Genomic DNA, 57,671 nt, shown 5'->3' with positions numbered 1-57,671 from the left:
CCGGGCACACGATGGAAAGCACAAGCTTTTTATTGATTGATGAAAACGGAAAAGATCACGCACTTTTCTCTGGGGACACTTTGTTTATTGGTGATGTAGGACGTCCCGACTTAGCGCAAAAAGCAGCGGGAATGACCCAAGATCAACTGGCCGGAATTTTGTTTCACTCTTTAAGAGATAAAATTATGCCTTTGCCAGATGATGTAATCGTATATCCCGCACACGGCGCCGGAAGTGCCTGTGGAAAGAACATGAGCAAAGAAACCGTTTCGACGATAGGAAATCAAAAGGCGACAAACTATGCGTTGCGTGCTAACATGACCGAAGCCGAATTTATTACCGAAGTTACAGATGGATTATTACCTCCGCCAGCCTATTTTGGTATGAATGTCGCAATGAATAAAGGAGGTTACGAAAGTTTCGAATCGGTTTTGAATAACGGGATGAAAGCGATTGATGTTAAAGAATTTGAGGCTGTAGCCGAAGAAACTGGCGCCTTGATTTTAGACACCCGAAATAATAGTGATTTTAGCAAAGGATTTATTCCGCAGTCTGTAAATATTGGTATCAACGGTGATTTTGCACCGTGGGTAGGAACTTTAATCGCCGACGTTAAACAACCTATTATATTGGTTACCGAAATTGGCTTAGAGGAAGAAGCCGTAACGCGTTTAAGTCGCGTAGGTTTTGATGCGATTATCGGACATCTTGACGGTGGTTTTAAAGCTTGGGAAAAAGCAGGTTTTGAAGTAGATAGCGTTAATAGAATTTCGGCTGAGCAATTTTCAAAAGAGTTTAAACCTGAGGACAGTAAAGTAATCGACATTCGTAAAGAAACAGAATATAGTGCAGAACATATTGACAATGCGTACAACAAACCGTTGGCTTACATTAATGATTGGGTAAAAGATATTAACACTAACGAGCATTTTTATTTGCATTGCGCAGGCGGTTACCGCAGCATGATTGCAGCTTCGATTTTGCAGGCACGCGGTTTTAGAAACTTTACCGAAATTGAAGGCGGTTTTGGAGCTATCGCAAACACCAATATTCCAAAATCTGATTTTGTTTGTCAGAGTAAAGTATTAAAATAAAAAGATGCAAAGGTGCAGAGGTACAAAGTAGCAAAGGTTTTTTTTAACCTTTGAGCCTCTGCTACTCAGAATCTAAAAATAAAATAACAAACATAAAGATGCGAAAAGCGATAATGGTTAAGCCTTTGAACCTTTGAACCTCTACAACTAAGAACCTTAAAAATATGCTAGAAATCCTAAAAGAACCTTGGCCATGGTACGTTTCCGGTCCGCTAATTGGGCTAACCGTTCCTATTTTATTAATTATCGGAAATAAATCATTCGGAATCAGTTCGTCATTGCGCCATATTTGCGCCTCTTGTATTCCTTCAAATATTACTTTCTTTAAATACGACTGGAAGAAAGAAAGCTGGAATTTATTCTTCGTTTTCGGCATTTTCCTTGGTGGAATGATCGCTGCTTATTTTCTATCTAATCCAAATGCGATCGAAATCAATGCAAAACTTTCAGAACAATTAGCATCTTATGGCATCACTGATCACTCGGGATTGCTTCCCAAGCAGCTCTTTTCGTGGGAAAGTTTATTTACACTTCGTGGGTTTATCATGATTGTGGTTGGAGGATTTCTGGTTGGTTTCGGAACTCGCTACGCAGGCGGTTGTACCAGCGGGCATGCGATCATGGGAATTTCAAACCTGCAATGGCCGTCTTTGGTGGCCACAATTTGTTTTATGATCGGAGGTTTTATCATGGCCAACCTGATTCTACCTTATATTCTTTCACTTTAAAATTTTAGAAAATGTCAAATTCAAATTTAGAAGATACAGATACAGAAGGCATCAACGCAAGTAAATTGAAAGATTCAGTATTTTCGAACCTAAAATACCTTTTAGTAGGAATTGTTTTTGGAATTGTATTCGTAAAAGCAGAAATCATCAGCTGGTATCGCATTCAGGAAATGTTTCAGTTGCAATCTTTCTTTATGTATGGTGTTATTGGAAGCGCAGTTGTAGTAGGAATCATCTCGGTTCAGGTGATAAAAAAATTCAATATCAAAACCATTCAAGGCGAAAAAATAGAAATTCAGCCTAAGACCTTTAATAAAGGACAAATTTATGGAGGGCTGTTGTTTGGTTTTGGTTGGGCCATTACAGGAGCTTGTCCAGGACCACTATTTGCTCAGATTGGAACGGGAGTTACCGTAATTGTTGTCACTTTAGTCAGTGCTATTTTAGGAACTTGGGTGTATGGCTACTTTAAAGACAAGTTACCTCATTAATATTTTTACCTTTTTTATTCCATCAAACCCGACAGTTTTTTTACGTGTCGGGTTTTCTTTTGCAACAAAGCATACTCAGTCACAACTTTAAACAATAGTTAAACACCATAAAATCAATTATTTAAATATAAAAAATTACTGTAACTTTATCTATAATTATTCAGTTAACAGTAAATGTCAATATTCCAGCCGGCAGTATTAACTTAAAATTAACACAACACTTGTATATACAACTATAAAAAGTTATAAATTTGTATATACAAATTATACACTTACGACTATGACAATTGAAGAGGTTATAAAAAGTACAGTTAAGATGGATAATGCGAAAAAAGTTATTCTGAACATCATGTACACGCAGAACGTGATTAATGATAACTTTAGTGAATTAATGAAGCCGTATGATCTATCTGGAGAACAATATAATGTATTACGAATATTGAGAGGCCAAAAAGGAAAACCTGCCAACATGTGTGTCATACAAGAGCGTATGTTAGCAAAGACAAGTAATACGACTCGATTGGTAGACAAATTATTACTAAAAGATTTGGTGACAAGAAATGTTTGCTCGGACAACCGAAGAAAAATTGAAGTCCTGATCACTCAAAAAGGATTGGATATTTTGAAAGAACTGGACCCAAAAGTAGATCAACATGAACATTTTTTTGCAAAAAATATAAGTCCTGAAGAATTAGAATTATTAAATTATTTATTAGAAAAATACAGAACCAATACAAATAATTAAAATTATGAGCACATATTTAGAAAACCTAAATTGGAGATATGCTACCAAAAAATTTGATGCTACCAAGAAAATAGCTGATGCAGATCTAAACACAATAAAAGAAGCAGTACGCTTAAGTGCCTCTTCGTACGGATTACAACCTTACAAAGTTGTTATTGTAGAAAATCCAGAAATAAGAGAGCAACTAAAAGCTGCCGCTTATGGACAAACTCAGGTTACAGACGCTTCACACTTATTTATTTTTGCAAATGACGTAAACGTTGGTGAAGATGCTGTAAACAAATACATGACCAATATTAGCGAAACAAGAGGATTACCTTTAGAAGCTTTAGCAGGATTTAGTGACATGGTAAAAGGCTCGATAGCAAACTTATCGGCTGAAGCAAAAAATAACTGGACAGCCAAACAAACTTATATTGCATTAGGCAACTTATTAAACGCTGCCGCTGAATTGAAAATCGATGCAACTCCGATGGAAGGATTTAATGCTGCTGCATTTAATGAAATCTTAGGTTTTGACAAACTAGGTTTAAACGCTTCTGTTATTGCACCAATAGGCTACAGACACGATGAAGACGAAGCACAACATTACAAAAAAGTTAGAAAATCACAAGAAGAATTATTTATCAAACTATAATTAATATTAATCTAAAATCAATTTTAAAGAACATGAAAAATTTAAAAACAATTGCAATAGCATTATTCGTAGCGGTAGCTAGCATTTCTGTAAATGCTCAAACTAAAAAAATCGACGTAAAAGCAAGTACTATCAAATGGGTAGGAAAAAAAGTAACTGGAGAACACTCTGGAACTGTAAATTTTAAAGACGGAGCTGTTGTTTTTAAAGGGAAAAAATTAACTGGCGGAAGTTTTACAGTAGACATGACTTCATTGACTGCTACAGATTTAACTGGAGAATACCAAGGAAAATTGAATGGTCACTTGAAAGCAGACGATTTCTTTGGAACTGAAAAATTCCCAACAGCAAAATTAGTTTTCAAAACTATCGGAGCTAAAGCAACTGACGTATATACAGTAACTGCTGATTTAACCATCAAAGGAATTACTAAACCAGTTACTTTTGACATCGCAGTAAGCGGAAATTCTGCTACAACAGCTTTCAAAGTTGACAGAACTAAATACGACATCAAATACAATTCTGGTAACTTCTTCGAAAACTTAGGAGACAAAACAATCAATGACGATTTCGAATTGGCAGTAGTTTTAAAATTCTAATATTTCAGACTTACTCGTTCATCTATTAAAGAAACCTCAAAAGCTTGTGCTATTGAGGTTTCTTTTTTGCGATATATTCAAAAAAATAACGTTCATAATCTTTACATAACACTTTGGTAATAATGATTGGGGTTTTGATTAACATGAGTCTTTTAATTTTGGGACAAATAAAAATATCAAAACTAGCAATCAAAATTATGAAAACAAAAATGCATATTGCACTTCTAATGCTGTTAAGCAGTTTTTTTCTTCAGGCACAACAAAAAGGAATCACCGGAAATACCAACTGGATGAGCAACTGGACCAATTTTAAGCCTACTGCCATCGAATACAATGAAGCGACCAATATAATTGCTGGAACGATCGACAAAGACACCAAACTTTACAAACGCAATACGTACCAGCTCGTTGGGGTAGTTTACGTAACAAATAACGCCGTTCTGACTATAGAACCGGGAACAGTAATTCGCGGAGACGACAAAACTTGCGGCACTCTCGTTATCGCAAATGGTTCAAAAATTATAGCTGAAGGACTAGAAACAGATCCTATTATTTTTACATCGAATAAAGAAGTAAACGACAGAAAACCAGGCGACTGGGGCGGAATTATAATTTTAGGAAAAGCTCCCATAAATACTCTTGGCGGAATACATCCTTTGCCTTTTGATCTGGATCCAGTGATAAACCATTACGGAGGCCAAGAAATTGATGACAACTCGGGTATCATAAGATATATTCGAATTGAATATTCGGGTCGAAAATTAAGTGCTCAAAAGGAACTTAACGGATTATCATTGGCGGGAGTTGGTCGCAAAACCGTTATCAATAATATACAAATTAGTTTCTCAAATGATGACTCTTTTGAATGTTACGGAGGAGAATTAAACATGAGCAATCTGATTTCATACCGTACAACCGATGATGATTTTGATTTTACGCAAGGTGCACAAATCAATATCAGTAACAGTATTGCGATTCGTCATCCTTTTTCATCGGATGTTTCAGGCTCAAGATGTTTTGAAGTAGATTCTTATGATAAAATTCAAAACACAGACGTCTCTAAAAAATTTACTCATATAAACGCCAGCAATATCACACTTGTAAATCTGGAAGAAAACAACCAAGGTTTGGTTCGTGAATCTATTTTTGTGAGAGAAGATACTTTTTTTAATCTAACCAACAGCATCATTTCAGGCTTTAGCCCTTTTGCCTTGTTAGAAGGAAATATTGGTAATGGAGAGGTAAATTTATCTAAACTTATATTCAAAAATTTGATTATTAACAATTGCAATGGCGGAATTACAAGCGAATCTACAGGTAGCAATACTATCGTTCAAAGTTTTTATAACAAACCCGAATTAGAGCTTTCATACACTAAAATCAAAAACAGTGAGTTGTTTACATTACCAAATATCAAAGGGAATCCAGACTTTAGAATGAACCAAAACAATACGCTTGCCATCGGAAATTAAGCAAGTATAAAATTATTGTTTTTGAAATCTAACAAATTTCTAAGTTTATAAAGTTTTTTTTTGAAAATTTATGTATTCTAATTCAAATTACATTTATATATTTGTAAAATCAAAATAAGATATGAAAACAATAATGAACAATACTTGGTGGTGGAAGAATTTACGTCAAACGTCGTGAACAAAGCTTCCTATGGTATTGTAAAACTATAAATATAAAAGGCTTGTCATCACGACAAGCCTTTTTTTTTTGGTCAAAACTCAATTAAAAATAAATTAAAATTTAAAAAACGAAATACTTTGAAACCTTTTATACTCAACACTCATTACAAACAAATTCTGGCGGACACCATTACGCCAGTGAGCATTTATTTTAAAATTAGAGATAAATTTCCGAATAGTTTATTGCTAGAAAGTAGTGATTATCATGGCAATGACAATAGCTTTTCATACATCTGCTGCAACCCTATTGCTACCATTAAGATCGAAAACGAAATTATTTCGAAAAGCTTTCCTGACGGAACAACAGAGCAAATTGCCATTGATGCTTCAACCAATATTCCAGAAGTAATTCAGGCATTCTCTAGTCAATTTAAATCAGAGAAAAACGATTTTAAATTCATCAATAATGGTTTGTTTGGATACATTTCGTATGATGCTGTTCGTTATTTCGAGAAAGTCGCCATTGCCAAAAAAGACAATGCTACTTCTATCCCGGATGTTTTTTATGCGGTGTATCAAAATATTATTGCTATCAATCATTTCAAAAATGAAGCGTATATTTTTTGCCACAGTGTTGACGGTCGAAACAATATTTCTGAAATTGAGCAATTATTACAATCACGAAATATCGCTTCGTACAAATTCACCAAAGAAGGCGAAGGTTTCTCTAACTTAACAGATGAAGAATTTAAGCATAATGTGGCTTTGGCAAAAAAACATTGTTTCCGTGGCGATGTCTTTCAGCTGGTTTTATCACGCCGTTTCACACAAGGTTTCAAAGGTGATGAATTTAATGTTTACAGAGCTTTGCGAAGCATTAACCCTTCTCCTTATTTATTCTTTTTTGATTATGGCGATTTTAAAATCTTTGGTTCTTCGCCCGAAGCACAAATTATTGTAAAAAACAGAAAGGCTGAGATTCATCCCATTGCCGGAACGTTCAAAAGAACAGGAAATGATGAGCGTGACGCGCTTTTGGCCAAAGAACTTTCAGAAGACAAAAAAGAAAATAGCGAACATGTAATGTTGGTTGATTTGGCCCGAAACGATTTGAGCAGAAATGGTCACGATGTAAATGTAGAAAAATACAGAGAAGTACAGTTTTTCTCTCATGTGATCCACTTAGTTTCAAAAGTTACGGGACATTTACATGAAAAAGCAACCACGATGCAAGTAGTTGCCGATACTTTTCCAGCCGGAACTTTAAGTGGAGCCCCAAAACACAGAGCCATGCAATTGATTGAAGATTACGAAAAAACAAATCGTAATTTTTATGGAGGAGCGATTGGCTTCATGGATTTTGAAGGCAATTTTAATCACGCCATTATGATTCGAACTTTTCTCAGTAAAAACCATCAATTGCATTGTCAGGCAGGCGCTGGAATCGTGGCTAGCTCAGATGAAGAAAGCGAAATGCAGGAAGTGTACAACAAACTAAGAGCATTGAATACCGCATTAGAAATGGCAGATAAAATATAGTAAAAATTTTAGTTTCAAGTTTTTTAATTTCAAGTTTCAAATTATTGGAACATAGAAAATCAGAACCTTAGAACCTTAGTAACTTAGAACCTTAAAAAAATGAAAAAAATATTAGTTATAGACAATTACGATAGTTTCACTTATAATTTAGTGCATTATTTAGAAGATTTAAACTGCGAAGTTATTGTATACAGAAATGACGAATTTGACATCGATGAAATTGCCATTTTTGATAAAATTTTACTTTCACCAGGACCGGGAATTCCAGAGGAAGCAGGATTATTAAAAGCAGTGATTCAGAAATATGCCTCGACAAAAAGTATTTTGGGCGTTTGTTTGGGGCAACAAGCAATTGGAGAAGTTTTTGGAGGAACACTTTCAAACCTTGACAAAGTGTATCACGGAGTTGCTACGAATGTAAAAACAGTAGTTTCGGATGAACTTTTGTTTGAAGGTTTGGGGAACGAATTTGAAGTAGGAAGATATCATTCTTGGGTAGTAGACAGTAGTTTACCGGATGTTTTAGAAGCCACTTCTGTTGACGAAAACGGTCAGATTATGTCGCTTCGCCACACAACATTTGATGTAAGAGGTGTACAATTTCACCCCGAAAGTGTGTTAACTCCAAACGGAAAAAGGATTTTAGAGAATTGGATAAAGAGTTAGTTTCTTTTGTTTCAAATTTCAGGTTACGAAACTTGAAACAAAAGAAGCTTGCAGCCTGAAACTTTAAACTTAAAAAAAACTCAGAACCTTAGTTGCTTAGTGACTTAGAACCTTTAAAAACAATGAAAAATATATTAAATAAATTAATCAACCACGAAATACTTTCCAAAGAAGAAGCCAAAAATGTATTGATTAACATTTCGAGTGGTCATTACAATCCGAGTCAGATTTCGGCATTTTTGACGGTATTTATGATGCGAAGTATTACTATTGAAGAACTTTCGGGTTTCCGCGAAGCGTTGCTAGAATTGTGCGTTCGTGTTGATTTGTCTGCTTATAATACAATCGACTTGTGTGGAACTGGCGGTGATGGAAAAGACACTTTCAACATTTCAACATTGGCTTCTTTTGTGGCAGCTGGAGCCGGAATAAAAGTCGCAAAACATGGAAATTATGGTGTTTCATCGATTTCTGGATCGAGTAATGTAATGGAGAAAATGGGCATCCAATTTAGTAATGATGCTTCATTTTTAGAAAAATGTATCGACAAAGCCGGAATTTGCGTTTTGCACGCTCCCCTATTTCACCCAGCGATGAAAAACGTTGGTCCGATCCGTAAAGAATTGGCGGTAAAAACCTTCTTTAATATGTTGGGACCTATGGTAAATCCTTCATTTCCAAAGAATCAATTGGTTGGTGTTTTCAACCTAGAATTAGCCCGAATTTATGCGTATTTGTACCAAAGTACCGATGTCAATTTTACGATTTTACATTCGCTTGACGGCTATGACGAAATCTCTTTGACAGGGCCAACCAAAACCATTTCGAATCATATAGAAGGCATGCTCAAACCGGAAGATTTTGGCATTCACCTTTTATCGCAAAGCCAAATTGAAGGCGGAAAAACCATCGAGGAATCTGCAGATATGTTTGTTAATATTATTTCCGGTAAAGGAACCGAAGCTCAGAACAATGTGGTTTGTGCCAATGCCGCAATGGCTATTGCAACCGTCACAAAATGTTCTCCGTTAGAAGGTTTTGAATTAGCAAAAGAGAGTCTGTTCTCTGGAAAAGGACATCAAGCATTAAAAACATTACAAGAATTAAGTAAATAAAAAATTAGTTTCTTTTGTTTCAGGTTTCAAATTAGTTGGAACGAACCTGAAACTTGAAACCTGAAACAAATAACATAATGAATATCTTAGATAAAATAATTTTCGATAAACACCGAGAAGTCGTTCTTAAAAAAGCTATTATTCCAGTATCGCAACTGGAGAATTCTGTATTTTTTGAAAGAGCAACGATTTCTTTAAGTCAAAAACTAAAAACAAGTTCAAGCGGAATCATTGCAGAACACAAACGCCGTTCCCCATCAAAATCCGTCATCAATCATGATTTTACGGTTGAAGAAGTGGTAAAAGGGTATGAAAATGCAGGAGCTTGTGGCATTTCGGTTTTAACAGACGGGAAATATTTTGGTGGTTCACTAGACGATTTACTTTTAGCAAGAGCTAGTGTCAATATTCCGCTTTTGCGAAAAGAATTCATCGTAGACGAATATCAAATTCTCGAAGCCAAAGCTTTTGGAGCCGATCTGATCCTTTTGATTGCTGCGGTTTTAACACGTGAAGAAATTAAATCTCTTTCGACTTTTGCTAAAAATTTAGGTTTAGAAGTTTTATTAGAAGTACATAATCAGGAAGAGTTAGAAAAATCAATTATGCCTACATTAGACATAATTGGCGTAAATAACCGAAACTTAAAAACCTTCGAAGTAAGCCTTGATTTTAGCAAGCAATTGGCTTCGCAAATTCCAAATGAATTTGTAAAAGTTTCGGAAAGCGGTATTTCATCAGTCGAAGCTATTACTGAACTAAGGCCTTATGGTTTCAAGGGATTTTTAATAGGCGAAAATTTTATGAAAACCAATAACGCTGGAAAAGCCGCAACTGAATTTATCAAACAGCTTTAGGCTCAGCGGTAAAAAATACATCTTTTAAGAATTAATAATTTAGTTTAAAGCATTAAAAAATGAAACTCAAAATCTGCGGTATGAAATATCCCGACAATATACTCGAAATAGGAGCACTCCTACCCGATTATATGGGGTTTATTTTCTACGAAAAATCTGCTCGTTATTTTGACGGTGAGATTCCGGAATTGATCAAAACAATCAAAAAAGTCGGTGTTTTTGTAGACGAAACCGTCGAAAATATTATATCCAAAATCAATCACTACGATTTGCAGGCGGTACAATTGCATGGAAAAGAATCTGTTGCCTTCTGCCAGGAATTGAAAGATAAAATCGGGAACCGAATCGAAATCATAAAAGTATTTTCTGTTGAAGCAATTTTTGATTTCGAAGTTTTACTACCTTTCGAGAAAGTATGTGATTACTTTTTATTCGATACAAAAGGAAAGTTACCCGGTGGAAACGGAGTCACTTTCGACTGGAAAATATTAGAAAATTACAAATCTGAAAAACCATTCTTCTTGAGTGGTGGCATCGGAATTGAAGAAATACCCGCCATAAAAAACCTCAATTTACCTATTTATGCCATAGACGTAAACAGCAAATTTGAGACAGTACCAGGATTAAAAAACAAAAGTCTATTGAGAAAGTTTCAGAAAACTTTAAAACCTGAAATTTTAAACCTTAAACAAGAGTACAATGAATTATAATGTCAATGAAAAAGGATATTACGGAGAATTTGGAGGAGCCTACATTCCCGAAATGCTTTATCCAAATGTAGAAGAATTACGTCAGAATTATTTAAAAATTACGAGTGAGCCTGATTTCAAAGCAGAGTTTGACCAATTGCTAAAAGATTATGTGGGACGCCCTAGTCCATTGTACTTTGCCAAGCGACTGTCTGAAAAATACAACACAAAAGTGTATTTAAAAAGAGAAGACCTCAATCATACCGGAGCACATAAAGTCAACAATACGATCGGGCAAATATTGGTTGCAAAACGTCTGAATAAAAAACGAATTATAGCCGAAACCGGTGCAGGACAACACGGAGTGGCCACTGCAACAGTTTGTGCTTTAATGGGTATGCAATGTATCGTGTATATGGGCGAAATTGACATTGCCCGTCAAGCTCCCAATGTAGCGCGTATGAAAATGTTAGGCGCCGAAGTTCGTCCGGCACTTTCGGGTTCACGCACTCTAAAAGACGCTACCAACGAGGCCATCCGTGACTGGATCAACAATCCGGTAGACACCCATTATATTATTGGTTCTGCCATCGGACCGCATCCTTATCCCGATATGGTAACACGTTTTCAAAGCGTGATTTCAGAAGAAATAAAATGGCAGTTAAAAGAAAAAGAAGGTCGCGAAAACCCTGATTATGTCGTAGCCTGTATCGGAGGCGGAAGCAACGCTGCGGGAACCTATTATCACTTTTTGCACGAGCCAGAAGTTGGAATTATTGCCGTTGAAGCTGCCGGAAAAGGAGTTGACAGCGGGCACAGCGCAGCTACTAGTAAGTTAGGGAAAGTAGGCGTTATTCACGGTTGCAAAACCCTTTTGATGCAAACTCCAGACGGGCAAATCACCGAGCCGTATTCTATTTCTGCAGGTCTCGATTATCCCGGAGTTGGCCCTATGCACGCACATTTGGCGCAGACTGGTCGTGGCGAATTCTTCTCAGTGACAGACGACGATGCCATGCAGGCAGGTTTGCAGCTCACCCAATTGGAAGGAATCATTCCAGCCATAGAAAGCGCGCATGCTTTTGCGGTTTTAGACCAAAAGAAATTCAAACCAACCGACATCGTGGTCATTAGCCTTTCGGGTCGTGGCGATAAAGATTTAGACAATTATATCGATTATTTCAAATTATAGAAGACTATTTTGGGCGTTCCCCAAGGGTCGGGCTGTCCGCTAAATTCCCGATTAACAAAAACTACGGCTAAAAAGCCTTGTTTTTCTAAATCGGGAGATATCGCTTCCATCCCTAACGCACACAAACAACGAGAAAAACAGCAATTATGGAACATCTATTTTCGTACGGAACATTACAATCAAAAGAAATTCAAATGCAGGTTTTTAATAAACTTCTCACCGGCACACCCGATCAGCTGACAGGTTATAAACTAAAAGATCTCAAAATAGAGGAAGAATTTGGTATGACAGACTATTTTGTAGCAACGGCAAGCGAAAATTCTTCAGATAAGATTGAAGGAATCGTTTTTAAAATCAGCAGCAAAGACCTCGCAAAAGCAGATTTATTTGAATCAAATGCTTACAAAAGAGTTCAAATCACCTTAAAATCAGGGCTAGTTGCTTGGATTTATATAGAAAGTTAATAACAGAAAAAACAATTGCACCAAAAAATGATCCTAGCAGCTGCACAAACACAACCAAAACGAGGAAATATAGAAGCTAATTTAGTAGATCATTATCGTCTTATAACATTGGCTGCAGAAAAAGGAGCCCAGCTAATTGTCTTTCCCGAAATGTCTATTACAGGCTACGAGCGGGAGAATGCGGCAAAATTGGCTTTTTCAAAAAAAGATAGTAGACTCGATCATTTAAGAAAATTATCGGTAGAACATAACATTATTATTGTGGCCGGTGCGCCTATTCAGATAAATGAGCAATTGTTTATTGGCGAGTTTATCATCGCTCCCGACCATTCGATAAAAATATATACAAAGCAATTTTTACACCAAGGCGAAGACGAATTTTTTCAGGCTTCGTTGGATCACAATCCGATGATATTGATCGACAATCAGAAAATTTCTTTTGCAATTTGCGCCGATATTGACAATCCTTTGCATCCTGAAAATGCCGGTAAAAAAGATACTTCAATTTACATAGCAAGTATTTTTTTCTCACCAAACGGGGTTCCGAATGCGTATCGGGATTTGCAAAATTATGCGCAAAAATATAAAATGAATATTTTGATGTCTAATTTTAGCGGAGTATCCTGGGGACATCCTTCTGGCGGAAAAAGTGCTTTTTGGAATAACAAAGGTGAACTTGTCGCATAGATGAACGATTCGGATTCGGGATTATTATTGGTCGAAAATCAAAATGATCATTGGACGAGTAAGATTATAAAAAATTAAAAAAACAACATACCTACAAGGTTCGAAAAACCTTGCAGGAATCAATAAAAGAATAAAAATGAACAGAATAACTCAAAAATTACAAGAAGATAAAAAGATACTTTCTATTTATTTTTCGGCTGGATATCCAAACTTAAACGATACGGTTCAAATCATTCAGGATTTAGAAAAAAATGGCGTTGACTTAATCGAAATTGGTTTGCCTTTTAGCGATCCGTTGGCTGATGGCCCCACTATCCAGGCGAGTTCTACGCAGGCACTTCACAGCGGAATGACCACTCAAATTCTTTTTGATCAGCTGCGTACTATTCGCGAAAGCGTAAAAATCCCGCTCATTATTATGGGATATTTCAATCCGATGCTGCAATACGGTATAGAAGAATTTTGCACAAAATGTGCCGAAGTTGGTATCGACGGTTTAATTATTCCAGATTTACCTGTTGATGTTTATGCCGAAAAATACAAAGCTATTTTTGAAAAACACGGTTTAATAAACGTATTTCTGATCACTCCACAAACTTCAGACGAGCGCATTCGTTTTATCGACAGCGTTTCAAACGGATTTATTTATATGGTAAGTTCCGCCAGTGTTACGGGCTCTCAATCTGGTTTTGGAAACGTTCAGGAAAATTATTTTGAGAGAATTTCCAAAATGAACCTTAAAAATCCACAAATAATTGGTTTTGGAATCTCGAACAGAGAAACTTTTACTCAGGCTACTAAATTTGCAAAAGGAGCTATTATTGGTAGTGCTTTTATCAAACATTTGAGCGAAAACGGTTCCGGAAAAATTAAAGATTTTGTTAGAGAGATCAGGTAAAACTGTATTTTATTAATCATAATTTGTCATTTCGACGGAGGAGAAATCTCCACAAGTTACTCCCCAATCAAAAGCCTCAATCTTTGTCGATCTTGCAACGGAGATTTCTCCTTTGTCGAAATGACAAGATTACTAGAAATACAAGCTGAAATACAAATTTCAGCTTTTTTTATGCACAAAATTACCACACCGTTTTACGTTAATATTTTGTTAAACAAAAACTAAACAAGTGTTTAAATTAAACAGTTGTTTAATTTTGTACACGATTAGAAACACGATCATGTCAAACATTGAATTAAACGATAAAAAAATTCAGATTCTTGAGGTTGCAGAAAAGCTATTTTCTGAGAAAGGATTTGACGGCACCTCGATACGGGATATCTCAAAAATGGCGAAAATAAATATTGCCATGGTTTCGTATTATTTTGGTTCTAAAGAAAGACTTCTTGAAGCTTTAATTCTGTACAAAACTTCTGATTTAAAATTACAAATTGAGTCATTATTGCACGAAAATCTCGAGCCACTTGATAAAGTAAATAAATTAGTTGAAATTTACATCAACAGAATTAATTGCAACAGAGGAATTTACAGAATTTTACATTTTGAATTAACTTCTAAAAAAAGAGAAGAGAATTTGGCCGCTTTTGCTGAGTTAAAAAAAGGAAATCTAAAATCTCTGGAAACCATCATCAGAGAAGGACAATCTAAGGGGATTTTTAGAACAGATGTTGTTATTCCGCTGATCACACCCACGATTTTAGGAACTTTTTTCCACTTTCACATGAACAAACCTTTCTTTCAGGAACTCTTACATTTAAATACAGAAACGTTGTACAACGATTATATTAAAAACAGCCTCACAAAGCACATTCAACAAACTATAAAAGCGCTACTTGTTTATGAAAATTAATCAATTAATGCTCTTTGGAGTTTTCTTTATCGGAATTTCTTCAATAGAAGCACAAGAAAAAACAAGTTTAACCTTAGACGAAGCCGTAAAAATGGCCTGGACAAAAAGCAACGAGGTTTCTCTTGCGGAAACTAAGGTGAACTCAAAAAAATATGAATTACGATCTGTAAAAAACAATCAGTATCCTGACTTAAAAATTTCGGGTCAGTACCAACGCTTGACAAAAGCGTCTGTTGATATGCACAATGATGTTGCCAGTTCTGATCCATTGCCGTCTCCGGATCAACTTATGTTTGGGCAAGCGACTTTAAGTTTACCGATTTTTGCAGGTTTTAAAATTCAGAACAGCATTAAATTAAATGAAAATTTATATAAAGCTGAAAGTGCTTATTCTGCCAAAACCAAAGAAGATGTAGCCATGCGTGTTATTACGTATTACACTAATTTGTATAAAGCTCAAAAAACACTGGATTTATTGAATGAAAATCAAAAGAGAGCCAAACAACGTGTTACTGATTTTACAGAATTAGAAAAGAATGGTATTATTCCGAGAAATGATTTATTGAAAGCGCAATTACAGGTTTCTAAAATACAATTATCGATTGATGAAGCCAATAACAACTTGAATATTGTTAACTTTTATCTAACGACTTTACTAAAGCTGCCTGCTACTACTCAGTTAGAAATTAACGAAAGTGATTTCTTTAATTTAAAAACGGATAACGCTCCGATGACCGATCAGGTTGCTATCGAAAATAGAAAAGATCTTGAAGCGATTCGATTGCAGGGAAAAGCAAGTGAAGCCAATATCAAAATAGCAAAAGCAGGTTATTATCCCTCTATTGCTTTGTTGGGAGGTTATACCGCTTTGGACTTAAAAGATATTATTACTGTAAAATATGCAATGAATTTTGGAATAGGATTATCGTATGATTTATCGGGAATCATCAAAAATAGTGCTAATGTAAAAGTTGCAGAAAGTAAAGCCTTAGAAGCAAAAACTTCTGAAGCCATACTTACAGATCACATAAAAGTAGAAGTTCAAAAAGCGATAGAAGATTATCACTTAGCCATCAATCAAAGTATTGTTTACGAGGAGGCTGTAGAACAAGCTTCTGAAAACTTTAGACTTGTAAAAGACAAATATGATAATGATTTGGCAGATACTAATGATTTATTAGAGGCTGATGTAGATCAACTAAGTGCGCAAATAAACAAAGCGGTTTCAAAATCGAATATCATTCAAAAATATTACGAATTGCTAACAGTATCAGGACAATTATCACAATCTTTCAATCTTTCTAAAATATAATCGATAGCTCTCATGGAAAAGAAAAAAACAAATACGAAATTCATCATTATACTAACCGTTTTGATTTTGGTGGGCGGAATATACGGAATAACAAAATACATGCATTCATTGGCTCATGAAGAAACAGATGATGCTCAGATTGAGAAAAAAATGAATCCGATTATCCCGAGAGTATCAGGTTACATTAGTAAAGTGTATGTAAAAGATAATGATTTTGTAAAAAAGGGGGACACGTTATTTACGATTGATAAAAGAGATTACCAGTTAAAAATCGATGAAGCTAACGCGACTTTATTGGGTTCTGAGAGTCAATATGAAGCTGCAAAGGCAGATATTGGAAGTGCGAATGCAAGTATTTCTGTTTCTGATGCGAATGTAAAATCTGCCGGCGGTTCTATCGAAACGGCTAAAATTCGATTGAAACAAATTACCAGTGATTTTAACCGTTACGATAATTTGTATAAAACACATACGATCACCAAACAACAGTACGAGAAGGCTTTGGCTGCAAAAGATGAAGCAGAAAGTCAAGTACGTATTTTAGAGCAACAACAAAGAGCAAGTTCGTATCAAAAATCGGTTATTCAGTCAAAATCTAAAGTTTCAGACAAACAAACAGAAGTTGCCGCTGCTAATATCAAAAGAGCACAAACCATGTTGGAAGTTGCTAAACTTAACCTTAGTTATACCGTAGTTACCGCTGCAATTGATGGTCAGGTTTCTAAAGTTGATATTCAGCCAGGACAATTGGTACAGCCGGGACAATCTTTGTTTTACATCATCAATAATAATGAAGCTTGGGTGGTAGCCAACTTTAAAGAAACACAATTGAATAAAATGATTGTGGGACAAAAAGTAAGCTTAAAAGTAGATGCTTATCCTAATTATGAATTTAAAGGAACTGTAACTTCGTTCTCTCCAGCAACAGGATCGCGTTTTTCATTATTACCTCCTGATAATGCCACAGGTAACTTCGTAAAAACAATTCAGAGATTACCGGTAAAAATCAGTTTGGATGACTCAAATGATCCTGAAAAAGTAAAATTATTACGTCCGGGAATGAATGTTGATGTAGACGTACATTTAAAATAAAATAATGACAGCAGGAGAAGCAGGAGAAGACGATTTAGTAGAATACGGTTACAGACGTGTCATTATTACGATTACGGCAGTACTTTGTGCATTGTTGGAAATTGTTGACACCACGATTGTAAACGTAGCACTAACAGACATGCGAGGAAGCCTTGGTGCTACCTTGACAGATGTGGCTTGGGTAATTACAGCGTATGCAATTGCAAACGTGATTGTAATTCCGATGACCAGTTGGCTGTCACAGCAATTTGGAAGACGAAATTACTTTGTGGCGTCGATTATAATATTTACTGTCTGTTCGTTTTTATGCGGAAATGCCAGTAATATTTGGGAGTTGGTCGCTTTTAGGTTTGTTCAAGGTATGGGTGGTGGTGCATTATTAGTTACTGCTCAAACTATTATTACCGAAAGTTATCCTGTAGCCAAAAGAGGTATGGCGCAAGCCATTTACGGAATGGGAGTAATTGTTGGTCCTACTCTTGGTCCGCCTTTAGGAGGCTATTTAGTCGAAAATTATTCGTGGCCGTATATCTTTTATATTAATATTCCGTTGGGGATTATCGCTACTGTACTAACTCTTGTTTTTGTAAGAAGTCCGAAATATGGCGAAAAATTAAAAGCCAATCAAGTAGATTGGTGGGGTATTATTTTGTTAACAACATTTATAGGTTCCTTACAATTTGTATTAGAGCATGGACAGCAAGACGATTGGTTTGATAATTCGCTAATTATAACCCTAAGTGTTGTAAGTGTTCTCGGATTAGTATTATTTATTTGGAGAGAGCTTACTTATGAGCATCCAATCGTAAATTTAAGCGTTTTAAAAGATGGAAACCTTCGAATCGGAACTGTTATGTGTTTCATTCTTGGTTTCGGATTATATGGTTCCACGTTAATTATTCCGATCTATACGCAGTCTATTTTAGGATGGACCGCCACGGATGCAGGTTTGCTGCTCATACCTGGTTCGATTACAACGGCGATCATGATGCCATTTGTTGGAAACATGATTCAACGAGGAGTTCCGCAAGGCTATATGGTAGGAGTTGGATTTTTGGTCTTTTTCTTCTTTACCTTTATGATGCAAACCCGCATGACACCCGACACAGGAGTAGAACACATGTATTGGCCACTGATATTAAGAGGTGTTGGTTTGGGATTACTTTTTGTACCGATCACGACATTATCACTTTCGACATTAAAAGGAAAACATATTGGCGAAGGAGCAGCTTTTACAGGAATGATGCGACAATTAGGAGGTTCTTTTGGTATTGCAATCATTACTACTTTTATCACGCGTTTTAGTCAGGAACACCGGGTAAATTTGATCAACAATCTCGATCCGGCAAAATATCAGGTTCAGCAACGTATCGCAGGAATGCAAAAAGCTTTTGAAGCCAAAGGATACAGTGCAGATGTTGCCCTAAAAAAAACGTATCAGGCACTTGATTACGCCGTTCTAAAACAAAGTACCGTCATGGCATATACTGATATTTTTATGTACTTGGGCATAATGTTTTTATTTTGTATTCCGATTATTCTGTTAATCAAAAAAGGAAAAAACAAAATAAATCCTGCTGATGCAATGCATTAAAAAAATAATTGACACAAAAAAGCCGAGTTAGATAATTTTAATTCGGCTTTTGTGTTTTAAGAATAATATCTCACAATTGAGGAGATTACATCAATATCAGAATCTTCGTAACCACAAATTTCCGCAAAATTCTGTCTGGAAATTTTCCCTTTTTTATAATAACTAACTAATTCTTTTTTAGCAGAAGCCAATACATTCTCTTTATCCTGTTGAAAATTTAGTTCTATGCTTTTCCCGTTTATTAAATTTATTTTCAAAAGATTTCCAATTCCATTTGACAATATACCGTTATAATTTCCTTTTCCAGCATAATTATGATCATCCTTAAAATCAAAATTCAAAATGTTTATCGATTTGATTTCATCAACAGAATATTTATCTTTTTCAACAATAATACAATCTTCATGAAGTTCCATATAAGTATTCAATGTTCCTTTTAATGGTTCATATTGACTCCAACTTAAAATAAACTTGAAATACAAAGCCAAACAAATTGGCAATAGAAAAACAAATTGAAAATTTCTCTCAGAAATTATAATCCATCCAAAAATATATTTATGCACTAAATAGGCTAAAAAAGTCACCACGAACACCATACATAAAATCACATTATTCGTAAAAATAAACTTCTTGCTTTCAGTAAAAATTCTATATTTTATCATTTATAACTATTTTTAGAAGACAAAAAGGCAAAACCTCTGCCACTCCCTAAAAAAACTATCGCGTAAAAACCAAATGATTTCCTTTTGAAAGATTAGCATCAAACTGGTAACCTTCATAATTAAAACCCTTTAGGTCATCAATAGTTTCGGCATTGGTATCTATGATATAACGCACCATCATACCTCTTGCCTTCTTCGCAAAAAAACTAATTATTTTTAATTTTCCGTCTTTATAATCCTTAAAATCTGGCGTTATAACTGGTACTTTTAAAGCCTTTACATCTACTGCAGAAAAATATTCGTTACTGGCCAAATTGACAAATAATTCGTCTTTTACAAGTTCTTTATTCAAAGCTTTGGTAACAGTAGGTTTCCAAAATTCGTGCAAGTTTTTGTAGTCACCAATGGGTAATTTCGTACCCATTTCCAATCGGTAGGCTTGCATTAAATCAAGCGGTTTCAAAACACCGTATAATCCCGACAATATTCGCAATTTACTTTGTAAAACTTCCAATTTTTCAACTGGAATCGTATAAGCATCCAAACCTGTATACACATCACCATCAAAAGTATACACCGCCGGTCTTGCATTTTTTGGTGTAAAAGGCGTTTTCCAGTCTTGATTTCTTTGCCAATTTAGCTCGGATAATTTATCCGAAATTGACATTAAATCGGCCAATTCTGAAGGCTTTTTAGGTTTTAAAACTTTATGAACCTCACGTGCTTCCTTCAAAAAAGAAGGTTCTGTATAGTGAGAAGTGGGTAACTCTTTATCAAAATTTAAGGACTTGGCTGGCGATATAACAATTTTCATCTGTACTTTTTTCTTTGATTCAAAAATACAAATTGCATTCATAAAAAACACAGATACAAATTGATTTGTTCGATAGTTCTATAAAAGTCTTAGATCAAAAATAATCTCTTTTTATATTTTGATAAAATTCGACATTCAAAACTGATAATTTCTTTAAAAAAGTAGCTTCCAGATTATAAAAGGCGTAATCTATGTTGTAAATTTGCATACATTTCAATCTCATTCGAGACAGAAAAGTAATTTTTAAAATTAGTAAATTCGTGGCGATACCAGCAAATTACAAAACAGCTTTACATCATAAAATTTTCGGAATCATTTCGAAAGCATCTCAGGAACTCAACGTAGACAGCTACGTAATTGGCGGTTTTGTAAGAGATTTGCTTTTGAACCGAGGCAGTAAAAAAGATATTGATGTGGTTGCCGTTGGAAGCGGTATCGAATTGGCCTTAAAAGTCTCTGAACTACTTCCAAAAAAACCTAAAGTACAAGTTTTTAAAACTTACGGCACTGCCATGTTGCGTTTTGAAGATACTGACATTGAGTTTGTCGGAGCACGAAAAGAGTCTTATAATTTTGAGAGCCGAAATCCAATTGTAGAAAACGGAACGCTGGAAGACGATCAAAATCGTCGTGATTTTACCATCAATGCGCTGGCTTTATCATTGAATGAAAAAACTTTTGGCGAGCTCTCTGATCCTTTTGATGGTCTGGCAGATTTAGAAAACAAAACGATCAAAACGCCATTAGACCCAAACATCACTTACTCTGATGACCCACTGCGTATGTTACGCGCAATTCGTTTTGCGAATCAATTGGGTTTTGAGATCGAAAAAAAATCTCTTGATGCTATTACACAAAATGCAGAAAGAATAAAAATTATTTCTGGCGAACGCATCGTAGACGAGCTGAACAAAATTCTGTCTACAGATAAACCTTCTGTAGGTTTCTTGCTCTTGTACCAAACCGGACTTTTAGATATAATTTTGCCCGAACTAACCGCTTTAAATCAGGTAGAAGAAATTGAAGGTCACACCCACAAAAACAACTTTTATCACACGCTTGAAGTGGTCGATAATATTTGCCCAAATACAGATGATGTTTGGTTGCGATGGTCGGCTTTGTTGCACGATATTGGAAAAGCGCCCACAAAACGTTTTAATAAAAAACAAGGCTGGACTTTTCACGGACACGAGTTTTTAGGCGGAAAAATGGCCAAAAAAATATTCGAGCGCCTGCACATGCCTTTGAATCATAAAATGAAATTTGTGCAAAAAATGGTCATCATGAGTTCACGACCAATTGTTTTGGCGCAAGATATCGTGACAGATAGTGCGGTTCGTCGTTTGGTTTTTGATGCTGGCGAAGATGTAGAAAATTTGATGACACTTTGCGAAGCAGATATCACGACCAAAAACCCAGGCAAATTCAAAAAATACCATAAAAATTTCGAAATAGTTCGCAAAAAAATTGTCGAAGTTGAAGAACGCGACCATGTACGTAATTTTCAGCCACCTATTTCGGGCGAAGAAATCATGGAATATTACAATTTAAAACCTTCTCGAGAAATCGGAATCTTAAAAGAGGCAATTAAGGAAGCCATTCTGGAAGGTGAAATCCCTAATGAATATGATGCAGCTTTTGCTTTTATGCAAAAAAGAGCAGAAAAATTAGGGCTGAAAAAAGTTACTGAGTAATTAAAGTAACAAAAATCTAGATCATTTAAAATATTATTGTTTCAATTGAAGTGTTGTAAAATTAGAACCTCAGAAACTTATTCACTCAAAAAAAATGAAAAAATATTTCCCTACAATCGCAAAAACAGCATTAGTTTTAGTTTATTTAGTTATTGTTGCTGGAGCTTTGGTTCGTATGACAGGTTCCGGAATGGGCTGTCCGGACTGGCCAAAATGTTTTGGATATTACATTCCTCCAACCGATTTAAAAGAATTGACTTGGGCGCCAAATCGTGTTTTCGAAAAAGGTCAGGTAATTATCAAAGATGAAACACTTTTGGTTGCCAAGGATAACTTTACAACCCAAACAAGTTTTGATGCGTCTCACTGGGAAAAATATACTAAACATGATTATGCTATTTTTAATCCATTGCATACCTGGATCGAATATATCAACAGATTGTTTGGTGCTCTGGCTGGAATTGCTTGCTTTATAATGGCAGTTGCTTCATTTAAATTTTGGAATAAAAATAAAAAAATCACTTTGCTTTCATGGCTTGTTGTTGTCATGATGGGTTTTCAGGCCTGGCTAGGGGCAAAAGTGGTTTATTCGGTATTGAATCCGATCAAAATAACAGTTCACATGATTATGGCTTTGGTAATCGTAGCGGTTATTTTGTACATTATTCAATTGGCAAGACCCAAATTAGCTGCGGTACGATACAATACCAATTTTAAAAATGTATTATTATTTTCGCTTCTATTGACTTTGATTCAGATTGCAATTGGTACACAAGTACGTCAATTTGTAGACGAGCAGATAAAAAATGGTTTAACTGAAAGCATTTTATGGTTGCAAAATCCATCGGTTATTTTTTACGTTCACCGCTCCTTCTCTATAGTGGTCTTACTTACAAACATCTATTTGTATGTGAGGAATACAAAGCTCGGCTTAGGTTTTTCAAAAACAAAATGGGTGCTACTCTTAATCGGATTTGAGATTATAACCGGAATAGCTATGGCCTATTTTGATTTCCCTGTTGGAAGTCAAGCAATACACTTGATAATAGCCTCTATCTTGTTCGGAATTCAGTTTTATATGATTTTGGAAGCAAAAAAACCTATCCCAGCCAACTCTTAAAATCCTGTACTTTTTCGCGACTCACAATCACCTCATCCTCTTTGTAAGTAGGTAAAATTACTTTAAGACGAGAATTGGTATACGCCTGTATTTCTTTTATCGCTGGAAGCGGAATGATAAATTTTCTGCTTACGCGAAAGAAGTCTTTCATGTCTAATTCTTGCTCAAGAATCTCTAAAGTAGAGTCAATAAGATAGTTTCTATTGTCGAAAGTATGGATGTAAGTCCCTTTATTTTCGCTAAAAAAACACTCGATTTCATCTGTTGTGATCACCTTCAAATGTTGTCCAATCTTAACCGTAAATCTTTTTTTATAATTTTTCTCAAAAGGATTGGACAACATTTTTCTTATCTGCTCAAAATCAAGCTGAAGATTTGTCGAATCTACCTTATGTAAACGTTCTTTAAATTTAATAACAGCTACTTCCAGATCATCCTCATCAATTGGCTTCAAGAGATAATCGATGCTATTTAATTTAAAAGCTTTCAGTGCATACTCGTCATAAGCTGTCGTAAAAATAATGGCACTTTTGATGTCAATTTTTTCAAAAATTTCAAAAGATAAACCATCAGACAGCTGAATATCTAAAAATATCAAATCTGGATGTTCGTTTTTCGTAAACCAATCTACCGATTCTTCAACAGAATGCAACATGGTTTCTACCACAATATTTAGCTTCTCTAACTTCCGTTGTAGTAATCTTGCTGCGGGTTTCTCATCTTCTATGATCAATGTTTTCATGCTTAAAAAGGTCGGTTTATTTTGGTTTTAAATATAAAAATGAATCAAAAATATGCTTTTTATCAATTAAAAAAAGAAAGAAATAACAAAACTTAAAACGGCACGAATTCATCTCACTAAAATCTATAATTTAAATTTTTAACGAAATGAATTCTTAATTTATATACTGCAAAAGCAATACTCTTTTTTCAAAAGCCAACGGATTAAAATTTAAACCAAATTACTGCCATTTGGTATTTGCCGATTTTTTATCCATAATTTCCTTGATTTTTCTTTCTTCCCATGCATCGCTAAAAAAGATATCGCGACCATACACCGATAATGCGTGTGCCAGCAAACCGATTCCCCAAAATAATGCGGTAGAATAGGTATGCCACTCAAATAATCGCTCTTCGTTGAATCCTGATCCTATAAAATTTCTGCTCAAGTTCGAAATAATCAGCAGCACATTAATGATTAAATAAATTCTTAAATGCGAATAAAATCCTTTAATTCTTTTTACTTTTTTATACGCCATATTGTAATGTTCATCCGAAATTAATTCTCTGTCAGCTTCACTTTCGAACATATACTTTCTAAATCTACCCATTTTTTTTAAATTTAAATTATTGCCATTTTCCTTTGTTTTCCTTCTCTCTTTCCATTAATTCTTTGATTTTTTTCTCTTCCCAATCTTTCCCAAAAGCGGGAAAAACTTCAAAAACTTTCAATCCATGAAATACCACTCCGATGCCCCACCACATCAAGGGCCAGTAAAACCATAAATGGTTTGGTGAAGTGTACAAATTGATTCCGATTAAAAATATATTTACAAATATAAATGAGGTTAGATTTCCATAAAATCCTTTAATATTTTCGACTTTTTTCTTCGCTCTGTAATATTTATCCTCTTCGCTATAATTAATTTCCATGATTATTTCCAGGTTTGTTTATTATTTTCTCTTTCTAAAATTTCTCTAATTTTTCGCTCCTCCCAATCAGAGCTGTAACCATACACTTTGAAGGCATGCATTACGACTCCAAATCCCCAGCCTAAAGCCGAAAACCAAAACCATTGAAATTTAGGAGAATACGTTAGGTTGATAAAAACCAAGATCGGGATTACACAGCAGTATGAAATAAGATTTGCATAAAATCCTTTTATTTCTTCTACTCTTTTTTTTGCTCTAAAATAAGCTTTACTTTCATCATTATAATCTGCATTTGTTTCCATAACTGTTATTTGTTTGGTTAAAATTGGAATTTTAACTGTAAAATTTTGTTCATTTTGTTCAATTAAGACTTTTCTATTGGTGACAATTCCGTATCGATTTACGATATTCTGCAGTCCCACCCCTTGCCTGTCTTGTAAAACTTCTTTTTTCTGAAAATCATTTTGGATGGCTAAATAATCGCCGTCAATAAAAATTCTTATGTGCAATGGTCTTTGCTCGCTCACCACATTGTGTTTTACCGTGTTCTCCAACAAAAGCTGCAACGACAGCGGAACCACTTTTGCATCATCATTTATATCTCCCGTCGGTAACTCATAAAACAAACTATTCTCAAAACGCATTTTCAGCAAATTCATATAGGTTTTTGCAAAAGACAATTCGTCTTCGACCGAAACCAGTTCTTTGTCTTTTTGTTCTAAAACATAACGGTAAATTTTAGACAAGGAAGTTGTAAAACGTTGTGCATTCTCGGGATTTTCTTCGATCAAAGAACTTAAAACATTCAAGCTGTTAAAAAGAAAATGCGGGTCAATTTGGTTTTTTAAGCTTTCAAATTTAGCATTTGCTGTTCCTGCGATTATCTTTTGTTGTGTCACTTCAAATTTAGAAGCCTGCTTCCATTTTACCATAAAGCTTCTGGCCTGCATAAACGTAGAAACACCCAATGATAAAATAATGTAAAACAGATGTACCCAAATCATTCTTTCTGTAAAAAACTGGTTGATCGGCATTTTTTGCAAAATCACAAAAATGATGTAATTGATTCCTAAAACAGCAGGAATTGTGTACAAAACAGTAACCAGAATGCCATAATAAACCCTGAGATTTGTTTGATCCAGCCAATCCCATTTTTTATCCAAGAACAAGTTGATGAAACCGTTGCCAAATCCTAAACCAAAAGAATAAAGACAACTTAAAGAGAATGTGATTAAAACATTTTTTATACTCAAATCTGCGCCCAAAAAGGCAGAGAATATTACAGTAAAAATCATAGAAATCTTAAAACAAACGATGGCTCCTCCTTTTAAATCTGTAAATGTATTGCTATGATTTTTCATTGTAATGTTCTTTCAAATATTATTTTTTACACCCCTTTTGAGCTTCCAAAGCTCTTTCTAATCCCCATTTTGGAGAAAAAGCTGTTTCTGGCTTAAAAGTAGCAAAAAGTTCAACAGCTTTATCCACCTCAGCACAAAGAGGCTTTGTATCAACTCCTGTCCATTTTGCACCGCCTAACTGATAATCTGCTTCTCCAAAAACAGCTCTTGGATTATTTGGGTCTATAGCCTTTGCCTTTGCATAAGCTTCCATCACTTTAGACGAATATTTCATTCCGTTTGTCATAGGATCTGCAACTACCCACGCGGTATAAATTAGCGCCTGAAGCACAAACAATTCGGCGTTTTTTTGATCCTTAATCATTTCAACATCCAGAGCATCTTGTGCTTTTGTCAACATCAACTCTATTTTTGTTTTGTCTTTTTCTGAGAAAGCGCCGGTTGTATTTACTAAAGCTACATAGTAATTAGGATACCAACTTGTTTTTTCAGCGGCAGCGATTCTTTCAAACATTGCAGAAGCTTCTGAATTTTTTCCTTCTTTCCAAAGTCCGAAAGCTTTACCCATTCCTTGTTCAAATTGTGTTTGTGCAGAGATTAAACTGCAAATAAATAATGTAATTACGGTGATAATTTTGGTCATGATTTCTTTTTTTTAAAGGTTGTTAAATTTTATTTTTAGTGTTCTAAGTTTTACTGATGATTAAAACGCTGTTATTTTATACTTCAAAAGTAGGTTGGTTTTTATTGTTTTAAAATTAAATACTACCGAGTTGTCGAATTTTGTGACTGAATTGTTTCTTTTAAGGTTCTGAGCTACTAAGCTGCTAAGAACCTAAGGCTTTACCTTATAGACTCAGGTCCTAAGTCACTTAGGAGCTTATAAATTCTTCAACTGATTATCATTTTTATTCTGGCTGATGGTCCAGAAGAAACCTACGAAGAAAAATCTATCGGCAGTTGGCACAACGGCTTGTCTGTTGTAAAACCCTGTTGCATCTGGTGTTTTGGCATAATCGTAGCCAAAAACATTTTGAGTTCCTAATACATTTGAAATCGAGAAATACAGTATTTTTTGAGTGGTTAATAAATACGCCCAATTAAAACTCAAACTATTATACGCTTTTGTTTTTCCGTTCATAAATTGTGCTTCGTTTGGATTGTTATAAGGTCTTCCAGTGCTAAAACTATTTGTAAAACCAATTTGCGATTTCCAATCGGTGATAAAATATTTCGTAACAACAGACAAATTATGATTGGCAATAAAACTAGGTGTAGCCATCGTTGGAAAATTTTTATACTCGCGCTCCGAATCGATATAGGAGTACGAAATCCAATATTCTAAATTTTTGTATAAATTGCTGTCTCTCCAAAACAAATCCAATCCTTTTGCATACCCCGAACCATTATTATTAAAATTCGAATTGTACTGAATATCTCTCGTATCGTATTGCACCAAATTGCTATAATCTTTAAAATAAGCTTCGGCTCTAAAAGTTTGTCCTGGTTTAGTAAACTGATAATTCAGGATATAATGTCTTGCTTTTTCGCTTTCGAATTCATGAAATCTAGAATATTTAATATAATCAACCACAGGAGTTTGGGTAAAATCTCCGTAAGCAAAAGAAAACTGGCTACTTTTTGAAACTTTATAAGCTAGAGAAGCTCGTGGTGCAATAGCCGTTTCGTCGAGCAAACTATTATTTGAAAGTCTAAAACCTACTTTGGCTGCAAAATTTTTCGAAAATAAAATATCTCCTTCTGTGTAAAAAGCTGCAATATTAGAATCGTAACCATTTGCCACGTTAATGGAAGTATTATCATTAAAATTTTCATTGAATTTTGTAATAAAATAATCGGCACCAAAAGACAATTTAAAATGATCTGAAACATTTTTTCTTAGTTTTATTTTTAACTGAGCCGCATTCTCGTCACTGTTAATGTCGCTGCTATTCAGTTTTACTTTGCCGTTATTGTAGCCGTAACTCATTCCTGTTGTTAATTGCCATCCCGTTCCGATTGTGCCTTTGTACGAAGCATTCAAATAAAAATTATTATTATTTAAATTAGTCCTAATAGGATCAATAAAATTGATATTCTGTTGATTCAAATCGAATTTTTCGGAGTCAAAAGCCGCATATAATTTAAAAATTCCGTTTACAAAATGATAACGATATACCGTTTCACCCGATAAAGATTGATACGGATTATTCCAATCGACATTTTGAGGAATAGCAGCTTGATAAGGCGCTAAATTGATGTAAGCCGTATTGACGCTTAAAGAACTTTTATTCCACTTTTGAGTATTTCCAAGTCCTAAACCAACTGTCATCAGAGCTATTTCTGTTTTATTTTGGTCGGGTTCGTCTTGGGTGTTCAACAGCAAAACACTTGACAAAGCTTCGCCATATTCTGCAGAATATCCTCCCGTTGAAAAAGCGATTCCGCTAAACAAAAAAGGAGAAAATCGACCACGAGTTGGCAAATTATTTGTAGTAGCTCCGTAAGGCTGTGCAACACGAATACCATCGACGAAAGTTTGCGTTTCGCTGGCTTCACCTCCACGAACAAACAAACGGCCATCTTCGCCCACTGTTTGCGTTCCAGGCAAAGTCTGGAGCGCCGCAATAATATTTCCGGCAGAACCTGCAGTGGTTACAATATCAAGAGGTTTTAATACCGAAACTCTGGCTTTATCTCCAGATTCTAATGTTCCTGCGGTGATGACAACAGCATCTAGTGCGTTTACATTTTCTCGCAGTTTTACTGTCTGCTCTTTAAAATTGGTAACATCAATTTCTTTTCTAAAAGTATCATAAATTAAAAAACTTACTACTAAAAATTGATTTCCGGTTGCGGTCGTTTCAAAAGAAAAATCTCCGGTTTCAGAGCTGGTGGCGCCATCATAAGTTCCATCGATATAAATATTAGCTCCCGGAACAGGTTTCCCTTTTTCGTATACCACTTTTCCGGAAATGGTGTTTTGGGCAAAAATAAGTGAGCCAATAAATAAAAAAGCTATTGCAAAAAGTAATTTGGTTTTCATAACATTTGGTTTTGATGAGGCAAATGTATTTTAACGATTCAAGTTAAAAAATATTAAATAACCCAATTGTTGAAATTTGGGGATGAATTGTTTTTAAGCTACTTTTACTCTAAACATAAGTTGTATATGAGAACTGAAAAAGAGAAGATGATTGCCGGAGAATACTATGCAGCCGGCGATCCAGTTTTGGTAAAAGAGCGCCGAAGAGCCAAAAATTTATTACATCGTTTGAATGTTACTGAATATCGCCTAACGAAAAAAGCGAAAGAAATTTTAGCCGAATTAATTCCTAATACCGGCAAGAGTTTTTACATAGAACCTCCTTTTCATTGCGATTACGGGTACAATATTATTTGTGGTGACAATGTTTATTTTAATGTAAATTGTGTGGTTTTGGATTGTGCTCCAGTCACTATTGGTTCAAATGTGTTTATTGCGCCAAATGTTCAAATTTACACGGCAACTCATCCGCTTGACGCTGAATTAAGAAAAACACTCGAAAATGCGCTGCCTGTATCTATCGGAGACGATTGCTGGATTGGCGGAAATTCTGTTATCTGTCCGGGCGTAACCATCGGAAAAGGATGTGTGGTTGGAGCCGGTTCTGTAGTAACAAAAAACATTCCCGATTATTCTTTGGCCGTTGGAAACCCAGCAAAAATTATTCGAAAATTAAATTAAAAATCTCCAAATAAATAATGCTTTCATTAACTAAAATACATCATATTGCAATTCTTTGTTCGGATTATCAAAAATCTAAACTTTTTTATACCGAAGTATTAGGATTGTCAATTATTAAAGAAATCTACCGCGAAGAACGCCAATCTTACAAACTTGATCTGGCTTTGAATGGTCATTACATTGTCGAATTATTTTCGTTCCCAAATCCGCCAAAACGACCTTCACAACCAGAGGCAGTTGGTTTGCGACATTTGGCTTTTGAAGTATTAAATTTGGATGAAACTATTGCTTTTTTAAATACAAAAAACATCGAGTCGGAACCTATTAGAATTGATCAAATCACCCAGAAGCGATTCACTTTTATCGCCGACCCTGATGCTTTGCCAATTGAGTTTTATGAGCGATAATTAAAGTATTGTGAAAACTTCTTATCGTTACAGACAAATATCAACGCAATAAAAGCAAACGATTTTTCTTTTTTACCAACTTTAACACAATATGCAAAGCGTTTTTATTAAAAACCCAATTTGATTCTCTAATTTTGTAAAATCGCATAAAATTCTGCGATTCAAAATTTTACTTCTGATGAACAAAACAGCTCGAATCAAAAAAAATTATCAATTTATCCTTTTTCAAAAATTAGTAATTGTTTCTGTTTTAATTGGTTTTTTATCTGCCTTTTTAGGAATTTCACTTAAAAAAATTACAGAATATTACGAGGAAATCTTCTTTCACAAAGCGTCATTACATCCTGTATTTTTTATTATTTTTCCAGTTTTCGGATTATCTGTTATTTACTTTTTAAGACAGTATTTGTTTAAGAAAAAAGAAAACAAAGGCATCAAAGAAGTTTTTGAAAGTACAAGAACTGGATCTAAAAATTTACCTTCTTATAAAATTCCATCTCACTTTATAAATGGATTATTAACGGTTATTTTTGGAGGTTCAACAGGAATCGAAGTGTCTACAGTAGTCGCCACCGCTACAATTGGTTCTGTGGCACAGCAAAAAGAAAATATATTTCGCAAGTATAAAACCGAATTAATTTGTGCTGGAGTTGCTGCTGGAGTTACCGCTTTATTTAGCAGCCCGATTGCAGGTATTTTATTTGCTCTTGAAGTTATCTCCCGAAAAGTCACTCGTGCATTTGTAATTTCAAATGTAATTTCGGTTTTAGTTGCTTTTGGTTTACTTTCAATTTTAAAAGAGGCACCTTTGTTTACGATCTCAATTACGACTTGGCATCTAAAAGCCATACCTTATTTTATTGTTTTAGGAATTTTGGCCGGAATCAATTCGGTTTATTTAACGCGTTGCGTCTTGTTTTTTAAAGCCCAATTTCAAAAAATAGAAGTTCATTATTATAAAATTTTACTAGGTTCAGCCATTTTGAGTATTTCATTATTTATTTTTCCTCAATTATACGGAGAAGGTTATCATGCGATAAAAGTAATTTTCAGTACTTCTGAAATGCCGTTAACGGTAACTTTGACACTGACTTTTATCGGGATTTTGATTCTAAAACCAATCGTAACTTCAATTACACTGGCTTCTGGAGGCGATGGAGGTGTTTTTGCTCCTAGTCTATTTATTGGTGCTTTTTTAGGATTATTATTGGCTTCTGCCTTGAATACCTTTTTTCATGTAAATGTAATTCCGATAAACTTTATGATTATCGGAATGGCGGCAGTTTTAAGTGCCAGCATACATGCGCCATTTACTGCCCTATTTTTAGTTTGCGGACTTATAAACCATTATACTTTGTTTTTACCGATTTTAGTAGTCTGCCTGATATCTAAATACACTGCAAAAACAATTTATCCCTACACTGTTTATAGTTACGCCCCTAGCTTAATAAAATAATATTCTTGCCACAGATTTCAGAGATTCATACAAATTTTCAATCCTTTAAATCTGTAACAAAAACACCAAAACAAATAGTTAGAATTTATGCCAATTCAAAAAATAAAGAGAGGATATCGCAAAACCCGTTACATTCTTTACAAAGAAACTTTAGTTGATTACAAAGAGCATTTTTGGTCTTTTATAGGATCGTTTGTCGGAATTGGAGTTTTGGCTTACATTCAATCTATACAATTTTCGGGACATGATGCGGTTTATCTGATTGGTTCTTTTGGAGCCTCAAGTGTTCTGGTATACGGAATAATCCAGAGTCCGTTTTCGCAGCCCAGAAACTTAGTTGGCGGTCATCTTGTGTCTGCTTTTATAGGAGTTACGGTTCAGAAATTGGCTCCCGATATCATCTGGATTGCCGCTCCGCTAGCGGTTTCGTTGGCTATTATCTTCATGCAGATTACCAAAACACTCCATCCTCCCGGAGGTGCTACAGCACTGATCGCTATTATTGGCTCAGAAAAAATAAAAGCTTTGGGATATATGTACGTGCTTTCTCCAGTTTTGGTGGGTGTACTTATCTTGCTAATTACCGCTTTGATTTTTAACAATATGACTTCGAGCAGAACTTATCCAAGTCATGGTCTGTACCGAAAACAGTATCATAAGATTAGAAAGAGATTGAGAAGCAAATCATAATGTGTCGCTTGTTCCTGCAAGATTTTTAAACCCTTGTAGGAGCTTAATAAAATCTTTTCAACAAATCTTAAATCCTAATTCATAATTCGTTTTTTATATTTTACCTTTGACCTTTCAATAAAAACAAAGATTATGGTTTATAAATTTAGAGTAATTCTAGACGCCGAAGAAGATATTTTTAGAGACATTGCAATTCTTGAAGATGATACTCTTGAAGATTTACACAACGCAATCTTCAATGCTTTTGGTTTTGACGGGATGGAAGTAGCTTCGTTTTATACCTGTGATGAAACTTGGAATCAGGAAGATGAAATAGCACTTTTTGATACTGGTGACATACCCGGAGAACAAAAAACCATGAGCGATTATAAACTATCAGACATCTTAGACGAACAAAATACCAAAATTATCTATGTATATGATTTTATCAATATGTGGACCTTTTTGGTTGAATTGGCTGCTATAGAAGATCAAATTGCGGGAGCTCCTTATCCAGAAACTTTATTCTCTCATGGAGAAATGCCTGACGAAGCGATCGAAAAAAACTTTGAAGCCGATATGCACGACGATATCTACGGCGAATTTGAAGATGACCTTGACGAAGACGATCTAGACATGTTTGAAGGCGACGACAGCTTTGAAGATTTTGGGTTTGAGGAGAATTGGAATTAGTTTTTTTGAGGCTCTGAGTTGCTAAGAAACTAAGTTTATAAGTTTTATATTTTGAAGGTTTTTTCTTATATTTAATTTTTAAAATTAAATATAAGAAAATGAGCAATTTTAGAAATTTACTTATCTGGCAAAAATCGATGAGCTTGATTACAAAAATTTATTATTCTACCAATAATTTTCCAAAAGAAGAAATCTTTGGACTAACTTCACAAATTAGACGAAGTTCCATTTCAATTCCAAGCAACATCGCTGAAGGCTATGGACGACAAAGTGATAAAGATTTTTTACGCTTTTTAAATATTTCAATTGGTTCATTATTTGAAATGCAAACTCAATTAGAAATTGCTAAAAATATAACCTACCTTAACGAAGAAGAATTTAACAATTTATATGAGGATAGTCGCGAAGTAGAAAGAATGTTAGTGTCTTTTATTAATAAATTAAAAAACAGAAACTAAAAACTCAGAACCTTAGTAACTCAGAACCTCAGCAACTTTAAAAAATGATAAACCTTTTCAACACCCACATCGAGACGCTTGCGATACACCGCGTAGGAAACAAAAGCAGAAACGAAGCTATTTTTTTATCAGAACAAACTTTCAACTTAAATGATGAAATTGTTCCGCTAATAAAAGAGTATTTTTTTAAGCCTTTTAGAGAGAAAGAAGAAAATTATTTTCAGTTTGCACACGAAGTCGATTTGGATTACAATGACATGTTTAAATATGCAACTGAAATCTTTGACAATCCGAGCAAATTACTTGAGGTTTCTAAAAATATTACCACACATTTATATGAGCAATCCAACCATCCGCACATTAAAAACGGAGAGGTTTATGTAACGTATCTAACCAATTTAAGCATCGATAATAATGTGGTGGATGCTATTGGAATTTTTAAAAGCGAATTACAATCTGACTTTTTACAATTTGAAGAAAAGAACAGTAACCTTGAAATGATTTTGCAGCAAGGTATCAACCTGAGCAAATTAGACAAAGGATGTTTGATTTTTAACTACAAAAAAGAAGAAGGTTATAAAATCCTGACTGTTGACAGCAACCGTTATGATGCGCGTTATTGGTTAGAGCACTTTTTGTCTGTTGATGCTTTTGAAGATGAAAATTTTATTACCAAAAAATATTTAAAATTCTGCCAGAATTTTGCAAAAGATGTAGTTCTGCCTGCAGAAGACAAAAAAGAAGAAGTCATGTTTATGAATCGCTCTGTGAATTATTTTGCAAAAAATGACCAGTTTGAAGAGCAAAATTTCTTAAACGAAGTACTGGACAATCCTGATCTTATCCCAGAATTTAAAAACTATAAGGTAGATAAAGGAGAAAAATACAGCATCGAAGACATCACCTCATTCCCAATTGCAAATGCAGCAGTTTCTGACGCTAGAAAATCGATTAAAAACGTAATAAATCTGGATACTCACATTCAGATTAAAATGGATTTTATCAATCCCGAAAGTGCAGAAAAATTTGTCGAAAAAGGCTGGGATGAAGAAAAACAAATGTATTACTACTTAGTTTATTTCAATAAAGAAGAAAAAAGCTAAGAGTCATTCATTTTCTACTACTTACTTATTACAAACAAAAAACGGCAACTACCTTCGTAATTGCCGTTTTTTTATTGGTCAACATAAAAATTTATCATTGCATAAGCGAAAGAAATAGTAAAATAATGATCAATTCTTAATTTATGCTTAATTTTGTATTCTAAATAAAATTCAGATGAATACTCATTTGTACAACGAAAGTCCCTTCAAAACAATTATTTCTTTTCATAAATTAATTGAATCTTTTGAAGAAATTGCTTTATCCGATGTAGACTATCGTTCCAACTACGCGAAGGCTGTGCTGCAACAGATAGCCCCATTACCAGAATTTAGAACTGGAATAGAGGACTACGATTTCATTCAAAAAAATGAAACACTCATAAAACATTTACTGTCAGACTTATTTCCGACAGCATTGACAAACAACGAAATAAAAGCCGTTACGATTCCTTTTCAGAATTTAACATTCAATTTTAGCGAACGCTTCAAAAAAATACTCAATAATGCGGGTACCGAGTTTGACATGGAAATTCGTGATTTTGACGATCACCAATTTTATATCAACAATTGCTGTTTGATTCTGGCAAGTTATTACAATCAAAAGATCGATTTTAATAAACCTTTTTTTTATGATATTCCGGATGAAAATGGCGTTATAAAACATTACAGGATTTTATATAATGCCGATTTTATTGAAATTATTCCTTCTGAAAACGCTATTAATCTTACTCAGGACGACCTTGATTTACTGATAGACAATTATACCGACATCGATTTATGGAAATCTAAATTTCCGGTAGGAAGCTGGATCCTCAAAGGCTTTGGAATTGTAACTTTATTTGATGCCACTACAGAAAGTGCGATTTCGAATTTAAAAAGTAATTTGCTAAAACCCGATTCCAAAACCGTTGCTTCTAATGATGTGATCGCCAATATTTTTAGATCTATTTTTAAAATTCCAGCATTAAAAGTAGGTTTCATTATTTACAATTCGGAGGAAGATAAATTTATAAGACCCATTAAATTTGACAATCAAATTCAGAGTTTTTTACTTTCTGCAGATCAGGAAATAGATTGCAGCAATGCTTTTTTTGGATGTTCTTTTGAAAATTTGCTCACAAACAAAGAACCATTTGTAATTTCGAATGTTAAAAAATTCATACAAAAATCAGAAAACAAGAAACTAGGTGAACATTTATTGCAGCAAAATATTCAAAGCTGTGTTTTTGCACCTATCATAAAAGAGGGAAATTTGTTAGGAATTGTAGAATTAGTTTCTGAAAATTCCAGAGATTTAAACAGTGTAAATGCTACCAAACTCGAACTGGTTTTGCCTTATCTAACGGATACTATTGATCGTTACAACACTGATATGCAACATCAGATCGAGGCTATTATTCAGCGTGAATATACAACGATCCACCCGAGTGTTTATTGGAAGTTTAAGAAAGAATCACAAAATTATTTTCAAAATACCCATCCTACCAAAGATTATATTTTTAAAGAAATTGTATTTAAAAATGTATTTCCTTTATACGGCCAGATTGATATAAAAGGTTCGTCTGAACATCGTAATGAAACGGTAAAAAAAGATTTAAAAAACCAATTGACGATGCTTTTAGAAATTTTTGAAAATCAAAAACCTAACAGCAATTTAGTACTTTTGGAACAACGCAAATTTGAACTTGAATCGCTTCGAGATGAATTAGATCATCCGCTTAAAGCAGATACAGAGCAGCATATTCAGCATTATATCGAAGATGAAATTCATCCTATTTTAAAAAATACCAAAGACAATGCTCAAAACGAAGAATTAGAGCAATTGTATTTTAAAAGTTTAGACGAAAAAACAGGTCTTTTTTATCAGGAAAGAAAGAAATTTGATAATGCGATGTCTATTATTAATAAAAAGCTGGCAACTGTTCTGGACAAAAAACAACTCGATGCGCAGCAAATTTATCCGCATTATTACGAACGTTTTAAAACGGATGGTGTTGAGCATAATTTATATATTGGGTCTTCGATTGCGCCAACAAAACCTTTTGACATCATGTATTTGCACAATTTACGCTTGTGGCAATTACAAACATTATGCGAAATGGAGCTGGAGCACCACCAACTTAAAGCCTCTTTGCCGTATGAACTGGATGTGACTTCGCTAATTTTGGTCTTTAGTCAGCCTCTTTCTATTCGTTTTAGAATGGATGAAAAGCGTTTTGACGTTGATGGAACTTACAATGCCAGATACGAAGTCGTAAAAAAACGTATCGACAAAGCCAATATTAAAGGCTCAAAAGAACGTATTACTGAGAAAGAAAAAATCACAATTGTATATTCTCAGAACAGCGAAGAAGCAGAATATTTAAAATACATCAAATATTTGCAGCACAAAAAAATTCTCGAACCTGCCATCGAACAATTTGAAGTGGAAGATTTGCAAGGTGTTTCAGGATTAAGAGCCATTCGTGTAAAAGTAATTAACAACACGCCGAGCACTGCCAAAAAAATAACCTATCAAGACTTACTAGACGAGCTCAATTAATTTTTAATTGAGCTTTTTAAATATTTTTAAAAGCGATTACAAACGAGATCACAGTCACAATCAATCCGACCATAAAAAGATTGTAAGCAATACGCAATAAGTTGTATTTACGTTGCAAAACGAGTCCGAGGTAGTACAAATCTTTAATCATCGTCGAATACAAATAATCACGGTCTTTCATCATTTCGTTCATGGCCCAATCATATTCCTGTAGTGGCATTTTGTAAAAATTTCCAAAAAACATCAAATTTACTTTTTTATCTTCTACGTCTTTTCGGGTAAAAATACCCGATGTTACTTTTGGTCGTGTAGAAAGAATAGCAAAAATAATCGTCGTGACGCTCGAAATCAACATTATAAAAGTAGGAATGACCAAATGTGCATTTTTAGGACTATCTAATTTTGGAATAATAGTCGAAAGTGCAATTGAAATAATAATGGCATTTACAGACAATAAAATATTGGCTTTACTATCTGCAATTCCGCTTAATCGCGTGTGATTTCCAAGTGTTACACGAAATAAAGTATCGATCCCGCGATCCGGTTTTTCTGCTTTATCCTTTTTATTATCATTCTCTATTGCTATCGACTCTTTTAATTTTTGTTTGTCTATCTTTTTTTGAAGTGCAATTAAGTTTTTTTCCTTCAGAGGCTGCCATTTTCGTTGCGCATAATCCGTATAAAATCGATGTTTTTTTAATAAAAATTCTAAATTTTCTGCGGCCCATTCAGAATTAGAAAATGAAATATTCCAGATATTTTTTAGTTCATAGCGCAATAACTCACAAGTCGTTCCATATTCAGAACCCATTATGTGAGCATAATCTGCGTCTTTAATTATTTTTTCTAATTGCGTTTTAGGAACATATTCTTTTTCGGTAGCAAGAATCAAATTAGAAACAATCGCGATAAAATCATCCGATTTACCGTGCTCTTTTAAAAAAGCAGCAGCAATTTTTACACTCTCACTCTCATGATTTTCATATCCTTGAATGTAACCTGTATCGTGAAACCAAGCAGCTACTAAGAGTGCTATTTTTTCATCGTCTACGACCTCTTCTTTTTTACAAAGTTCTTTTACCGCATTTACTACAGTCAAAGTATGATTAAAATTATGGTAAGAATATAAATTAGAAAGTTTATCTTTGAGTAAATTACTCACGAAATCTTCGGCTTGGTCTATCAGATTCATAAAGAATATTTTTATACCACGAAATTATGAAATTGTTTTTGGATTATCATTTAAATAATAAACTTAACACCTATTTAGCGTTTGTTTCTCTCATTTTGCTTGTCGCTTCCTGTGCTACTCACAAAGTACAATACGGAAAAAATGTTACAGCCGACAATACCGAAAACGCAACCGATACGATAAAAATTGCACAAACTATATACCTGGTTGGAGATGCCGGAAATGCTGATGAAGAAAAGGCACAGCAAACATTAGAATTACTCCATCAAAGACTAAAAAAATCCGGTAAAAATGCCACTCTTTTATTTCTGGGTGATAATATTTATCCGAAAGGGTTTCCCAGCAATAATAACGCAACAGAGAAGGCTTTTGCAGAGACAAAACTCACCAATCAGCTGCAACTTACCAAAGGTTTCAGAGGAAAGACGATTTTTATTCCGGGCAATCACGACTGGTACAGCGGCATTAAAGGTTTAGAACTTCAAGCCGAATTTGTCTCTAACTACCTGAACAATAAAAAAGCTTTTTTGCCCAGAAAAAGTTGCCCAATAGAAGATGTAAAAATTGATAGCACCACCGCTCTGGTTACTATTGACAGCGAATGGTTTCTGGAAGATTGGGACAACCATCCGACCATAAATGACAATTGTGACATAAAGACACGAGAAGATTTTTTTGATCAGCTGGAAAATATTTTAAACAAAAATCAGGAAAAAACAGTCGTTGTCGCTATTCATCATCCTATCCTGAGTAACGGATCTCACGGAGGACAATATTCTTTAGAAAAACAATTATTCCCTTTTGAAAAAAAGATACCGCTTCCTATTATTGGCTCATTTATAAATTTGTTACGAAAGACATCCGGAATTAATCCGCAAGACCTTCAAAACAAGCAATATACAATTTACGCCAAAAGAATTAAAACCCTATTGCAAGGCCAGAAAAATGTCATTGTCGTCTCGGGTCATGACCACAATCTACAGTATATCAACAGCGAAAACATTAAACAAATTATTAGTGGTGCCGGCTCAAAATCTGAAGCTGCTAGAGCCATCAATCCCAACGATTTTTCATACGGTGGAAATGGTTATGCAATGCTAGTGCTTTTTAAGAGCGGAGATGCAAAAGTGTCTTTTTTCGGCAATACTAACAACAAAGAAAAGTTGCTTTTTGAACATGAAATCATAAAAGCGAAAGAATTTAATTGGTCTCCAGCAGGTTCTAATACTTTTCAGAAAACTACAACGACCTCAATTTACACTACCGATATGACGAAGAAAAGTCTTTTTCATAAATTTTTGTTCGGAAATCATTATAGAAAATATTATAGTTTACCCATTAGTGCCAAAACAGCCACAATAGACACCTTAATGGGAGGGTTGAAACCCATTCGCGAAGGCGGCGGACATCAATCTATTTCACTTCGTATGTCTGATCCTAAAGGAAGAGAATATGTGATGAGGGGAATGAAAAAAAGTGCCACTGCATTTTTACAATCTGTTGCTTTTAAAGATCAATATGTTGTAAATGATTTTGAAAAAACATACGCTGAAAATTTCTTACTTGATTTTTACACAACTTCGCATCCTTATGCTCCATTTGTAATTGGCAGTATGGCAGATCAATTAGGTCTACCGCATACTAATCCTGTATTGTATTACATTCCGAAACAAGATGGATTAAAAGAGTTTAATTCGAATTTTGGAGATGCATTGTACATGGTGGAAGAAAGACCAGCCGACAATCATCTGGATGCCAAAAATTTTGGACATCCAAGCGATATTATTAGTACTGATGATATGATGAAAAATCTTCATAAGGACGAAAAATATGAAGTGGATGAAAAAGAATATATAAAAGCACGTTTATTTGATATGCTTATTGGCGATTGGGACAGGCATTCTGACCAATGGCGCTGGGCCGAGCATAAAAAAGGGGATAAAATAATTTACCGCCCGATTCCTCGTGATCGCGATCAGGCTTTTACAAAATATGACGGAACATTACTGTCGATATTGATGAATATTCCGGCATTGCGTCACATGCGTACTTTCAAAAATAAAATTGACAATGTAAAATGGCTCAACAGAGAACCTTATCCATTGGATTTGGCTTTTTTGAAGACGGCAGAAGAAAAAGACTGGTTGGCTCAGGCACAATTTATTCAGGACAACTTGTCTGATGCAGATATCGATAATGCTTTTAAAAACATGCCGAAGGAAGTACAGGATCAAACAGCTGCTGATATCAAACAAAAATTAAAAAACAGAAAAAAAGAACTTCAAAAATATGCTTCAGAATATTTTGGTGTTTTAAGCCACACGGTAATGATAGCAGGAACAGACAAAAAAGACAAATTTGTCATTCATCACAATGCTAAAAAAAGCCTTGAAATTCAAGTATTCAGAATTAAAAAAGAAGGTAACGAATTAGTTTACACTAAAAACGTTACGGATGCAAAAACCAAAAATTTATGGATTTATGGTTTGGATGACAATGATGTTTTTGAAGTCGTTGGGAAAGAAAAATCGAAAATAAAAATTCGTTTAATTGGCGGTCAGAACAACGATACTTACGCGATCGAAAATGGTAGAAAAGTGATTGTTTATGATTTTAAATCAAAAGAGAACACTTATAATTTAGATAGCAAAACTCAAACACAATTGACCGATGATTACGAGGTTAACTTGTATAATTATCAAAAACCGAAATATAATGTAGTCTCGGGGCTACCCAACATTGGGTTTAACCCAGATGACGGGATAAAAGTAGGCATTAATTTAAATTATACGGTTAATAATTTTAAGCAGAATCCGTACACACAACGACATGTTTTAAACGGTTTCTATTATTTTGCAACAGGAGGTATGGAATTTAATTATGCAGCACATTTTCCGGGATTATTAGGAAAATGGATTATTGATGTTGAATCGCAATACACCACTCCAAACTTTGCCATGAATTATTTTGGTTATGGAAATGAAACACAAAATAATGATGATGAATTTGGAATGGATTACAACAGGGTCCGTATTCAGAAATTTAATATCGCAGCGGCCATCAGGCATGTTGGTCGTTACGGAAGCGAATTTAGCCTTCAGCCTTTATTGCAACAAATGAGAGTTGAGGAGACCAAAGACCGCTATATTGATCTGCCGAATATCATAAATCCAACGGTCTTTGAAAGTCAGTTATATGGTGGTGCAAAAGTAAAATATGGCTTTAAAAATGCCGACTTTGCATCAAAACCTACTTTAGGAATTGGTTTTATGATGTCTGCAACCTGGCTGGTAAATCTGGAAAATACCAAACAAAATTTTCCAACTTTAGAAAGTCTTTTAAGTTTTACACATAAAATAGATCATAACGGAAAGCTAGTTTTAGCGACAGCTTTTAAAGGAAAAACAGTTTTAAACAACAATTACGAATTTTACCACGGAGCCTCTTTGGGTGGCGATACTAATTTGCGCGGCTATAGAAACGAACGATTTTTAGGCAGTTCGTATTTTTCTCAAAGTAGCGATTTGCGTTTTAGCATTGGTAAAATCCAGCGTACCATTGCTCCCCTGACTTACGGCGTTTTAGGTGGTTTCGACTACGGAAGAATCTGGATAGACGGAGATAATTCTAAAAAATGGCATCAGGATTTTGGAGGAGGCCTCTGGCTGAATGCTATCAACGTTTTGACAGCGAGAATCTCTTATTTTAAAGCGCCTGAAGAAGTTGGAAGAGTTATTTTTGCAGCAGCATTTAGTTTTTAGGAATACTAAAATTTAGACAGATCGAGCTATAAAAAAAGTGAGATGTAAAATGTTAAATAACAAATCACATCTCACTTTTTACATTTTACATTTAACATTTAACCTATCGTAAAATAAACTCATACACCTTACCTCCTACTTTATTTGTTTTTTCGTCGGCAATTAACAATGTAAAATTGTCTTTAAAAACAATGGCTTCTTTTTGAGAAAAATGATTCAGCTGGATCTCTTTCTGAGTTCCTTTATGAAATAAATCGCCAGGGAAATTTTCAAACAACACAATTTTATCGTGGCTTAGTAAAGCTACTTTTTTTCCGTCTGGACTTATTGTAGCACTTGTCAATACACAATGATTGTAGTTGTTACATGTTTTAAACTCTCCAATTTTTACCGCTTTTTGCGTTCCGGTTGCATTTGGAATCTTGTAGATAAAAGCTGTTCCATCAAAGTTTTTGCTTCTGTTTTTTGTAAATAAATAAAAGTAGTTTTGGTATTCAAAAAAGCCTTCGACATCAAAAAATAATTCTTTTTTCTTTGGCGGAAATTCTTTTTGTTCGGGATAAGAAAACAAAACTTTATATTCGGCTGTAGCGTTTTCTGAATTTAACTGGTTTTTATTCACTTTGTAAATACATAAATCCTGACGCTCATTATCATTGTTCCCAAAATCTCCAATGTAAATATTTTCGTCTTTGTCTTTGGTAATATCTTCCCAATCTACATTTGTCGCATTGGTAATTGCAATTTTTTTATCTAATTTTCCTTCTGCATTTATAGCATAGATTTCATTGGCATTTCCGCTGTCTTCCAGAGTATAAATTAGATTTGTCTCTGGGAAATAAGTAATTCCGGAAACTTCTTTTAATTTTTTAGGAAGGGGATAAAGCGCTTTTAAATCGCTGGAATCTTTTTGCTGACAAGCAAGTAAAATAACTGAAAAACTGAACAAAATTGATTTTTTCATCATACTATTTTTTATTTAAACACAAATTAAAATGATATGAATGACTCAAAAATTCATTTAAGCTGTGTTAATTCGAGGCAAAAATTAAATTAAATGGGTGTTTTTAAAGTTACGTGTAATAAATTCAAAAGCAGCAAACATAACATGTCCCATAGACTTTGCATTTTTAAACTTCATATCATTAGTATAGCGGTATAATTCCATTTTTAGCTGACTAAGATTTTCTTCTGTCGAAATCGTATCGTGACACATGATATTCAGTAACTTTTTGATTCTGTTCTCGGCCGAGTGAATACGTTTTGCTAAAATAGCACGTTCCTCATCTTTATATTGAATGATCGATCTTTCTTCTAATTTATCCTTAATTAGTTGAATCATTGGATAATTTTCTTTGAAAAACTGTGGTCGATATACTTTAAAATTCCCTTCATAACATTGCTGATCAAAATCTATGGGCCGAATTTTATAAACCACCTGATCAAAATCATGAATAGGGACAATTACATAATTATACGCACGCATATCTCCCAAAAGCCTGATCATACAGCGTTCGTTGAATTTTACAAACTCTTTTGCAATCTGAGATTTTTCGGTTTCAGTACACGTGTCTAGCAAAGTATCCATAAAAACATCACCTGGAATTCCGATAATATGCTCCTCGATTAAAGTGTCTTTATAAACCAAAAAATTGATTTTGTCCGGAGACAGAATATCTTCCAATTCGAGTCCGTAAATACGTGAAGCATCTGCCTTTTTGATGTAAAAATGCACATAATTATCGTTGAGAATATTTCGAACTTTAATTCGGAAAGGTTTAGAATTTCCAAACGTACAATAATCAATCGCATCCACATTTAGAAACTGAATAATTTCGTTATTTCCGTCCGAATGCAGTAACGAATAAATTTTTTTTAGATTTAGGTCAATCTCATTTCGTTCAAACTCGCTATAATACACACGAATCCACAACGTATCACTTTCATACTTATCGTACACGTTTACAGAACCTGTAAAACGCAATAAATCATCATAAAAAACAGAAACTTTTGAAATACGTTCGTATCGTTCTAAATAACTCAAAAGGGGTTGCATCAAAGGGTAAGAAGGTTTTTTTAAAACCATCAACGGCTCGCTCATTTTCAATATCTTTAATGCAAATTTACATTAAATTACATTTGGCAGTAACAAAACTTTAGTTGAAACGTCTTACTAAATAACTAAAACAAAAATTATATTGGAAACCATACTTACAATTCAGAATCTCAGCAAAAGATACGGGCGTATTCAAGCCTTAAAAAATGTGTCTTTTGAAATACAAAAAGGCCGCGTTTACGGCATATTAGGCCCTAATGGAAGCGGAAAATCTACCACTTTGGGAATTGTGTTGAATGTTGTCAACCGAACTTCCGGCGATTACAGCTGGTTTAGCGGCAACATGCAAACGCACGAAGCCTTAAAAAAAGTAGGCGCTATTATAGAAAGGCCTAACTTTTACCCGTACATGACCGCCGAAGAAAACCTAAAACTGGTTTGTAAAATAAAAAGCATCAGTTATGCTAAAATAAACGAAAAGCTAGATTTAGTTGGCCTTACCGAAAGAAAAGACAGCAAATTCAGTACTTTTTCTTTAGGGATGAAACAACGTTTGGCTATCGCTTCGGCACTTTTGAATGATCCCGAAATTTTAATTTTAGACGAGCCTACAAACGGTCTGGACCCTCAGGGAATTCACCAAATTCGTGATATCATTAGAAAAATCGCCTCTCAAGGTACCACAATTTTACTGGCTTCGCATTTATTAGACGAAGTCGAAAAAGTATGTTCGCATGTGATTGTTTTAAGAAAAGGCGAAATATTATATTCAGGCTCGGTAGATGAAATGTCGGCCAATGAAGGCTTTTTTGAAGTACAGGCTGAAAATAATGACATTTTGAAAACAGTTTTGGCAACACATTCATCAGTAGAAAGAATTATAGAGGAAGAAGGAAAAGTTTTGGTGTATCTAAAATCAGAATTATCGGCTTCAGAACTGAATCAGTTTTTATTTTCTAAAAACATAGCGTTGAGCCATTTGGTCAAACGTAAAAACAGTTTAGAAGCTCAATTTTTAGAATTAACTAGTAAAACCATTACACAAAACAACTAGACCATGAACAGACTTATCGCTATAGAATTACAAAAAATCTGGAAAAACAAAGCCAGCAAAATCCTCACACTGACCTATTTTATTTTACTTTCGTTTATCGCCTTGATTGCTTCGATAAAATTTGACATAGGCATTTTTAAATTTCATTTGGCCGAAATGGGCATCTTTAACTTCCCGTTTATCTGGCATTTTAATACTTATGTTGCCGCTTGGCTCAAGTTTTTTCTGGCAATTGTAATCGTTTCAATGATGGCAAATGAGTACAGTTACGGTACTTTAAAACAAAACCTAATTGATGGTTTGAGTAAAAAAGAATTTATTTTATCGAAATTTTTAACGGTGGTACTTTTTGCATTTTGCTCGACTATTTTTGTATTTGTAATGACTTTGATTTTAGGATTCAGCTTTTCTTCTTACACCGAAGCAGGAATTGTTTTTAGTCATCTAGATTATCTTTTGGCCTTTTTTGTCAAATTGACCGGTTTCTTTTCGTTCTGTTTATTCTTAGGAATATTAGTAAAACGCTCTGCTTTTGCCTTGGGATTTCTTTTGGTTTGGAGTATCATTGAAGGAATTGTAAAAGGGATTTTAGCTTTTAAAATTTTTCCAAACAGCAATACTCACGAGACAATCATGCAATTTTTGCCTTTAGAAGCAATGTCAAATTTGATTATTGAACCCTTCACAAGATTGTCTGTTGTAAAAAATATCGGAACCCAAATGGGCGTTGAAAACGTAAAAGATTATGATGTCAATTATCTTTCGATACTGATAGTATTGATCTGGACGTTCTTGTTTGTGTTCTTCTCTTATAAATTATTAAAAAAGAGAGATTTGTAGTATATTTGCTATACTATGAATTGTTTTAAAATTACGCTTATTGGTCTTTTTATGTCCTTTTTTTCTATAAAAATGATTGGACAACAAGTTATTAGTATTGATGATACAAAAACGCCGGAACAACTTATTAATACTATTTTAGTAAATAACACCTGCGTTTCTGTATCCAATATTAATGGTTTTGGCGATACGTTTACTCCCGGACAAAAAAGTTTTGCTTACTTTAATAAAGGAGCCAGTAATTTTCCCTTTTCAGAAGGTGTTGTTCTTGCTACTTCGCCCAGCCACGATGCCATTGGCCCTTTTAGAACCAATCGCGGAGGCGGAAATCCAAATTGGCAAGGTGACAGCGATTTAAATCAAGCGTTGGGTATTAATTCGGTAAATGCAACCGTTTTAGAATTCGATTTTATACCTCTAACCGATTTTTTAAGTTTCAATTATATTTTTGCTTCTAATGAATATCAGTCGTTTTTTCCGTGTCAGTATTCCGACGGTTTTGCATTTTTAATAAAAGAAGCAGATGATCCAACAGCCGTTTATAAAAATCTTGCGGTTTTACCGAATCAAACTGCTATAGTTTCCTCAACAAATGTTCGTCCCAAAATAGAACCGGGTTTTAGCCTTAACGGAAACGTGCCTTACCAAGGATGCCCTGAGCAAAACCAAGAATATTTTAATGGAATTAATACAGCTGCGAGTCCGATAAATTATGCAGGACAAACAGTCGTTATGAACGCTCAAAGCCCTGTGATTTCGGGAAAAAAATACCACATAAAACTTGTTATCGCAGATGATTCTGAAGAATATTATGATTCGGCAGTTTTTATTGAAGCTGGCAGTTTTAAATCGAAGATAGACTTTGGCCCCGATAGAACGATCGCAAATAATAGCCCGATATGCTTTGGTGAAACAACTACTTTAAACACCAATTTATCTGCGACTTATACCTACAGGTGGTACAAAAACAATATTCTGATTCCAGCAGCAACGAATCCCTATTATTCACCAACAGATTCCGGAACTTACAAAGCCGAAGTGGTGCTAACTCCTTCAACATGTACTTTAATTGGAGAAATTAAAATTGATTTTTCCTCCCAAATTTCAGTTTCGAATGCAACAATGATTCAATGTGGTGTAAATAATAATGACGAAGCTATTTTTAATTTGTCAAAACTGGATAACATTATAAAAAATGACGCCCCAGATATCGTAAATGCGGGCTATTATGAAACATTGGCAGATGCGCAAGCAAAAACAAACACCATCATTTCACCTGAAAATTACACTTCAAGAGATAAAATCATTTTTGCCCGAATTGAAAATAAATACGGCTGTTACGCTACAGCAGAAATTACATTAAGGATTGTCAATAATACTATTCCGAATCAAAACCCTTTTCAAACTTGTGATCAGGATCCGGTTCAGGATGGTTTGTATCAATTTGATTTGAATGCAGAAATTTCTCCCAATATTACAGGCGTTCCCGCAGGATTGCGTTTTGTTTATTATTTGAATACCTCGGACGCTTTAACAGAAAAAAATCCATTACCCAATATTTTCAAAAACACCACTCCAAATTCTCAAATAATTTATGCGCGAGCTATCAACGGAAGCGATTGCTATGACATCATACCAATACAACTTGAAATAAACACTTTTGATCCACCAAATTTTGGTGATGAAACGATTCATTTATGTAAAGGCGATAGTGTAGATTTGACTATTGCTTCTGGATTTGCAAGTTATCGCTGGGACACCGGAGTTAATAACAGCAACACCATAACGGCTACCACTGCTGGTGATTATATCGTAACCGTGACCGATATTAAGGGTTGCGAAAAAGCAAAAAAGTTTACGGTAGATCTATCTGAACCTGCCACTTTAACCAATACGCAAGTCAAAGAATTCTCAGGAAATGACAATTCGGTTTTACTGGAATTTACGGGTTCCGGCGATTATGAATTTTCGCTTGACGGCATTACTTTTCAGAATGAGCCTTTATTTGCTAGTGTTTTACCAGGAATCTACAATGCAGTAGCTCGTAAAAAAAAAGGTTGCGGGATGTCTAATACTTTATTGATTTATGTCGTTGATTACCCGAGATTTTTTACGCCAAATGGTGATGGTTTTAATGATATTTGGCAAATTAAAAACGCTAGTTATCTTCCTGATTTTGAAATTTCTATTTTTGATCGCTATGGAAAATTAGTAAAACAAATGAATCAACAGAGCAGCGGATGGAGCGGTTTATTCAACAACCAACAACTTCCAGCCGATGATTATTGGTTTACTTTGTTATTTGCAGATGGAAAAAATGTTAAAGGCCATTTTAGTTTGAAAAGATAATCTAAAAATTATTACTTTTAAAACATGCGAAAAAAACTACTGTTCCTTATTTTATTGATAATAGTGCCTTTTTTGGGATTTTCACAATTTAGTAAAACGCATTATATTCCGCCAATTGTTGCCTCTGCCAAAGTTCCGGTTGGTTCGCAATTTATATATATTTCAACACCAAGTACAATTCCTGTCAATTTTAATTTAAAAGAAATCGGAGGAGCCGTCTTCTCAGGAACAGTTTCAAGAGACAATCCTTATATTTTTGATATCAATGCGCATAACGCAAATCAGTTTGTTCTGGACGAATATGAGGTGAGCAGAATCAAGTCTAACAGTGGTTACATTGTTGAAGCCGCAGATGTTGTGTATGCTACAGTAAGAATTATAGACCGAACGGGTAATCAATCAAGCGAAATAGTATCGAAAGGGCTTGCTGCATTAGGAACACAATTTAGAATAAGTGGCCTCACCAATAAATTCAATCCAGGCTACTCAGACAGGCATCTGACTTTTGCTTCAATTTTGGCCACCGAAAACAATACTGTAATCAATTTTACTGATATAAAACCAGGCGCACTCTTAATAAACAATTTCGTTTCAGGCAATTCGCTTCCCAGTATCACACTCAACAGCGGAGAAAGCTACACCATCGCTGTGCAAGGCCCTACGCCTGCCAACAATGATGCATTAATAGGTGCCTTGATCGCATCAAATAAGCCAATAGCGGTAAATTGTGGTTCTTTTGCCGGATCAAACGGGCCGCTTCCTAACAACATAGATTTAGGTTTTGACCAAATTGTATCGGCAGAAAGAACAGGAAAAGATTATATTTTTATAAAAAGTACAGGTTCTGACGAGGTCGAAAAAGTGATTTTGATTGCCCATGAAAACAATACTGAAATATTTTTGAATGGATCCCTAACTCCAAACTATACAATCAATGCGGGCGAATATGTTGCTGTTTTGGGTAATAATTATAATGCCGAAGGAAATCTTTACGTACATTCTAATAAAAATATTTTTGCCTATCAAAGTGTAGGAGACAATTCGCGACCGGACGAAGCCAATCAGGAAATGTTTTTTGTACCTCCTTTAAGTTGTCAAACTCCGCAAACCATAGATAATATTCCTGCTATTGAAGCAATTGGTAATCGGTATTTTACGGGAAGAGTTACTCTTACTACAAAAACAGGTTCTAATCTCAATTTTATAATCGATGCCACTCCTTATACTTTGGCCACATTACCCCCTTTTGTAAATGTTTTAGGACCAACAGCTGTAACAGGAAATTCTGATTATAAATGCTATGTCATCACGGGATTGACAGGAAACGTATCCGTTTTTTCTACTTCCGAGTTGTATTTGGCCGCTTATGGAAGCGATGGTGCAGCAACTTTTGGAGGTTATTATTCCGGATTTACCTTCAAACCAGAGGTGAATTTTCAGCAATTAAACGTTACACAATCCGGATGTATTCCAAATATAAAACTCAATATCAGCTCATTAACAGGGTTCGACACTTTTCAATGGTATTTTAATGATGTAGCCATTTCCGGTGCAAATTCAAATTCATATTCGCCGACTCAGCCTGGATATTACAAAGTAAAAGCAACTTTATCTGCTTGTGGTATTGATTTATTTTCTGATGAAATACCCGTTAGCGATTGCCCTACGGATCTAGATAACGACAAAACAAACGATAACATCGATTTGGATAATGATGCAGATGGAATAACAAATTGTACCGAATCGTACGGTAATCAAAACATCAATATTGACGCCACAAGCAACGGAATCATTTCAGTTGGCACCTACAACAATTCATTTATTACAAAAGTCACTACTTCTACCACCGCTAGCACAACTCCATTTACAGGAAGCATTGATGGCAGTTTTGTTACCGAAGTTCCTCCCGGAAAAACCAATTGGGTAACTTATACTTTAAATTTTACGCAACCCATTTCGCTTGGTTTAGAATATATTTCGACAGCAAATTCGGCAGATTTATTAAATTCTGGTGCTGAATATGTGGTCAACTCAGAAATAAACAAAACGATCACAGTATTAAATCCAGACAATCAATTACTAATTGACACCAATTATGATGGTTTTTATGAAAGTGGTATAACAGAATATTCTTCTTTCGAAATTCGATTTAGACTCAACAATACTGTACCATTAGCCGCAGGAACCGGAACTTTTAAATTCCTGACCAATCAGTCAAAAATGATTAGCTTGAAGCATAAAAACCTTTCGGATGTATTACCAAATAAGACTTCATTAAAGTTCTACGCTGTTTGTGTCTCAAAAGATACTGACAATGATGGTGTGCCAGACCAATGGGATCTGGACAGCGATAACGACGGCATACCTGATAGTATTGAGGCGCAAGGTACTACGATTAAAACGATTTCTACTATTGATACCAATCATGACGGAATTGATGATGCATTTGCCGACGGAATAACACCTGCCGATTTTGATAACGACAATGTTATGAATTATCTGGATTTGGATAGTGACAATGATGGTATTTATGATCTAAAAGAATCCGGCAGTAATGCTCTTGACACTAATTTGGATGGAATCATTGATAGCAATAATTTTGGCCCAAACGGTTTAGCAAATACAGTAGAAACAGTAGCAGAAAGCGGAAAACTAAATTATACTTTTGCAGATACAGATTCGGACGGTATTTATAATTATACCTCACTTGACAGCGACAATGATTTATGCTCTGATGTAATTGAAGCTGGTTTTACAGATGGCAATAATGACCGAATATTAGGTGCCATTTCCCCTCCAACGGTAAATGCTAATGGTGTTGTAACAAGCGGAGCGGGCTACACAAATCCGAATACTAATTATACTATTGCTGCCCCTATCATTATTAATAATCAACCTCAAAATAAATCCGTTTGCGAATTACAAAGCACTACTTTTGCCGTAACTAGCGCTTCTATTACGAGTCACCAGTGGCAGATTTCTACCAACAATGGTACAACCTGGACAGATCTTTCCAACAATACAACATATTCGGGCGTTACTGGCCCAACGCTAGTTGTTTCGAATGTTACGTTGTTGATGCATAAGTATCAATACAGAGTATACTTGAACCGAACAGGGAATTCATGCGGTTTATATTCTGCAAATGCTACATTATCAATATTAGCGTTGCCAAGTGTTGCTTCGTCTGTCACTTTGGTACAATGCGATGATGATACAGATGGAGTTACCGCATTCAATTTAACACAAAAGAATAACATCATTAGTGCAAATTCAGCTCAGGAGACGATCAGTTATTACGCCACACTTGCTGGTGCAGAAACAGAGAATCCGAACTTGTTAATTGCAACACCTCTTGCTTATAAAAGCTCAAATAAAATAATTTACGCCAGAGTTGCCAACGCCAACGGATGTTTTAGAGTTAGCCAGTTAAATCTTGTGGTTTCTGTTACGCAGCTTCCCGGTAATTTTCAAATACCGGATTATCAGCAATGCGATGATTTTATTGATGCTTTAAACAATGATACTGATGGCATTACCAGTTTTAATTTTAGCAATGCTACCCAGGAAATCAAAAATAGGCTTCCCGCTCCTGCAACAAATTATACCGTAAGTTATTATAAAAATGAAGCCGATTTTCTCGCAGAAACAGATACTTCCGGCAATTCTTTGGCAATCACCGCAATTTCAAATTATCGCAATATTGGCTATCCAAATAATCAAAAAATTTGGGCAAGAGTAGAAAACACTTTATCTAATGATTGTTATGGCTTTATCACTTTTAATCTAATAGTAAATCCACTTCCGAAAGTGCGACTCAACGCAGATGGAGCAGAAAATGAGTTAATCTGTAGTAACATACCCGAATTTCTAATTACAATCGACGCTGGAATTACAACTCCTAGCACAGTAAATGATTATACTTATCAATGGTTTTTGAATGGAAATCTACTTTCGGGTGCCACTACTTTTTCGATAGAAGTCAGTACCCAAGGAATTTATACCGTAGAAGTAAAAAACAGCAGTAATTGTTCGAGAACACGAACTGTAAAAGTCACAGCATCGGATATTGCAAAAATACAGGCAATTGAAGTTGAAGATTTAAGCGACAACAATTCTGTTTTGGTAAAAGCAACTGGAGCAGGAAATTATGTGTACAGCATTACAGATGCGAATGGTCCTTACCAAGAGTCCAATTTATTCGAAAATGTGCCAATAGGTTTTCACACAGTTTATGTAAAGGATTTGAATGATTGTGGAATTTCAGAAAAATTAATTGCAGTTCTTGGAGCACCAAAATTTTTCACTCCAAACGCAGACGGCTATAACGATACTTGGAATGTAAAAGGAGCTGATGCTGATTTTTATACAAACTCAATAATCTATATTTTTGATCGTTATGGAAAATTAATCAAGCAGCTTTCTCCTCTCTCCGAAGGCTGGAACGGAACCTTTAACGGGAGTCCTTTGCCAGCAGATGATTATTGGTATACAGCAAAGTTTGAAGATGGCCGTGAGGCAAAAGGACACTTTAGTTTGAAGAGATAAACTTTAAAAACTCCAAATTTAAAAAAACAAATTCCAAAAACCTGAAACCTCAAATTTGAAGTTTTTTTATAAATAAAAAACCCAAATTCCAGCAATTGAAATTTGGGTTTTTAAATATTTGAATTTCCTATGAATTAGAATTTGAATCTTTTTCTATCAGTTTCTGTCAAGTAAATTTTTCTCAAACGAATAGATTTTGGAGTAACCTCTACATATTCATCTTTTTGAATGTACTCTAAAGCTTCCTCTAATGAGAAAATAATTGGAGGGATAATTCTAGCTTTTTCATCATTCCCTGAAGAACGAACGTTAGATTGTTTTTTCTCTTTAGTTACGTTTACACACATATCATCACCACGAGAGTTTTCTCCAATTACCTGACCTTCGTAAATTTCGGCATTTGGTTCAACAAAAAACTTACCACGATCTTGTAATTTATCTATAGAATAAGGAATCGCTTTTCCTTTTTCCATAGAAATCAATGAACCTTTGTTACGTCCGGCAATTTCTCCTTTGTAAGGTTCATATCCTATAAAACGGTGTGCCATAATAGCCTCACCAGCAGTAGCAGTAAGCAATTGATTACGTAATCCAATAATTCCACGTGATGGAATATTAAATTTTACAATCATACGGTCACCTTTAGTTTCCATACTTAGCATTTCACCTTTACGCATTGTAACGAATTCAACTGCTCTACCTGAAAGTGTTTCTGGTAAATCGATTGTCAATTCTTCAATTGGCTCACATTTTTTACCATCAATTTCTTTGATGATAACTTGTGGCTGACCGATTTGTAACTCATACCCTTCTCTTCTCATAGTTTCAATAAGAACAGATAAGTGAAGTACACCACGACCAAAAACCATAAATTTATCAGCAGAATCAGTTTCACCCAACTTCATTGCTAAGTTTTTCTCTAATTCTTTTGTCAAACGGTCTCTAATATGACGAGAAGTTACAAATTTACCCTCTTTACCAAAGAAAGGAGAGTCATTAATTGTAAACAACATGCTCATAGTAGGCTCATCGATATCAATCGTTTTTAGACCTTCTGGATTTTCAAAATCAGCAATAGTATCACCAATTTCAAAACCTTCAACTCCAATGATTGCACAAATATCTCCAGCAATAACTTGTTGCACTTTTTTACGACCAAGTCCTTCAAAAGTATGAAGTTCTTTGATACGAGATTTAGAGATAGTACCATCTCTTTTTACTAATGAAATTGGCATACCTTCGTTCAGAATTCCTCTTTCCAAACGACCGATAGCAATACGACCTGTAAAAGCAGAGAAATCTAAAGAAGTAATCAACATTTGTGGAGTTCCTTCAGAAACTTTAGGAGCAGGTACATTTTCAACAACCATATCCAATAATGCTTCAACATTATCAGTTACGTTTTCCCAATGGTCAGACATCCAATTATTTTTAGCAGAACCATAAACTGTTGGAAAATCCAACTGCCATTCTTCAGCACCTAATTCAAACATTAAGTCAAAAACTTTTTCATGAACTTCTTCAGGAGTACAGTTTTCTTTATCAACTTTGTTAATAACTACGCATGGTTTAAGACCTAAATCGATCGCTTTTTGTAATACAAAACGCGTTTGTGGCATTGGTCCTTCAAAGGCATCTACTAGCAAGCATACACCATCGGCCATGTTTAATACACGTTCTACTTCACCTCCAAAATCCGCGTGACCAGGAGTGTCAATGATATTGATTTTTGTTCCTTTGTATTGAACTGATACGTTTTTTGAAGTAATAGTAATACCTCTTTCGCGCTCTAAATCGTTGTTATCAAGAATTAAATCACCTGTATTTTCGTTGTCACGAAATAATTGACAGTGATACATAATTTTATCAACCAAAGTGGTTTTACCGTGATCGACGTGGGCAATAATTGCAATGTTTCTAATAGATTCCATCTGAGATTTTTAATGGGTGCAAAGGTACACTTTATTTTGATATAAAAAACGTTTTTGCTATAGTTTACGTATTGCCAAGCAATTAGTTTCGAAAAACAAACGCCAATTTCGACCTCAAATGGATTATTTTTTTAATGTTTTTTCGGTAAATTAATTATATTTGATTGATGAAAAGTAAAACAACACAAATAACTCTGATTTACATTATCATTTCGTTGTTCTTGGCTGTCGCAGGTCATAAATTACTTATTAAATATGCTTCTCCCGAAAAATTTTACTTTTACAATTTCCTAAAAGACATCTTTTTTATCCTGGCTACGGGATTAATTTTCAAATACATATTAATCCAAAACAAAAAGAAAAGTATTGCCATTTTTAAAAAATTAAACAAGACAAACGAGGAGATTAAAGAATCGAACGAAAAGTATGATATAGTTGCCAAAGCGACAAGCGACACCATTTGGGACTGGAAAATTCAAGAAGACACCATTAGCTGGAATAAAGGTATAGAAAATGTTTTTGGGTACAATCCTGACGAAGTTGGAAAAACTTCCCGTTGGTGGTTTGACAAAATTCATCCCGAAGACAGTATCAGAATGTCCATCAAGCTCTATTCCTTTATCGAACAAAAAACCGAAAAATGGCAAGATCAGTACCGTTTTAAATGCAAAGACGGATCCTATAAATATGTTCTCGATAGAGGATTTTTGTTAAAAGATGAAAACGGAAGAGCTATTCGAATGATTGGAGCCATTCAGGACATTACCAAACAGAAGGAAGAAGAACAGCGGCTTAAACTTTTAGAAACCGTTATCACGCAGTCTAAAGATTCTATTTTAATAACCGAAGCAAATTCAGAAAAGGGCAAAATACCTAAAATTGTGTATATAAATCCTGCATTCTCACAAATGTCCGGCTATCAATCTAATGAAATAATAGGCAAATCACCTAACATTTTCAGAGGCCCAAAATCCGACTCATCCGAGCTTAAAAAACTGCTAAAAGCAATAAAGAACGAGGAAGAATTTTATATCGAAACCATTAGTTACACCAAACAAAAAAAAGAATATTGGGTTCGTTTTTCTATGATTCCGATTTTTAATTCTGATACAAAAATTTCGCACTGGATTTCTATTCAAAGAGACATCACCGACGAGAAAAAATTAGAAACAGAAAAAGAACACCTCATTAGAGAACTAACTCAGAATAACAAAGATCTAAAACAATTTTCATACATAACATCACATAATTTAAGAGCGCCGCTATCCAATTTAATTGGCCTTCTCAATCTTATAGAAGACATTCCGGTAGAGAATCCAGAATTGGACGAAATTTTATCCGGATTCAGCAAATCAACCCATTTATTAAACGAGACTATCAATGATCTGGTAAAAGTAATTATCATCAAAGACAATCCTTCGATGCAAAAAGAAGAAGTTTCGCTAAAAGAGGTCTTCGAAAATGTATTGAGCCAACTTGCCTTTCAGATCGAATTACACAAACCAATCATAAAACTCAAATTTGATCAAACACCTTCATTACACATCAACAAGGCGTATATCGACAGTATTTTACTCAATTTACTAACCAATTCGATCAAATACAAATCCGAAAACAGAAAATTAAAAATTACAATAACTGCCGAACAAATAGATCACAAAGCTATTCTAACTTTTAAAGACAACGGAATCGGAATAGATTTAGAAAGAAACAGAGACAAAGTTTTTGGCTTGTATCAAAGATTTCACAATTACCCCGACAGTAAAGGACTGGGCTTATATCTTGTAAAATCGCAAGTAGAAACAATGGGCGGAACGATAAGCATCGACAGCGAAGTAAACAAAGGCACAACATTTACCATAACATTTAAAAACCAATAAAACATGCTAAAGCAAATTTTATGCATCGATGATGACCCAATCACGCTGATGTTGTGCAAAAAAGTAATTGCGAAATCAGAGTTTTCAAATGAAATCATAACAGCACAAAACGGAGAAGAAGCCCTTCATCATTTCAACACCTTAAAATACGCCGGCAGCAAAAGCAATCCCAAAAAACCCGAACTCATTTTCCTGGACCTCAACATGCCTGTTATGGGTGGCTGGGAATTCCTTGATCACTTTACTTCCTACGCTTATTCCGACTATAACTCAGTCAATGTCATAGTCTTATCGTCAACAATTGATCCCGAAGACTTGATAAAAGCAAAAAAATACCCAATTATAATCGACTTTCTTTCAAAACCCATAACATTACCAATGTTAGAATACATAAAAAAGAAAATTGATGTATAAAACCATAATGAACACGTCAAAAACACATTAATAATAATAATAATAATAATAATGGCGTTTCCCTATCGGGTCAGGCTGTTCACTAAATCTTTTGCTCAAGAATATCTTTTGCTAAGAACACTTTCAGTGTTTCGCAAAAGGATATCGTTACCATCCTTAACGCACTCTAGCGACAATTAGAGGATCAACGCATATTGTTGTGGGGAAATATTAAAATCTGGATATTTGTATTTTCAAATTATACCCTAATGCAAGATTCTTTTATCGATATCCTTAAGTTGTTACTGCCTGAGATACTAGTAGACTACTTTGAACTTACTTCTTATAAAAAAGAAGAGGAAACACTA

At 34.7% G+C, this 57,671-nt stretch carries 49 protein-coding genes (1 of these 49 running past the window's edge); 37 read left to right on the top strand and 12 right to left on the bottom strand.

Translation table 11 applies throughout. From position 1 onward, the window contains the following. From J3495_RS10655 to J3495_RS10560, 20 genes are all read left to right on the top strand, one after another. A protein-coding gene (locus tag J3495_RS10655) for an MBL fold metallo-hydrolase (protein ID WP_210666542.1) crosses the window boundary here: on the top strand, window positions 1–1,094 show its 3' portion. The gene continues 322 nt to the left of window position 1, outside the view; only the last 1,094 of its 1,416 coding nucleotides appear in the window; the start codon falls outside the window, past its left edge; its stop codon occupies window positions 1,092–1,094. 164 nt (window positions 1,095–1,258) lie between these two features. Further along, on the top strand, window positions 1,259–1,822 hold the full coding sequence (locus J3495_RS10650; RefSeq protein WP_210666541.1) for a YeeE/YedE family protein: 564 nt from the start codon (window positions 1,259–1,261) through the stop codon (window positions 1,820–1,822). Between the two features lie 11 nt (window positions 1,823–1,833). Beyond that, on the top strand, window positions 1,834–2,313 hold the full coding sequence (locus tag J3495_RS10645) for a DUF6691 family protein (RefSeq protein WP_210666540.1): 480 nt from the start codon (window positions 1,834–1,836) through the stop codon (window positions 2,311–2,313). Window positions 2,314–2,593: 280 nt separating this feature from the next. Further along, a complete protein-coding gene (locus J3495_RS10640; RefSeq protein WP_210666539.1) occupies window positions 2,594–3,058 on the top strand; it encodes a MarR family winged helix-turn-helix transcriptional regulator in 465 nt (154 codons plus the stop codon). A 4-nt stretch (window positions 3,059–3,062) separates the two neighbouring features. Then, window positions 3,063–3,695: an NAD(P)H-dependent oxidoreductase gene (locus J3495_RS10635; protein ID WP_210666538.1), complete on the top strand. Its 633-nt coding sequence runs from the start codon at window positions 3,063–3,065 to the stop codon at window positions 3,693–3,695. Window positions 3,696–3,727: 32 nt separating this feature from the next. Continuing rightward, on the top strand, window positions 3,728–4,294 hold the full coding sequence (locus J3495_RS10630) for a YceI family protein (RefSeq protein ID WP_210666537.1): 567 nt from the start codon (window positions 3,728–3,730) through the stop codon (window positions 4,292–4,294). Between the two features lie 197 nt (window positions 4,295–4,491). Then, window positions 4,492–5,766, top strand: a complete 1,275-nt coding sequence (locus J3495_RS10625; protein WP_210666536.1) for a hypothetical protein — start codon at window positions 4,492–4,494, stop codon at window positions 5,764–5,766. A gap of 297 nt (window positions 5,767–6,063) precedes the next feature. Further along, window positions 6,064–7,464 (top strand): anthranilate synthase component I family protein, encoded by a 1,401-nt coding sequence (locus tag J3495_RS10620; RefSeq protein WP_210666535.1) that lies wholly within the window; start codon window positions 6,064–6,066, stop codon window positions 7,462–7,464. Between the two features lie 99 nt (window positions 7,465–7,563). Further along, window positions 7,564–8,130 carry an anthranilate synthase component II gene (locus J3495_RS10615; RefSeq protein ID WP_210666534.1) on the top strand — a complete coding sequence of 189 codons (567 nt, stop codon included), beginning with the start codon at window positions 7,564–7,566 and terminating at the stop codon, window positions 8,128–8,130. Between the two features lie 122 nt (window positions 8,131–8,252). Beyond that, window positions 8,253–9,245 (top strand): anthranilate phosphoribosyltransferase, encoded by a 993-nt coding sequence (trpD, locus tag J3495_RS10610; protein WP_210666533.1) that lies wholly within the window; start codon window positions 8,253–8,255, stop codon window positions 9,243–9,245. Window positions 9,246–9,322: 77 nt separating this feature from the next. Further along, the gene (trpC, locus tag J3495_RS10605; protein ID WP_210666532.1) at window positions 9,323–10,102 is read left to right on the top strand and encodes an indole-3-glycerol phosphate synthase TrpC; all 780 of its coding nucleotides are present in this window, start codon (window positions 9,323–9,325) and stop codon (window positions 10,100–10,102) included. A 59-nt stretch (window positions 10,103–10,161) separates the two neighbouring features. Beyond that, entirely contained in the window at window positions 10,162–10,812 is a 651-nt protein-coding gene (locus J3495_RS10600; protein ID WP_210666531.1) for a phosphoribosylanthranilate isomerase, read from the top strand. Next, window positions 10,802–11,983 carry a tryptophan synthase subunit beta gene (gene trpB / locus J3495_RS10595; protein ID WP_210666530.1) on the top strand — a complete coding sequence of 394 codons (1,182 nt, stop codon included), beginning with the start codon at window positions 10,802–10,804 and terminating at the stop codon, window positions 11,981–11,983. Before J3495_RS10600 ends, trpB begins: the two co-directional genes overlap by 11 nt. Before the next feature lie 146 nt (window positions 11,984–12,129). Next, window positions 12,130–12,447, top strand: coding sequence for a gamma-glutamylcyclotransferase family protein (locus J3495_RS10590; protein WP_210666529.1), 318 nt, complete (start codon window positions 12,130–12,132; stop codon window positions 12,445–12,447). A 27-nt stretch (window positions 12,448–12,474) separates the two neighbouring features. Beyond that, complete coding sequence (locus tag J3495_RS10585; RefSeq protein WP_236025446.1) at window positions 12,475–13,134, top strand: carbon-nitrogen hydrolase family protein; 660 nt, start codon at window positions 12,475–12,477, stop codon at window positions 13,132–13,134. Window positions 13,135–13,270: 136 nt separating this feature from the next. Next, window positions 13,271–14,032, top strand: coding sequence for a tryptophan synthase subunit alpha (trpA, locus tag J3495_RS10580; RefSeq protein WP_210666528.1), 762 nt, complete (start codon window positions 13,271–13,273; stop codon window positions 14,030–14,032). Window positions 14,033–14,312: 280 nt separating this feature from the next. Beyond that, window positions 14,313–14,942, top strand: a complete 630-nt coding sequence (locus J3495_RS10575) for a TetR/AcrR family transcriptional regulator (RefSeq protein ID WP_210666527.1) — start codon at window positions 14,313–14,315, stop codon at window positions 14,940–14,942. Then, complete coding sequence (locus J3495_RS10570; protein WP_210666526.1) at window positions 14,932–16,254, top strand: TolC family protein; 1,323 nt, start codon at window positions 14,932–14,934, stop codon at window positions 16,252–16,254. Before J3495_RS10575 ends, J3495_RS10570 begins: the two co-directional genes overlap by 11 nt. Window positions 16,255–16,266: 12 nt before the next feature. Then, window positions 16,267–17,346 carry an HlyD family secretion protein gene (locus tag J3495_RS10565; RefSeq protein WP_210666525.1) on the top strand — a complete coding sequence of 360 codons (1,080 nt, stop codon included), beginning with the start codon at window positions 16,267–16,269 and terminating at the stop codon, window positions 17,344–17,346. A gap of 4 nt (window positions 17,347–17,350) precedes the next feature. Continuing rightward, window positions 17,351–18,940 (top strand): DHA2 family efflux MFS transporter permease subunit, encoded by a 1,590-nt coding sequence (locus J3495_RS10560; protein WP_210666524.1) that lies wholly within the window; start codon window positions 17,351–17,353, stop codon window positions 18,938–18,940. A 56-nt stretch (window positions 18,941–18,996) separates the two neighbouring features. Here J3495_RS10560 and J3495_RS10555 read toward each other — a convergent pair whose 3' ends face one another. Continuing rightward, window positions 18,997–19,602, bottom strand: coding sequence for a hypothetical protein (locus J3495_RS10555; RefSeq protein WP_210666523.1), 606 nt, complete (start codon window positions 19,600–19,602; stop codon window positions 18,997–18,999). 55 nt (window positions 19,603–19,657) lie between these two features. Further along, the gene (gene yaaA, locus J3495_RS10550) at window positions 19,658–20,416 is read right to left on the bottom strand and encodes a peroxide stress protein YaaA (protein ID WP_210666522.1); all 759 of its coding nucleotides are present in this window, start codon (window positions 20,414–20,416) and stop codon (window positions 19,658–19,660) included. 260 nt (window positions 20,417–20,676) lie between these two features. On the opposite strand from yaaA, the gene J3495_RS10545 reads away from it, so the two are divergent. Then, window positions 20,677–22,110 carry a CCA tRNA nucleotidyltransferase gene (locus J3495_RS10545; protein ID WP_210666521.1) on the top strand — a complete coding sequence of 478 codons (1,434 nt, stop codon included), beginning with the start codon at window positions 20,677–20,679 and terminating at the stop codon, window positions 22,108–22,110. Between the two features lie 94 nt (window positions 22,111–22,204). Next, window positions 22,205–23,230 carry a COX15/CtaA family protein gene (locus tag J3495_RS10540; protein WP_210666520.1) on the top strand — a complete coding sequence of 342 codons (1,026 nt, stop codon included), beginning with the start codon at window positions 22,205–22,207 and terminating at the stop codon, window positions 23,228–23,230. On the opposite strand, the gene J3495_RS10535 is transcribed toward J3495_RS10540, so the two are convergent. From J3495_RS10535 to J3495_RS10510, 6 genes are all read right to left on the bottom strand, one after another. Next, window positions 23,211–23,972 (bottom strand): LytR/AlgR family response regulator transcription factor, encoded by a 762-nt coding sequence (locus J3495_RS10535; RefSeq protein WP_210666519.1) that lies wholly within the window; start codon window positions 23,970–23,972, stop codon window positions 23,211–23,213. The two genes, J3495_RS10540 and J3495_RS10535, sit on opposite strands and share 20 nt — an antisense overlap. Window positions 23,973–24,192: 220 nt before the next feature. Further along, a complete protein-coding gene (locus J3495_RS10530; protein WP_210666518.1) occupies window positions 24,193–24,561 on the bottom strand; it encodes a 2TM domain-containing protein in 369 nt (122 codons plus the stop codon). A 16-nt stretch (window positions 24,562–24,577) separates the two neighbouring features. Continuing rightward, complete coding sequence (locus J3495_RS10525) at window positions 24,578–24,883, bottom strand: 2TM domain-containing protein (protein WP_210666517.1); 306 nt, start codon at window positions 24,881–24,883, stop codon at window positions 24,578–24,580. A 2-nt stretch (window positions 24,884–24,885) separates the two neighbouring features. Beyond that, on the bottom strand, window positions 24,886–26,244 hold the full coding sequence (locus J3495_RS10520) for a histidine kinase (RefSeq protein WP_210666516.1): 1,359 nt from the start codon (window positions 26,242–26,244) through the stop codon (window positions 24,886–24,888). Window positions 26,245–26,263: 19 nt separating this feature from the next. Further along, entirely contained in the window at window positions 26,264–26,887 is a 624-nt protein-coding gene (locus tag J3495_RS10515) for a hypothetical protein (RefSeq protein WP_210666515.1), read from the bottom strand. Between the two features lie 237 nt (window positions 26,888–27,124). After that, on the bottom strand, window positions 27,125–29,290 hold the full coding sequence (locus tag J3495_RS10510; protein ID WP_210666514.1) for a TonB-dependent receptor: 2,166 nt from the start codon (window positions 29,288–29,290) through the stop codon (window positions 27,125–27,127). Window positions 29,291–29,416: 126 nt separating this feature from the next. Between J3495_RS10510 and J3495_RS10505 the strand changes: the two genes are divergently transcribed. The 8 genes from J3495_RS10505 to J3495_RS10470 all read left to right on the top strand — a co-directional run bounded on the left by J3495_RS10505 (window position 29,417) and on the right by J3495_RS10470 (window position 37,299). After that, on the top strand, window positions 29,417–29,971 hold the full coding sequence (locus J3495_RS10505; RefSeq protein ID WP_210666513.1) for a sugar O-acetyltransferase: 555 nt from the start codon (window positions 29,417–29,419) through the stop codon (window positions 29,969–29,971). Between the two features lie 17 nt (window positions 29,972–29,988). Then, on the top strand, window positions 29,989–30,378 hold the full coding sequence (gene gloA2, locus J3495_RS10500; protein ID WP_210666512.1) for an SMU1112c/YaeR family gloxylase I-like metalloprotein: 390 nt from the start codon (window positions 29,989–29,991) through the stop codon (window positions 30,376–30,378). A 178-nt stretch (window positions 30,379–30,556) separates the two neighbouring features. Continuing rightward, a complete protein-coding gene (locus J3495_RS10495; RefSeq protein ID WP_210666511.1) occupies window positions 30,557–31,834 on the top strand; it encodes a chloride channel protein in 1,278 nt (425 codons plus the stop codon). An 87-nt stretch (window positions 31,835–31,921) separates the two neighbouring features. Next, on the top strand, window positions 31,922–32,524 hold the full coding sequence (locus J3495_RS10490) for an HPP family protein (RefSeq protein ID WP_210666510.1): 603 nt from the start codon (window positions 31,922–31,924) through the stop codon (window positions 32,522–32,524). Window positions 32,525–32,656: 132 nt separating this feature from the next. Beyond that, the gene (locus J3495_RS10485; RefSeq protein ID WP_210666509.1) at window positions 32,657–33,196 is read left to right on the top strand and encodes an IS1096 element passenger TnpR family protein; all 540 of its coding nucleotides are present in this window, start codon (window positions 32,657–32,659) and stop codon (window positions 33,194–33,196) included. Window positions 33,197–33,294: 98 nt separating this feature from the next. Beyond that, window positions 33,295–33,654, top strand: coding sequence for a four helix bundle protein (locus tag J3495_RS10480; protein WP_210666508.1), 360 nt, complete (start codon window positions 33,295–33,297; stop codon window positions 33,652–33,654). 44 nt (window positions 33,655–33,698) lie between these two features. Continuing rightward, entirely contained in the window at window positions 33,699–34,757 is a 1,059-nt protein-coding gene (locus tag J3495_RS10475) for a nucleoid-associated protein (RefSeq protein WP_210666507.1), read from the top strand. 175 nt (window positions 34,758–34,932) lie between these two features. Next, window positions 34,933–37,299, top strand: coding sequence for a GAF domain-containing protein (locus tag J3495_RS10470; RefSeq protein WP_210666506.1), 2,367 nt, complete (start codon window positions 34,933–34,935; stop codon window positions 37,297–37,299). 16 nt (window positions 37,300–37,315) lie between these two features. On the opposite strand, the gene J3495_RS10465 is transcribed toward J3495_RS10470, so the two are convergent. Continuing rightward, window positions 37,316–38,491: a Pycsar system effector family protein gene (locus J3495_RS10465; protein WP_210666505.1), complete on the bottom strand. Its 1,176-nt coding sequence runs from the start codon at window positions 38,489–38,491 to the stop codon at window positions 37,316–37,318. A gap of 26 nt (window positions 38,492–38,517) precedes the next feature. On the opposite strand from J3495_RS10465, the gene J3495_RS10460 reads away from it, so the two are divergent. Then, complete coding sequence (locus J3495_RS10460) at window positions 38,518–42,252, top strand: metallophosphoesterase (protein ID WP_210666504.1); 3,735 nt, start codon at window positions 38,518–38,520, stop codon at window positions 42,250–42,252. Window positions 42,253–42,355: 103 nt separating this feature from the next. Here J3495_RS10460 and J3495_RS10455 read toward each other — a convergent pair whose 3' ends face one another. Further along, the gene (locus tag J3495_RS10455) at window positions 42,356–43,216 is read right to left on the bottom strand and encodes an SdiA-regulated/phytase-like domain-containing protein (RefSeq protein WP_210666589.1); all 861 of its coding nucleotides are present in this window, start codon (window positions 43,214–43,216) and stop codon (window positions 42,356–42,358) included. Between the two features lie 84 nt (window positions 43,217–43,300). Continuing rightward, complete coding sequence (locus tag J3495_RS10450; RefSeq protein ID WP_210666503.1) at window positions 43,301–44,353, bottom strand: hypothetical protein; 1,053 nt, start codon at window positions 44,351–44,353, stop codon at window positions 43,301–43,303. Between the two features lie 97 nt (window positions 44,354–44,450). Here J3495_RS10450 and J3495_RS10445 point away from each other — a divergent pair, with 97 nt between their 5' ends. The 4 genes from J3495_RS10445 to J3495_RS10430 all read left to right on the top strand — a co-directional run bounded on the left by J3495_RS10445 (window position 44,451) and on the right by J3495_RS10430 (window position 53,099). Next, a complete protein-coding gene (locus J3495_RS10445; protein WP_210666502.1) occupies window positions 44,451–45,362 on the top strand; it encodes an ABC transporter ATP-binding protein in 912 nt (303 codons plus the stop codon). 3 nt (window positions 45,363–45,365) lie between these two features. Continuing rightward, window positions 45,366–46,202, top strand: coding sequence for an ABC transporter permease (locus J3495_RS10440; protein ID WP_210666501.1), 837 nt, complete (start codon window positions 45,366–45,368; stop codon window positions 46,200–46,202). A gap of 72 nt (window positions 46,203–46,274) precedes the next feature. Next, window positions 46,275–48,551 carry a choice-of-anchor L domain-containing protein gene (locus J3495_RS10435; RefSeq protein WP_236025445.1) on the top strand — a complete coding sequence of 759 codons (2,277 nt, stop codon included), beginning with the start codon at window positions 46,275–46,277 and terminating at the stop codon, window positions 48,549–48,551. Between the two features lie 24 nt (window positions 48,552–48,575). Continuing rightward, a complete protein-coding gene (locus J3495_RS10430) occupies window positions 48,576–53,099 on the top strand; it encodes a T9SS type B sorting domain-containing protein (protein WP_210666499.1) in 4,524 nt (1,507 codons plus the stop codon). 134 nt (window positions 53,100–53,233) lie between these two features. Here the strand turns inward: J3495_RS10430 and typA are convergent, their stop codons facing one another. Then, window positions 53,234–55,030 (bottom strand): translational GTPase TypA, encoded by a 1,797-nt coding sequence (gene typA / locus J3495_RS10425; RefSeq protein WP_210666498.1) that lies wholly within the window; start codon window positions 55,028–55,030, stop codon window positions 53,234–53,236. Between the two features lie 167 nt (window positions 55,031–55,197). On the opposite strand from typA, the gene J3495_RS10420 reads away from it, so the two are divergent. Both J3495_RS10420 and J3495_RS10415 read left to right on the top strand, forming a co-directional pair. Beyond that, complete coding sequence (locus J3495_RS10420; RefSeq protein ID WP_210666497.1) at window positions 55,198–56,910, top strand: PAS domain-containing sensor histidine kinase; 1,713 nt, start codon at window positions 55,198–55,200, stop codon at window positions 56,908–56,910. A 3-nt stretch (window positions 56,911–56,913) separates the two neighbouring features. Continuing rightward, the gene (locus J3495_RS10415) at window positions 56,914–57,324 is read left to right on the top strand and encodes a response regulator (RefSeq protein ID WP_210666496.1); all 411 of its coding nucleotides are present in this window, start codon (window positions 56,914–56,916) and stop codon (window positions 57,322–57,324) included. Window positions 57,325–57,671: the final 347 nt, after the last annotated feature.

This window comes from Flavobacterium geliluteum (genome assembly GCF_017948595.1).
In the GTDB taxonomy this organism is placed as follows: domain Bacteria; phylum Bacteroidota; class Bacteroidia; order Flavobacteriales; family Flavobacteriaceae; genus Flavobacterium; species Flavobacterium flavipigmentatum.
The sequence above is the reverse complement of the archived record's forward strand: the minus strand, read 5'-3'. Positions and strand labels throughout refer to the sequence as shown.

Bases quoted from the DNA above. Each gene is read 5' to 3' on its own strand.
- J3495_RS10650 (WP_210666541.1), top strand. From the start codon at position 1,259: ATGCTAGAAATCCTAAAAGAACCTTGGCCATGGTACGTTTCCGGTCCG.
- J3495_RS10645 (WP_210666540.1), top strand. From the start codon at position 1,834: ATGTCAAATTCAAATTTAGAAGATACAGATACAGAAGGCATCAACGCA.
- J3495_RS10640 (WP_210666539.1), top strand. From the start codon at position 2,594: ATGACAATTGAAGAGGTTATAAAAAGTACAGTTAAGATGGATAATGCG.
- J3495_RS10635 (WP_210666538.1), top strand. From the start codon at position 3,063: ATGAGCACATATTTAGAAAACCTAAATTGGAGATATGCTACCAAAAAA.
- J3495_RS10630 (WP_210666537.1), top strand. From the start codon at position 3,728: ATGAAAAATTTAAAAACAATTGCAATAGCATTATTCGTAGCGGTAGCT.
- J3495_RS10625 (WP_210666536.1), top strand. From the start codon at position 4,492: ATGAAAACAAAAATGCATATTGCACTTCTAATGCTGTTAAGCAGTTTT.
- J3495_RS10615 (WP_210666534.1), top strand. From the start codon at position 7,564: ATGAAAAAAATATTAGTTATAGACAATTACGATAGTTTCACTTATAAT.
- trpD (WP_210666533.1), top strand. From the start codon at position 8,253: ATGAAAAATATATTAAATAAATTAATCAACCACGAAATACTTTCCAAA.
- trpC (WP_210666532.1), top strand. From the start codon at position 9,323: ATGAATATCTTAGATAAAATAATTTTCGATAAACACCGAGAAGTCGTT.
- J3495_RS10600 (WP_210666531.1), top strand. From the start codon at position 10,162: ATGAAACTCAAAATCTGCGGTATGAAATATCCCGACAATATACTCGAA.
- trpB (WP_210666530.1), top strand. From the start codon at position 10,802: ATGAATTATAATGTCAATGAAAAAGGATATTACGGAGAATTTGGAGGA.
- J3495_RS10590 (WP_210666529.1), top strand. From the start codon at position 12,130: ATGGAACATCTATTTTCGTACGGAACATTACAATCAAAAGAAATTCAA.
- J3495_RS10585 (WP_236025446.1), top strand. From the start codon at position 12,475: ATGATCCTAGCAGCTGCACAAACACAACCAAAACGAGGAAATATAGAA.
- trpA (WP_210666528.1), top strand. From the start codon at position 13,271: ATGAACAGAATAACTCAAAAATTACAAGAAGATAAAAAGATACTTTCT.
- J3495_RS10575 (WP_210666527.1), top strand. From the start codon at position 14,313: ATGTCAAACATTGAATTAAACGATAAAAAAATTCAGATTCTTGAGGTT.
- J3495_RS10570 (WP_210666526.1), top strand. From the start codon at position 14,932: ATGAAAATTAATCAATTAATGCTCTTTGGAGTTTTCTTTATCGGAATT.
- J3495_RS10565 (WP_210666525.1), top strand. From the start codon at position 16,267: ATGGAAAAGAAAAAAACAAATACGAAATTCATCATTATACTAACCGTT.
- J3495_RS10560 (WP_210666524.1), top strand. From the start codon at position 17,351: ATGACAGCAGGAGAAGCAGGAGAAGACGATTTAGTAGAATACGGTTAC.
- J3495_RS10555 (WP_210666523.1), bottom strand. From the start codon at position 19,602: ATGATAAAATATAGAATTTTTACTGAAAGCAAGAAGTTTATTTTTACG.
- yaaA (WP_210666522.1), bottom strand. From the start codon at position 20,416: ATGAAAATTGTTATATCGCCAGCCAAGTCCTTAAATTTTGATAAAGAG.
- J3495_RS10540 (WP_210666520.1), top strand. From the start codon at position 22,205: ATGAAAAAATATTTCCCTACAATCGCAAAAACAGCATTAGTTTTAGTT.
- J3495_RS10535 (WP_210666519.1), bottom strand. From the start codon at position 23,972: ATGAAAACATTGATCATAGAAGATGAGAAACCCGCAGCAAGATTACTA.
- J3495_RS10530 (WP_210666518.1), bottom strand. From the start codon at position 24,561: ATGGGTAGATTTAGAAAGTATATGTTCGAAAGTGAAGCTGACAGAGAA.
- J3495_RS10525 (WP_210666517.1), bottom strand. From the start codon at position 24,883: ATGGAAATTAATTATAGCGAAGAGGATAAATATTACAGAGCGAAGAAA.
- J3495_RS10520 (WP_210666516.1), bottom strand. From the start codon at position 26,244: ATGAAAAATCATAGCAATACATTTACAGATTTAAAAGGAGGAGCCATC.
- J3495_RS10515 (WP_210666515.1), bottom strand. From the start codon at position 26,887: ATGACCAAAATTATCACCGTAATTACATTATTTATTTGCAGTTTAATC.
- J3495_RS10510 (WP_210666514.1), bottom strand. From the start codon at position 29,290: ATGAAAACCAAATTACTTTTTGCAATAGCTTTTTTATTTATTGGCTCA.
- J3495_RS10505 (WP_210666513.1), top strand. From the start codon at position 29,417: ATGAGAACTGAAAAAGAGAAGATGATTGCCGGAGAATACTATGCAGCC.
- gloA2 (WP_210666512.1), top strand. From the start codon at position 29,989: ATGCTTTCATTAACTAAAATACATCATATTGCAATTCTTTGTTCGGAT.
- J3495_RS10495 (WP_210666511.1), top strand. From the start codon at position 30,557: ATGAACAAAACAGCTCGAATCAAAAAAAATTATCAATTTATCCTTTTT.
- J3495_RS10490 (WP_210666510.1), top strand. From the start codon at position 31,922: ATGCCAATTCAAAAAATAAAGAGAGGATATCGCAAAACCCGTTACATT.
- J3495_RS10485 (WP_210666509.1), top strand. From the start codon at position 32,657: ATGGTTTATAAATTTAGAGTAATTCTAGACGCCGAAGAAGATATTTTT.
- J3495_RS10480 (WP_210666508.1), top strand. From the start codon at position 33,295: ATGAGCAATTTTAGAAATTTACTTATCTGGCAAAAATCGATGAGCTTG.
- J3495_RS10475 (WP_210666507.1), top strand. From the start codon at position 33,699: ATGATAAACCTTTTCAACACCCACATCGAGACGCTTGCGATACACCGC.
- J3495_RS10470 (WP_210666506.1), top strand. From the start codon at position 34,933: ATGAATACTCATTTGTACAACGAAAGTCCCTTCAAAACAATTATTTCT.
- J3495_RS10465 (WP_210666505.1), bottom strand. From the start codon at position 38,491: ATGAATCTGATAGACCAAGCCGAAGATTTCGTGAGTAATTTACTCAAA.
- J3495_RS10460 (WP_210666504.1), top strand. From the start codon at position 38,518: ATGAAATTGTTTTTGGATTATCATTTAAATAATAAACTTAACACCTAT.
- J3495_RS10455 (WP_210666589.1), bottom strand. From the start codon at position 43,216: ATGAAAAAATCAATTTTGTTCAGTTTTTCAGTTATTTTACTTGCTTGT.
- J3495_RS10450 (WP_210666503.1), bottom strand. From the start codon at position 44,353: ATGAGCGAGCCGTTGATGGTTTTAAAAAAACCTTCTTACCCTTTGATG.
- J3495_RS10440 (WP_210666501.1), top strand. From the start codon at position 45,366: ATGAACAGACTTATCGCTATAGAATTACAAAAAATCTGGAAAAACAAA.
- J3495_RS10435 (WP_236025445.1), top strand. From the start codon at position 46,275: ATGATTGGACAACAAGTTATTAGTATTGATGATACAAAAACGCCGGAA.
- J3495_RS10430 (WP_210666499.1), top strand. From the start codon at position 48,576: ATGCGAAAAAAACTACTGTTCCTTATTTTATTGATAATAGTGCCTTTT.
- typA (WP_210666498.1), bottom strand. From the start codon at position 55,030: ATGGAATCTATTAGAAACATTGCAATTATTGCCCACGTCGATCACGGT.
- J3495_RS10420 (WP_210666497.1), top strand. From the start codon at position 55,198: ATGAAAAGTAAAACAACACAAATAACTCTGATTTACATTATCATTTCG.
- J3495_RS10415 (WP_210666496.1), top strand. From the start codon at position 56,914: ATGCTAAAGCAAATTTTATGCATCGATGATGACCCAATCACGCTGATG.